This is a genomic window from Phascolarctobacterium sp., from assembly GCF_045124115.1.
Taxonomy (GTDB): domain Bacteria; phylum Bacillota; class Negativicutes; order Acidaminococcales; family Acidaminococcaceae; genus Phascolarctobacterium_A.
This window is the reverse complement of sequence record NZ_JBGVLF010000029.1, coordinates 1-40677: the sequence shown is the minus strand read 5'-3', so window position 1 is coordinate 40677 and position 40677 is coordinate 1. Positions and strand designations below refer to the sequence as shown.

General features: G+C 42.1%; 40 protein-coding genes. 29 read left to right on the top strand and 11 right to left on the bottom strand.

Features of this window, described 5'->3' with window-relative positions; translation table 11 throughout:
* The 9 genes from ACJMM4_RS04175 to ACJMM4_RS04135 form a co-directional block, all read left to right on the top strand.
* A partial coding sequence (locus tag ACJMM4_RS04175) for a hypothetical protein (RefSeq protein WP_405383211.1) occupies positions 1–180 on the top strand: 180 nt, incomplete at its 5' end.
* A 205-nt stretch (positions 181–385) separates the two neighbouring features.
* Complete coding sequence (locus ACJMM4_RS04170) at positions 386–3421, top strand: type I restriction endonuclease subunit R (RefSeq protein WP_405383209.1); 3036 nt, start codon at positions 386–388, stop codon at positions 3419–3421.
* A gap of 145 nt (positions 3422–3566) precedes the next feature.
* Positions 3567–3908, top strand: a complete 342-nt coding sequence (rplS, locus tag ACJMM4_RS04165) for a 50S ribosomal protein L19 (protein ID WP_405380052.1) — start codon at positions 3567–3569, stop codon at positions 3906–3908.
* A gap of 136 nt (positions 3909–4044) precedes the next feature.
* Positions 4045–4611: a signal peptidase I gene (gene lepB, locus ACJMM4_RS04160; protein WP_405383207.1), complete on the top strand. Its 567-nt coding sequence runs from the start codon at positions 4045–4047 to the stop codon at positions 4609–4611.
* 2 nt (positions 4612–4613) lie between these two features.
* Positions 4614–5474 (top strand): ribosome biogenesis GTPase YlqF, encoded by an 861-nt coding sequence (ylqF, locus tag ACJMM4_RS04155; protein WP_405383205.1) that lies wholly within the window; start codon positions 4614–4616, stop codon positions 5472–5474.
* A 127-nt stretch (positions 5475–5601) separates the two neighbouring features.
* Positions 5602–6432: a ribonuclease HII gene (locus ACJMM4_RS04150; protein ID WP_405383203.1), complete on the top strand. Its 831-nt coding sequence runs from the start codon at positions 5602–5604 to the stop codon at positions 6430–6432.
* Positions 6410–6784: a YraN family protein gene (locus tag ACJMM4_RS04145; RefSeq protein WP_405383201.1), complete on the top strand. Its 375-nt coding sequence runs from the start codon at positions 6410–6412 to the stop codon at positions 6782–6784. Before ACJMM4_RS04150 ends, ACJMM4_RS04145 begins: the two co-directional genes overlap by 23 nt.
* Before the next feature lie 19 nt (positions 6785–6803).
* Positions 6804–8324 carry a YifB family Mg chelatase-like AAA ATPase gene (locus ACJMM4_RS04140; protein ID WP_405383199.1) on the top strand — a complete coding sequence of 507 codons (1521 nt, stop codon included), beginning with the start codon at positions 6804–6806 and terminating at the stop codon, positions 8322–8324.
* A gap of 172 nt (positions 8325–8496) precedes the next feature.
* Positions 8497–9483: a helix-turn-helix transcriptional regulator gene (locus tag ACJMM4_RS04135; RefSeq protein WP_405380039.1), complete on the top strand. Its 987-nt coding sequence runs from the start codon at positions 8497–8499 to the stop codon at positions 9481–9483.
* A gap of 59 nt (positions 9484–9542) precedes the next feature.
* On the opposite strand, the gene nhaC is transcribed toward ACJMM4_RS04135, so the two are convergent.
* The 3 genes from nhaC to ACJMM4_RS04120 all read right to left on the bottom strand — a co-directional run bounded on the left by nhaC (position 9543) and on the right by ACJMM4_RS04120 (position 12089).
* Positions 9543–10943, bottom strand: a complete 1401-nt coding sequence (nhaC, locus tag ACJMM4_RS04130) for a Na+/H+ antiporter NhaC (protein ID WP_405383197.1) — start codon at positions 10941–10943, stop codon at positions 9543–9545.
* Positions 10944–10958: 15 nt separating this feature from the next.
* Positions 10959–11510 (bottom strand): L-2-amino-thiazoline-4-carboxylic acid hydrolase, encoded by a 552-nt coding sequence (locus tag ACJMM4_RS04125; RefSeq protein ID WP_405380035.1) that lies wholly within the window; start codon positions 11508–11510, stop codon positions 10959–10961.
* 333 nt (positions 11511–11843) lie between these two features.
* A complete protein-coding gene (locus tag ACJMM4_RS04120; protein WP_405380033.1) occupies positions 11844–12089 on the bottom strand; it encodes an Arc family DNA-binding protein in 246 nt (81 codons plus the stop codon).
* Between the two features lie 202 nt (positions 12090–12291).
* Between ACJMM4_RS04120 and ACJMM4_RS04115 the strand changes: the two genes are divergently transcribed.
* From ACJMM4_RS04115 to gltA, 9 genes are all read left to right on the top strand, one after another.
* On the top strand, positions 12292–13152 hold the full coding sequence (locus ACJMM4_RS04115; protein ID WP_405383195.1) for a hypothetical protein: 861 nt from the start codon (positions 12292–12294) through the stop codon (positions 13150–13152).
* 183 nt (positions 13153–13335) lie between these two features.
* Positions 13336–14010, top strand: coding sequence for an HAD-IA family hydrolase (locus ACJMM4_RS04110; protein WP_405383193.1), 675 nt, complete (start codon positions 13336–13338; stop codon positions 14008–14010).
* A gap of 5 nt (positions 14011–14015) precedes the next feature.
* Positions 14016–14813 (top strand): S-methyl-5'-thioadenosine phosphorylase, encoded by a 798-nt coding sequence (gene mtnP, locus ACJMM4_RS04105; RefSeq protein ID WP_405383191.1) that lies wholly within the window; start codon positions 14016–14018, stop codon positions 14811–14813.
* A gap of 9 nt (positions 14814–14822) precedes the next feature.
* Positions 14823–15881 (top strand): S-methyl-5-thioribose-1-phosphate isomerase, encoded by a 1059-nt coding sequence (gene mtnA / locus ACJMM4_RS04100; RefSeq protein ID WP_405383190.1) that lies wholly within the window; start codon positions 14823–14825, stop codon positions 15879–15881.
* A 3-nt stretch (positions 15882–15884) separates the two neighbouring features.
* Positions 15885–17129, top strand: coding sequence for an adenosylhomocysteinase (locus ACJMM4_RS04095; protein WP_405383188.1), 1245 nt, complete (start codon positions 15885–15887; stop codon positions 17127–17129).
* A 2-nt stretch (positions 17130–17131) separates the two neighbouring features.
* On the top strand, positions 17132–17806 hold the full coding sequence (locus tag ACJMM4_RS04090; RefSeq protein ID WP_405383186.1) for a class II aldolase/adducin family protein: 675 nt from the start codon (positions 17132–17134) through the stop codon (positions 17804–17806).
* Between the two features lie 10 nt (positions 17807–17816).
* Positions 17817–19097 carry an amidohydrolase gene (locus ACJMM4_RS04085; protein ID WP_405380019.1) on the top strand — a complete coding sequence of 427 codons (1281 nt, stop codon included), beginning with the start codon at positions 17817–17819 and terminating at the stop codon, positions 19095–19097.
* A 12-nt stretch (positions 19098–19109) separates the two neighbouring features.
* Positions 19110–19952: a sulfide/dihydroorotate dehydrogenase-like FAD/NAD-binding protein gene (locus tag ACJMM4_RS04080; protein WP_405380017.1), complete on the top strand. Its 843-nt coding sequence runs from the start codon at positions 19110–19112 to the stop codon at positions 19950–19952.
* Positions 19949–21328 carry an NADPH-dependent glutamate synthase gene (gene gltA / locus ACJMM4_RS04075; RefSeq protein WP_405380015.1) on the top strand — a complete coding sequence of 460 codons (1380 nt, stop codon included), beginning with the start codon at positions 19949–19951 and terminating at the stop codon, positions 21326–21328. Before ACJMM4_RS04080 ends, gltA begins: the two co-directional genes overlap by 4 nt.
* A gap of 57 nt (positions 21329–21385) precedes the next feature.
* On the opposite strand, the gene ACJMM4_RS04070 is transcribed toward gltA, so the two are convergent.
* Positions 21386–23002: a carbon starvation protein A gene (locus tag ACJMM4_RS04070; RefSeq protein ID WP_405383184.1), complete on the bottom strand. Its 1617-nt coding sequence runs from the start codon at positions 23000–23002 to the stop codon at positions 21386–21388.
* A 223-nt stretch (positions 23003–23225) separates the two neighbouring features.
* Positions 23226–23726, bottom strand: a complete 501-nt coding sequence (locus tag ACJMM4_RS04065) for a hypothetical protein (protein WP_405380011.1) — start codon at positions 23724–23726, stop codon at positions 23226–23228.
* A gap of 163 nt (positions 23727–23889) precedes the next feature.
* Between ACJMM4_RS04065 and pduL the strand changes: the two genes are divergently transcribed.
* The 4 genes from pduL (at position 23890) to ACJMM4_RS04045 (ending at position 28899) form a co-directional block, all read left to right on the top strand.
* Positions 23890–24471 (top strand): phosphate propanoyltransferase, encoded by a 582-nt coding sequence (pduL, locus tag ACJMM4_RS04060; RefSeq protein WP_405380009.1) that lies wholly within the window; start codon positions 23890–23892, stop codon positions 24469–24471.
* Between the two features lie 25 nt (positions 24472–24496).
* On the top strand, positions 24497–25954 hold the full coding sequence (locus tag ACJMM4_RS04055; protein WP_405383182.1) for a hypothetical protein: 1458 nt from the start codon (positions 24497–24499) through the stop codon (positions 25952–25954).
* 482 nt (positions 25955–26436) lie between these two features.
* Complete coding sequence (locus ACJMM4_RS04050) at positions 26437–27774, top strand: IS30 family transposase (RefSeq protein WP_405383180.1); 1338 nt, start codon at positions 26437–26439, stop codon at positions 27772–27774.
* A gap of 414 nt (positions 27775–28188) precedes the next feature.
* Positions 28189–28899 carry an SIMPL domain-containing protein gene (locus ACJMM4_RS04045; protein ID WP_405383178.1) on the top strand — a complete coding sequence of 237 codons (711 nt, stop codon included), beginning with the start codon at positions 28189–28191 and terminating at the stop codon, positions 28897–28899.
* Between the two features lie 32 nt (positions 28900–28931).
* Here ACJMM4_RS04045 and ACJMM4_RS04040 read toward each other — a convergent pair whose 3' ends face one another.
* Together ACJMM4_RS04040 and ACJMM4_RS04035 are read right to left on the bottom strand one after the other, a co-directional pair.
* Entirely contained in the window at positions 28932–29507 is a 576-nt protein-coding gene (locus tag ACJMM4_RS04040) for a 4Fe-4S binding protein (protein WP_405380003.1), read from the bottom strand.
* Entirely contained in the window at positions 29494–29700 is a 207-nt protein-coding gene (locus tag ACJMM4_RS04035; protein ID WP_405380001.1) for a 4Fe-4S binding protein, read from the bottom strand. Before ACJMM4_RS04035 ends, ACJMM4_RS04040 begins: the two co-directional genes overlap by 14 nt.
* A 157-nt stretch (positions 29701–29857) precedes the next feature.
* Here ACJMM4_RS04035 and ACJMM4_RS04030 point away from each other — a divergent pair, with 157 nt between their 5' ends.
* Together ACJMM4_RS04030 and ACJMM4_RS04025 are read left to right on the top strand one after the other, a co-directional pair.
* Positions 29858–30070, top strand: coding sequence for a hypothetical protein (locus ACJMM4_RS04030; RefSeq protein ID WP_405379999.1), 213 nt, complete (start codon positions 29858–29860; stop codon positions 30068–30070).
* A 23-nt stretch (positions 30071–30093) separates the two neighbouring features.
* Positions 30094–30639 (top strand): HD domain-containing protein, encoded by a 546-nt coding sequence (locus ACJMM4_RS04025; RefSeq protein WP_405383176.1) that lies wholly within the window; start codon positions 30094–30096, stop codon positions 30637–30639.
* 86 nt (positions 30640–30725) lie between these two features.
* Here ACJMM4_RS04025 and ACJMM4_RS04020 read toward each other — a convergent pair whose 3' ends face one another.
* A complete protein-coding gene (locus tag ACJMM4_RS04020; protein WP_405383174.1) occupies positions 30726–32018 on the bottom strand; it encodes a hypothetical protein in 1293 nt (430 codons plus the stop codon).
* Between the two features lie 131 nt (positions 32019–32149).
* Here ACJMM4_RS04020 and ACJMM4_RS04015 point away from each other — a divergent pair, with 131 nt between their 5' ends.
* From ACJMM4_RS04015 to ACJMM4_RS04000, 4 genes are read left to right on the top strand one after another with little or no spacing between them, the layout of a single operon-like run.
* A complete protein-coding gene (locus ACJMM4_RS04015) occupies positions 32150–33322 on the top strand; it encodes a M20/M25/M40 family metallo-hydrolase (RefSeq protein ID WP_405383172.1) in 1173 nt (390 codons plus the stop codon).
* 19 nt (positions 33323–33341) lie between these two features.
* Entirely contained in the window at positions 33342–34454 is a 1113-nt protein-coding gene (gene menC, locus ACJMM4_RS04010; protein ID WP_405383170.1) for an o-succinylbenzoate synthase, read from the top strand.
* 11 nt (positions 34455–34465) lie between these two features.
* Entirely contained in the window at positions 34466–35167 is a 702-nt protein-coding gene (locus ACJMM4_RS04005; RefSeq protein WP_405379989.1) for a DUF5058 family protein, read from the top strand.
* A gap of 13 nt (positions 35168–35180) precedes the next feature.
* Positions 35181–35831 carry a hypothetical protein gene (locus tag ACJMM4_RS04000; protein ID WP_405379987.1) on the top strand — a complete coding sequence of 217 codons (651 nt, stop codon included), beginning with the start codon at positions 35181–35183 and terminating at the stop codon, positions 35829–35831.
* Between the two features lie 226 nt (positions 35832–36057).
* Here the strand turns inward: ACJMM4_RS04000 and ACJMM4_RS03995 are convergent, their stop codons facing one another.
* Both ACJMM4_RS03995 and ACJMM4_RS03990 read right to left on the bottom strand, forming a co-directional pair.
* Positions 36058–36894: a DUF805 domain-containing protein gene (locus tag ACJMM4_RS03995; RefSeq protein ID WP_405379985.1), complete on the bottom strand. Its 837-nt coding sequence runs from the start codon at positions 36892–36894 to the stop codon at positions 36058–36060.
* Positions 36895–37254: 360 nt separating this feature from the next.
* Positions 37255–37722, bottom strand: coding sequence for a GNAT family N-acetyltransferase (locus tag ACJMM4_RS03990; RefSeq protein WP_405379981.1), 468 nt, complete (start codon positions 37720–37722; stop codon positions 37255–37257).
* 124 nt (positions 37723–37846) lie between these two features.
* Here ACJMM4_RS03990 and ACJMM4_RS03985 point away from each other — a divergent pair, with 124 nt between their 5' ends.
* Positions 37847–39106 (top strand): M20 family metallo-hydrolase, encoded by a 1260-nt coding sequence (locus ACJMM4_RS03985; protein WP_405383168.1) that lies wholly within the window; start codon positions 37847–37849, stop codon positions 39104–39106.
* 72 nt (positions 39107–39178) lie between these two features.
* Here ACJMM4_RS03985 and ACJMM4_RS03980 read toward each other — a convergent pair whose 3' ends face one another.
* A complete protein-coding gene (locus tag ACJMM4_RS03980; protein WP_405383166.1) occupies positions 39179–40543 on the bottom strand; it encodes a transposase in 1365 nt (454 codons plus the stop codon).
* Positions 40544–40677 lie beyond the last annotated feature (134 nt).

Sequence of the window (40677 nt, the reverse complement as noted above, 5' to 3'; positions counted from 1 at the left end):
AAAGCTAAAAGACTAATCCTAGATTACATTGATCAAACTGGAGAAATTAATAATGATAAGGTTCAGAAATTATGTGGATATACTAGCAGACAGGCAAGATATACGCTGAGTAAGTTGTGTGAAGACGACATTTTAGTAATGATCAAGCAAGGACCTAGAACACATTATATTGTTAAGTAGTGTCTTATAAAGTTATTTATTGTCGGATAATGTCCGATATTTTTGTCCGACTAGTTTGAATGATGGATGATTGGAACACAATATATATGGAATATACCCCAATAATAGCTTGAAAATCTATATGTTGTATTCGGGCTTTGCCGGATAATGTCCGATGTTTTTGTCCGATTAGTAGCGTTTAATGAATTTTTTAGGAGATGATTTTATGTCTACGTATAATATGGTTGCAGAGATGAATGAAAGCACCGTCGTATCTGAATATGTTGCGGATTATGGCAAGTTGATGCGCTCCGATGCTTTTCAAAGCGAAGCAGCCTTGGAAAAAGAGTTCATCCGACTGCTCACCACCCAAGGGTACGAATACCTGCAGATCCATGACGAAAAAGCTTTAATCGCCAACCTGCGCAAGCAGCTAGAGCTTTTGAATAACTATAGCTTTAGCGATAAGGAATGGCAACGCTTTTTTGAAGGCGTAATCGCTAACAAAAACGAGGGCATAGTAGAGAAAACGCAGAAGATACAAACCAATCATATTCAAAACATGCTTAGGGATGATGGCACTACTAAAAACATCACCCTCATTGATAAAAAGAATATCCATAATAATCGCCTGCAGGTCATCAACCAATACACGGAAGAACGTGGCGACCACGAAAACCGCTATGACGTTACCATTTTGGTCAATGGTTTGCCCATGGTGCACGTTGAACTCAAGCGTAGGGGCAGAGCCATTCGCGAAGCCTTTAACCAAATCAAACGCTATCAAAGGGAAAGCTTTTGGGCTGCCTGCGGTCTGTATGAATATGTGCAAATTTTTATCATCAGCAACGGTACCAACACCAAATACTATTCCAACACCACCCGCGACAGCCATATTAAAGAAATGGCTGAGGGTGGAAGAAATAGGAGCAAGAAAACCAGCAACAGCTTTGAGTTTACCTGCTTCTGGGCAGATGCTAATAATAAAGTTATCAATGACCTAGTAGATTTTACCCGTACATTTCTTGCTAAGCATACTATCCTAAACATCATTACCAAATACTGCGTCTTTACTACGGAAAACCTGCTCCTAGTTATGCGCCCCTACCAAATTGCTGCTACAGAGCGTATTTTAAGTAGAATCCGCACTTCCACCAACTACAAAAAGACAGGCACTATCGATGCCGGAGGATATATTTGGCACACCACAGGCAGTGGCAAAACCCTTACCTCCTTTAAAACAGCACAGCTTGCAGCACAAATGCCGGAAATAGACAAGGTGCTTTTTGTCGTAGACCGCAAAGACTTGGACTACCAGACTATGAAGGAATATGATCGCTTTGAGAAAGGCGCTGCCAATGGTAACTCCAACACAGCCATCCTGAAAAAGCAGTTAGAGAATGATGATGCACGCATCATTATTACTACTATTCAAAAGCTTGATATTTTCATCAGCAAGAACAAGAATCATCCTGTTTACAATAAGCATATCGTCATTATCTTTGATGAGTGCCACCGTAGCCAGTTTGGCTTAATGCATACCAATATTACCAAACACTTTAAAAAGTACCACCTTTTTGGTTTCACTGGTACGCCTATTTTTGCAAAGAATGCTTCTTCCGGTGGCAATCCCAATCTAAAGACCACGCCCCAAGCTTTTGGTGATAAATTGCATACCTACACCATTGTCAACGCCATTAATGATGGTAATGTGCTGCCTTTCCGTATCGACTACGTAAATACCATTAAAGCTAAGGAAGGTATTCGTGACGAAGAAGTCACTGCCATTGATAGGGAACGTGCTTTGGGTGCGCCTGCCCGTGTTACGGAAGTAGTTAAATATATTTTAGAGCATTTCGATCAAAAGACAAAACGTAATTGTTACTATTCTTTGAAAGGTCAGCGCGTGTCCGGCTTTAACTCTATTTTTGCGGTTAGCTCCATTCCTATGGCTAAGAAATATTATCTGGAGTTTAAACGCCAACTGGCAGCCAGCAATCGCAAGCTGGTTGTTGCTACCATTTTCAGCTACGCTCCTAATGAGCAAGATAGTGAAGACGGACTTTTGGAAGAAGGCTTTGATACTACAGGTTTGGACCAAAATTCTAGAGAGTTCTTGGAAAGTGCTATTGCCGATTATAATGCAGTTTTTAAGACGAATTTCGATACTTCTTCCGATAAATTCCAAAACTACTACAAGGATTTGTCTGCTAAAGTCAAAGCAAGAGAAGTAGATCTGCTTATTGTAGTAGATATGTTCCTCACAGGCTTTGATGCTACTACGCTGAACACCTTGTGGGTGGACAAAAACCTGCGCCAGCACGGTTTGATACAGGCTTTCTCCCGTACCAACCGTATTTTGAACTCCGTAAAAACTTTTGGTAATATCGTCTGCTTCCGCGATTTGGAGAAGGCTACTAATGATGCGCTCGAGCTTTTTGGTGACAGTAAAGCCGAAGGCATTGTGTTGCTGAAAAATTTCGATGCCTATTATTATGGTTATGAGGAAGACGGAAAGCATGTCCAAGGCTATCTTGAACTACTGCAGGAGTTGGAGGCTAATTATCCTCTAGGAGTGCAGATAGTAGGGGAGGAAGCTGAACGTGAATTTGTAAAGCTCTTTGGCAAGATATTACGAGCAACCAATGTGCTGACATCCTTTGATAAATTTGCCGATGTCCGCAAGCTTTCCGACAGAGATATGCAGGACTACCAAAGCCTCTACATCGACACTTGGGATAAGATTAAACCTATTGTTGATGGAAAAACTAAGAATATCAATGATGATCTTGAATTTGAACTAGAGCTTATTAAGCAAGTGGAAATCAATATCGACTACATTTTAATGTTGGTAGAAAAATATCACGAGGATAATTGTAAGAACAAAGAAATCCGCATTGATATTGAAAAAGCTATTGATTCCAGTCCTTCCTATCGCAGTAAGAAGGATTTGATTATGGCATTTGTAGATACGGTTAACGTAGGCACTTCCGTTACGGATGAATGGAAGAACTATATCAGCGCCAAGAAACAGGAAGAACTGCAAAATATTATTAAAGAAGAAAGACTTAAACAGGAAGATACGGAAAAGCTTATGGACAACGCCTTCCGCGACGGCGTATTGAAGACTACAGGCACGGACTTCGACAAGATTCTTCCTGCCATGTCCATGTTTGGCGGCGGAGGCAAGCGCACAGCCAAAAAGCAGGGCGTTATCGCTAGGTTGAAAGCCTTCTTTGAGCGTTTCTTCGGCTTGCTTTAACCCTAAAACTTTTCTTCTTGTTTATGTAAAAATATTACAAAATTCCCTTGCATTTAAAGGGGCTTTCTGATATAATATTCTGCGTGTAATACGGACGGTCCGCTGTGAGGTTGACACATGAACGTCTATGATTTAGGAGGAAATTATGAACATTATTGAAGTACTGGAACAAGAACAACTGCGTTCCGACATCCCTGAATTCAAAGCAGGCGACACCGTTAAGGTTTACTGCAAAATCGTCGAAGGTTCCCGCGAACGTATCCAATTGTTCGAGGGTGTTGTAATCTCTCGTAGCGGCTCCGGCGTACGTGAAAACTTTACCGTTCGTCGTGTATCCTATGGTGTTGGCGTAGAAAGAACTTTCCCGGTTCACAGCCCGCGTATCGACAAGATCGTTGTAGCTCGCCGTGGTATCGTTCGTCGTGCTAAACTGTACTACCTGCGCAACCTGACCGGTAAAGCAGCTCGTATCAGAGAAAAACGCTAATTATGTTCATGATGAGGGGAATCGTTTATGCGGTTCCCCTTATTTATTTTGTTTATATTTCACATATTTTGTATGACGAAATGCATTTTTTGTGCTAAAATAAAATAAGCATTTGTTTTAGAGAGGGGACTGAAGATTGAGTAGTAAGAATGAAACCTCATGGCAGGACACCGCCAGTGATTGGCTGGTTTCCATTATTGTGGCCGTAGCTTTGGCCTTCTGCATCCGCACTTTCTTGGTAGAGCCCTATATGGTAGAAGGTTCTTCCATGTATCCCACTTTGGTTAACCACGAACGCCTTATTGTGGACAAGCTGAGCTATTTTGTAGGCGACCCCAAACGTGGCGAAATCGTAGTTTTCCGCTTTCCTAAGGACGAAAGCAGGGACTTTATCAAACGCGTTATTGCAGTTGGTGGCGACAGCGTAGAAATGAAAAACGGCGCTGTATTCGTTAACGGTACCCAATTAAAAGAGGATTACATCTATAAAAACGATCCCAAGGGCAAGAATATGTCCAACTACCGCAAGGTTATCGTTCCTGAAGGTACAATTTTTGTACTGGGCGACAACCGCAACAATTCTGAAGACAGCCGTTTTGCTGATGTAGGCATGGTTCCGCACCGCTTAGTAAAAGGCCGCGCAGTGTGCGCTTTCTGGCCTTTGAACAGAATCCGCGTAATCAAGGCTGATACGGGTATGTAACCATGAGATTGGAAGATTTTAAAATTCAATGGTTCCCCGGCCACATGACCAAGGCCAAGCGCATGATGGAAAGTCAAATCAAATTGGTAGACGTGGTCGTGGAAATGCTGGATGCGCGTATTCCTCGTTCCAGCACCAACCCCATGCTGCAGGGCATTTTAGGCAACAAGCCCAAGGTTATTGCTCTGAACAAGATTGATATGGCTGATAAAGCACAGACCGAGCGTTGGCTGGAAAAGCTTAAAGGCAGCGGTCTTCCAGTTTGCCAAGTGGATTGTTCCACAGGTAAAGGCGTGAAGCAATTAATCAGCGCTATTCAGTTGGCTGCGAAACCTGTTATTGATAAATGGTTAAAAAAAGGCGTGCGTAATCGTCCTGTTCGTGTTATGATTGTAGGTATACCGAATGTCGGTAAATCTACCTTGATTAACCGCCTAGTTGGCAAGAACAAGGTTATGGCAGCGGATAAGCCCGGTGTAACCCGTGGTCAGCAATGGGTTACGATTGCTAAAGGCTTGGAGCTTTTAGATACTCCCGGCGTATTGTGGCCTAAGTTTGAAGACCCTGCTGTGGGCTTTGCGCTGGCAGCTACAGGGGCAATTAAAGAAGATGTATTTGATAGGGAGTCAGCCGTAGAGCTTTTAATCGACTTCCTCCTGCGGAAATATCCCGCAGATTTGCAAACTAAATATGCAGTAAGCTTAGAGGCAGAAGATGACGTAAACAGCGTCATGACCAAAATTGCCACCTCCCGCGGTTGCTTGAAAGCAGGCGGCCTGCTGGATTTGGACAAAGTGGACCAATTAGTCCTGCGTGATTTTCGCACCGGCCGTTTAGGTCGCTTTACGGTGGATGAGCCCTAAGTCAAGCGTTCGCCAAAGGGCGCTTCAAGGTTATCAAAATAACCGCTTTGCAGTACCATGGACCAAGGTGTCATAACGCCCTTAGTCCGCCTGTAAGGCGGTTTTTGTGCAAAAAAGAGGTGTTGTAATGAAGATTAACGAAGTCAAAGAGCTGTTGGCAGGGCAGCCAACGGCGGAGCAATTGGCGGAGCTAAGGCAGGACGTGCGTAGTGGTGTCCAAAAGCTACTAGCAGCCTATGACAAGCGTTTAGCCAAGCTGGCAGCAGAGCAGGAACGCTACCGCAAAATGACCGCTTTTGAGCAAGAATGTTACGCACAAGGCTCCACCTACGTTGCCGGTGTGGATGAAGCTGGTAGGGGACCTTTAGCAGGACCTCTGGTAATCGCCGCTGTAATCCTGCCCCAGGATGCGTTTATCAGCGGACTTAACGATTCCAAGCAGCTGAGCGCTGCTAAGCGTGATGCGCTTTATGACCAAGTGCTGGAAAAAGCTATCGCGGTAGAAGTAAATATTGTCAGCATCAGTAATATTGATAAGTACAATATTTACCACGCGACCCAGCAGGGGATGGCGCAAGTGCTGGAAGCATTGGCAGTACAGCCCCAAGTTGCTTTAATCGACGCTATGCCTGTAGAAGCCAAAGGCATGGAAACAAAATCCATCATCCATGGTGATGCTTTAAGTGTGTCCATAGCCGCAGCTTCGATTATTGCCAAAGTTACTCGTGATAGGATTATGGAGCGCTTGGATGCACTTTATCCTGCCTATGGGTTTGGCAGTAATAAAGGTTATGGTAGCGGTGCCCATATGGAAGCCATTGCCGCTAACGGCGCCACCCGTTGGCACAGGCGCAGTTATGAGCCTGTGAAGAGCATGGACTTGCCACCTGTGGCACCTGCTGATAATATTTTGTATTCCCCAAAAACTGATGCTTATGAATACCCAATCAAGGATTAAGCTTGGGAAATACGGTGAGGACTTAGCCTGTAACTATTTAATTAGTAATGGCTATACCATCCTCAAACGTAATTTTCGTTGCCGTCGTTACGGAGAAATTGATATTGTTGCCAGTAAGGCTGGGGTATTAAGCTTTATTGAGGTCAAGACTCGCGCCACGCAGCGCTATGGCAAGCCTGCGGAGGCAGTGACCTTGGCGAAGCAAAGAAAAATTTATCGATGTGCTGAATATTACCTCCAATGTGAGGGTTTGATGAGCTGCATACCGGTACTTTCCTTTGATGTAGTTGAGATTATCATTCAAGGGAGTAGTGCGGGTGTGCAGCTTAATCATTTTCCGCACTGCTTCTGAAGTAAAGAGGAGGACAAAAATGTTTGCACAAGTTTTAGGCGAAACTACCTGTGGTATTGATGGTGTAAGAATTTTAGTAGAGGTGGATGTGAGCAACGGTCTGCCACAGTTCGATATTGTGGGCTTACCCACTATGGCAGTGCGTGAATCCAAGGAAAGAGTAAAAGCTGCCATTCGCAACAGCGATTATCCGTTCCCTATGACCAAGATTACTGTCAACCTTGCTCCTGCAGATTTACGTAAAGAAGGCTCTGGGCTGGACTTGCCCATTGCAGTAGGTGTTCTGTGCTGTACAAGGCTTTTGGACAGCCGTAGACTGCAGAACAAAGTCTTTATTGGCGAACTTTCTTTAGATGGTTGTGTACGCAAGGTTTCCGGCGTGCTGCCCATGGTAATGGAGGCAAAGCGCTGTGGCATTGAGGAAGTGTTCATCCCACGGGAGAACGCTGCTGAAGGCAAGTTGATCCAAGGAATCAAAGTTTATACAGCGTCTACCTTGACAGAAATAGTGGAGCATTTGCAAGGGAGAAAGCTTTTGGAGCCTTTGCCCAAAGAGAACATCCTGCAAAACAAGCAGCGTATCTATCATGTGGATTTCGCAGATGTCAAGGGACAGCTGGTGGCACGCCGTGCCTTAGAAATCGCAGCTGCCGGCGGTCACAGCATCCTGATGGTGGGCAGCCCAGGTTGCGGTAAAACCATGTTGGCACGCCGCCTCGTTACCATTCTGCCGCCTATGACGGAAGCAGAAGCATTGGAAGTGACGAAAATCTACAGTATTGTCGGTATGCTGTCCCAAGCGGACAGCGTCATGCTGGAGCGCCCTTTCCGCAGTCCTCATCACAGTATTTCCGGTAGCGCCCTTTTAGGCGGTGGTTCCACTCCTAGACCGGGAGAAGTTACCCTTAGTCATAACGGGGTCCTCTTTTTGGACGAACTGCCGGAGTTTGACCGTTCTACCTTAGAAATGCTGCGTCAGCCTTTGGAGGATGGCGAAGTAAGCATTTCCCGCGTTCGTGCTGCGCTGACCTTTCCCAGCCGTTTTATCCTCGTGGCTGCACAAAATCCCTGCCCCTGCGGTTTCTTAGGCGATAAACTACACCGCTGTACCTGTAAGCAGAAGGATATTGATGCTTATCGCCGTAAAATTTCCGGTCCGTTGATGGATAGAATCGATATGCAGATAAATTTGGCTCGCGTAGAGTTTAACGAGTTGAAGGATAAAGCGCCGGGAGAAAGTTCTGCTGTTATTAGGGAGCGTGTGGTAAAAGCACGCCTAATCCAACAGGAGCGTTTGGAGCAATGGGGGATGCACTGCAATGCGCAAATGGGGCGTAGCGAAGTAGTCAAATACTGCCATTTAGGAGATGCTGCTCAAAAAGTTATGGAAAAGTATTTTACGCTTTTGAATTTAAGCGCCCGCAGCCATGACCGTATTCTCAAGGTAGCACGCACTATTGCGGATTTGGCAGGCAGTGAAACTATTGAAGCCATGCATTTAGCCGAAGCAATTCAACTTCGCACCAACAACAATGGCTAAGTGTAAATATTTGAACAGTTTACGTTGTTTTTATACTAGCAGTTTGTGTGGATGTTGTTAATTTGTGAAATCCTGTGTATTTTTGTCTATAATTTCAGTATTTGTGGTATAATAGTGGCAAAAGTATTGTAGCTAGCGTAGGCTAGAAATAAGCGCAAAGGAGACCGTCATTATGGCAAGTACAAAGGAATCATTACTGAAGGTTTTGCAGATTATGGAGCGGACTGACAAGGATCATCCCTTAAACTCTACAGAGATTTGTCAAATACTCCTTGATGAAGAAAACATGGTGGTGGAGCGCAAGTCCGTTACCTCCAGCATTCATCTGTTGATGGACTGCGGTTATGGTATTGCCCAATGCGAAAATATGCGCCGTGGTTTTTATATGGAGCATAAACGTTTTGAAGATTATCAGCTGAAGATTTTGGCTGATGCTGTCAACGCTGCCAAATATCTTAATCCCAAGGAAACACGTGAGCTGTTGCGCAGTATTAAGAGTTTGGCTTCCAAGCAGGGTAAGAAGATTATCAATACTATGTCCTTTATGGATGAAGACTTAAAGACTTCTGAAAAGAATAATGGGCTTAAAATGGAGACCATTTTAAAGGCTATCTCCAACAAACATAAAATTGCTATTCAATCCTATACTTATGACAAGAATAATAAGCGTGTTTTGAAACGCAATGGGAAGAAGCTGACATTGAATCCTTATTATTTGATTTTGAACAACAACGAGTACTATTTGTTAGCTAATTTCGAACCTTACGCCAATCTTGCCTATATGCGCGTTGATATGATGGCTACAGTGGAGGAATTGGACGAGACTGTTAAACCCAAGGAAGAAATTCCGGAGTTTGCAGGAGATTTTGATATTGCTAAATATGTTCGTAGCACTGTCAATGGTTGGACGGGTGAGCAAGTAGATGTATTCTTAGAATGCGAAAATCACCTGCGCCAGTACATCCAGCGCCACTTTGGCAACAATCTGTTCTTTATGGGTTGCACTGATACCCACTTCACTGTGCACTTTAAAGTTACGGACAGCGAAGGTTTCTACGGTCTGGTTGCAAGCTTAGGCAACACGGTGCGCATTGTTAAACCTGAGCATATTAAAGAGAAGTACAAACAATATTTACAGGACATTCTCGCCAAGTATTAAAGAAGAGTAAAGAAAAGTAAAACCCCGGGCCACGCGGTCCGGGGTTTTTGTGTAAGCAGTTATTTCTTTTTAGCGATGCCGATGCCTGTGAAGCCAAAGATGATAGCGAAAACGAAGCTGCTATAGCAAAGGATGGTCCAAGGCAGATAACTTAAAGTAGGCACGCCCAAGGTTGCTGCCATGTAAGTACCGGCAACAGACCAAGGAACAAGGGGAACGGCGCAGGTACCTGCGTCTTCCAAAGTACGGGACAGGTTTTTCGGCTCAAGATTAAATTTAGCGTATAAATCTTTGAACATTTCACCGGGAATCAAAATCGCCAAATAGGAGCTACCGGTAACGATGCTCATAAACAAAGTGGAGCCAACAGTTGCAGTAATCAATTGACCAACGGATTTTATAGAGCTGATGATTTTTTCCAAAACAACTTCGATGCAGCCTGCTTTACTGAAGATACCTGCAAAAGCGAAAGCACAGAATACCAAGAGTACAGTACCCATCATGCCCATAAGACCGCCACGAGTCAGCAAAGAAACAATAGGTTTAACGACTTTGACATCTGCTGCACCGGGGATCATAGCAACTTTAAAGCCACCAACGAAAGCTTGCAGCGCAGTTTTCAATGCAAAGCCTTGGAAGTACATACCCATAGCGATAGCGATAACGGAAGCTAAGAGCAGCATGGGAATAGTCGGCTTTTTAGTATAAGCGCCCCAGAAAATCAATACAGGGGGAATAAGCAGGAGCAAGTTGAAGTTATACAGAGATTCCAGGTTGCTTAAAATAGCGTTGACAGTTTCCGGGTTGGTCATAGAAGACACATCCATGGACATGCCAATACCGGTGTAAACGATAATGCACAGGATAGTTGCACTGCCGGTGGTGTAGAGCATGTGTTTAATGTGGTCATACAAATCGCAACCTGCAGCAATAGGTGCCAACATGGTAGTGTCGGAGAGAGGGGACAGCTTGTCGCCAAAAACCGCACCAGAAATAACTGCACCGGCAGCAATTTCCAATGGTACACCTAAAGCAATAGCAATACCCATAATGGCAACGCCTGCAGTACCTGCAGAACCAAAGGAGGTACCGGTAAAAGTAGAAATTACAGCTGTTACGAAGAAGGCAGTTACAAAAAGAAATTGCGGATCAATGATCTTGATACCATAGTAAATCATCATAGGAATAGTGCCGGAAACCATCCAGCTGGCAATCATCGCACCTACGCAAACCATAACTAACAAGGATGGCAGGCTGCTGGTGATCTTTTCAGCAATACCGATAATCATATCTTTCCAAGTATAGCCACAGCGTTGGGCAATCAAAGCTGCCAAACCGGCAGCAACGATAAGCAGAAATTGGATGGGCAGACCATATTTACCATAGCCAATACCCAGTAGCAGTACCATGCCCAGCAGGGGAACAAGTGCTTCTGCAAAAGTAGGTTTTCTAATCATCATAAACACCTCATACCTTTATTTTTTACGAGTAATGGTCATAGCGCAGCCCTTGCCTTCGCCGTCAGCGATGGTAGTGGGGAAATCAATTTCTACGTTGGGGAAGGGTTCGCAAATTGCGTAGTCACAATGACCAAGCATATCGCGGCAGAACATTTTGATTTCTTCTGGGCTGCAGCCTAATTCTCTCAAAGCTTCGCAATGAGGGCAGCAGTTAAAAATTTTTACCGCACGGTTATCTTCCAATTCTTGGATTTCTTGTTCAAACACCAACAGACCGCCGCGGGAGGTTTGACCAAGTAATGCTTCTTTGGGACCAATTTTTTCGGCATCACCGAATTTTTCTACAATTTTTTGTCCTTGGTACAAACCAAAGTCCCAGCTGCCTTCGCGAATAACACGGTTCGCATCAACTTCCGGATATAATTCCTTCAGTTTGCGCCAAATGAAATACACCTGACGAGTACGGTCCTTATAGGCGTCCTTTACTGCTTGATGGAATTCTTCCACTGTTGCAGGCTCGGTGATTCTGGAAGCGTCCATAAAAGCCTTGATTTCTTCTTTACTCATAAACATCCTCCTTAATTACCCCTCGCAAGGGAGTTTGAAAACGGTTGATTGACAAATGACGATATTATATGGACATGCCTTACAAAATCGCCGTCACAATATTTTCATACCACAATTATAGGGTATTATTGCGGTGACGTCAAGGAAAGGAGGTGCATAAGTAGCAATTCCAGATGTATAAGTGTTAATCGCTGAAATAAATAATTGCCAAATCTTGTCATTAGTATTGCGGTGGCGACTTTACTAGTGTGGCAACATTAGTCCATGATTGTCTTGTGGCAATAAAAAATGACCATCTCCAAATTACGGGGATGGTCATTTGTATTTTGCGCGTTATTTTTCCAATTTAAACAGCATATCCATAGGGCTTTCCGGCATGGGCTCCACTTTGGCAGTGCTTTTGGGCATCTCTTGTTCATCAAGGACAATGCGTCCGCACTTACGCTCGTAATCTTCTACAACCCACTTTAAGATTTGCTCTATTTCCTTATTTACAGAGCGTCCGTTATTTTTGGCGATATGCTTCATTTTATTCATAATAATCGGGTGAATCCGCAAGGTAAAGCGTGCTTCTTCCATTATTAATCCCTCCCAATCCTATTAGATACTATTATAGGCAATCTTGAGCATTTGTGCAAGGGTAAAGACAGAGTTTAGGTGTCATTACTTTCTCTATAAGAATTTTATAATTGTGATGACGAATATGCTACCGAAGACAAAGAAGGGACAGCAACTTTACTATAATTAAACTGTAAGGAAAAAGTTTGAGGAGGAAAGTTCAATGGCAAATGAAGTATTATTTAGACAGTATATGGAGAAGTTTGCAGAAGTTTTGATTACCGAACCGAATGCTTTAGATTACCATATTAATACGATGCCCTTTAGGGACAGACATGATTGGTACGATGTTTTGGTGAACATTTTGGTAGATAAAGGTGAGCAAACTGAGCTGTTGGCGCAGCTTGTGGAATTCAAGCCTCAGGAAGAAGAAATCAAGAACAGAGAATGCCCAAATCTGCTTGTTCGCGTAATTCCTGCTGATATGGCCAAGCTTAGGCGCATATCTCAGATGTTGATTAGTAAAGGCTATAAAAGTAAATATAGCAAGGGTGGAGAAGCATGGCTTTACGTATATACTGCTGAAAAGAAATACAACTATGGTATCAGTGGTGTCGCACTTGGTAAGATTTTTTATGGCCATGCTATTACGCCGGAGGAGTTTATGGAAATTTGGGCGATACTTGAAAAACATGACGATGTATTTGACTTTTCGGCAATTAATAAGGAAGAGCAGAATGTTGTCGTCAGTATTTACCACAAATATGCTGGTCTAAACCCACTGGTTATGACGAGTGAAGAGAAAACCAAGCAAGCGGAAACCGAAAAAACTATTTTACTTGACTTTTTGACGCCTTATAGCATTCCCTGCTTTGAAGATTTCAAAAAGCGCATCGCTGAGCATCTGTTAAAGTACAAATTTACGGAAGCGGAGATAAAGGCACAGTTTGAGGAAGAGGACGAGCTATTGCACGAATGGTATGAGGAAGATATGACAGAATTGAAGGAAATGAAGATAAGCTGGAGGCAGTTTGAAGTAGGGAAAATCAGTGGACATGGGTATTGCCTTTTTATGATGAGGTGAAGGTAACAAGGTCTTCTATGATGAAAGACAAATCATAGGAGGCCTTTTATTATGCCAAAAAAAGCAATAATTACGTAGAGTTCAATTGACCGAATTTGTAACCACTAAAAAGCCTTCGTCCTACATTCCTTTTATGGGGTTCTTGTGGTATAATTAATAAGATGAAATGGAATTTTAAGGAGCATGACCTTGATTAAAGGAATTCTTTTTGACTTTGATGGCACCTTAGCCAACACCATAGATTTAATCGTAGCGACCTTTGAGCATACGTTGCAGACGCGCTTGGGTTTCAAACCACCGCGGCAGGATATTATCAACACCATCGGCCTGCCCTTGGCAGATGCTTTGGATATCCTCAGCCAGCGTCCTGACCTGGTTTTAGAACTGCGTAAGCTGTACGGCGAATTCAACGCTGCTAATCATGATACTATGATTAAACCAATTCCTGGGGTAGCAGAGTTATTACCTGCATTGAAAGAACGAGGTTTGAAAATAGCCATCGTAACTTCTAAAAAGCCGCCCATGCTGGAGCGTGGGATGCGTTGCTTGGATATGCTCCCCTATGTTGATACTATAGTCAGCGTAGTGGATACGGAGCGCGGCAAGCCCTATGCCGACCCTATGCTGCTAGCCTGCCAACGCTTGCAGCTTGCCCCAGAGGAGTGCCTTTGCGTAGGCGACAGCCCTTTTGATATCCAAAGCGGTAATGCAGCAGGCAATATTACAGTGGCAGTGGAATATACTTGCCTTGATTGGTCAACCATCATGGAGCAGGGCAAACCAGATTACACGATTGCCAAACCTATGGATTTACTTTCTCTTATGGACAAATTAAATGGTAACAAGAAAGTGAGGTAGTAAAAATGCGCAAAATTGCTATTATCGGTGGTACCGGTGTTGAAAATCCTGAGAAATTTCCCAATTTCGTAGAAAAGATTATTGAAACTCCCTATGGTCAGGCTAAATGCAAAATTGGCGAACTCAATGGCAATCAGGTAGTGTTCCTCAGTCGCCACGGAGTAGACCATGGTATTGCTCCCCATAAAATTAACTATCGCGCTAATATGTGGGCTTTAAAATCCTTAGGTACGGAAGAAATTTTTGCTACTACCGCAGTTGGCAGCCTTAATCCGGAGATGAAGGCAGGTCATTTTGTAGTTTGCGATAACGCCTTGGACTTTACTAAGAGCCGTATTAACACTTTCTACGATACTCCCGAACGTGGAGTAGTGCACGTAGATTTTACTCAGCCTTATTGTCCCAGAATCCGTGCGAAGGTTATTAGATGTTTAGAAAAAATGGACGTAACATTCCATAAAACCGGTGTATATGTTTGCACCGAAGGCCCTCGCTTTGAAACTGCGGCTGAAATCAAAGCTTATGCTATGTTAGGTGGCGATTTAGTTGGCATGACCAGTATTCCTGAAGCTCTATTAGCTCGTGAAGCTGAAATGTGTTATGCAAACTGCTCCATTGTTACCAATATGGCTGCCGGAATTTCTCCCACGCCGCTTTCTCATAGCGAAGTAGTGGAAGCCATGGCTAAGAGCATTGAAACTATGGGGACGTTAATTGATATGTTTTTGGCTGATAATGAGCCTGTTGATATTACTTGTGGTTGTCCCGAAGCTTTAAAAGAATTCGGCGGTTTTAAACTGTAAGGAGCAATTATGGTTGAAACAATGGAATGGCAGCAGGCTGATAAAACCCTGTTGCTTTTAGACCAAACTAAGCTGCCTCAGGTGTGCGAGTTTATACCCTGCAAGGACTATCTGCGGGTAAAGGTTGCCATCCAGCGCTTGGAAGTGCGTGGTGCACCTGCTATTGGGGCTGCTGCCGCCTTTGCTATGGTGCTGGGGGCTAGGGAAGTAGCAGATACTCCCGACTTTTTGGGAGCATTAGATAAAATTCGTGCCGATTTGATTACTGCTCGTCCCACAGCTGTAAACTTGGCTTGGGCAGCTAATAAACTTTACGCTTTAGCAGTGGAGCTGAACAAGCAGGATAATGCTCCTTATAAAATCATTAAAGAGTTAGAAAAGACTGCTATCAAGATTTATGACGAGGACATTGCCCGTAATAAGAAGATGGGTGAGTATGGCGCAGCCGTTCTACCGGAAAATGCCGTTGTGCTGACCCATTGCAACGCAGGCGCATTGGCTACCTGTGGGTGGGGTACTGCTTTGGGCGTACTGCGTAGCGCTCATGCTCAAGGAAAATTGAAGATGGTCTATGCAGACGAAACACGTCCTTTACTGCAGGGAGCACGGCTGACAGCTTATGAATTATATGAAGATGGCTTGCCCGTAACCTTGATTACAGATAATATGGCTGCTTGGACCATGCGTACTAAAGGCATTAATGCTGTTGTAGTAGGTGCGGACCGCATTGCTGCCAATGGTGATACTGCCAATAAAATTGGTACCTATGGCGTAGCTTTGGCTGCAAAAGCCCATGGCATTCCTTTCTACATTGCAGCACCGGTCAGCACTTTCGACTTTAGCATTGCCAGCGGGGCAGAGATTCCCATTGAAGAACGTGCTGCAGATGAAGTAAAATGCTTCCGCAGCGAACAGACTGCGCCTGCTGGGGTAGCAACTTTTAATCCTGCCTTTGACGTTACTCCTGCAGAACTTATTGCAGGTATTATAACGGAATATGGCGTAATCACTGCGCCCTATATAGAAAACATTAAACGATTGCAAGAACAAAGCAAGGAGGACTTTTAATACATGGAAAGCATTATTAAAGACATTAACTTGGCCCCCTTAGGCCATCAACGTATTGCCTGGGCCAAGGAATATATGCCCATGCTGAACCTGTTAAATGAAAAATACAGCAAAACTAAGCCTTTTGCAGGCTTAAATATGATCGTTACCATCCATTTGGAAGCAAAAACAGCTTACTTGGCACAAGTGTTGAAAAATGCAGGTGCCAATGTAGTTGCAACCGGTTCCAATCCTTTGTCCACACAGGATGAGATTGCTGCTGCTTTGGTTGATAGCGGCATCACCGTTTTTGCTACTCACGGCTGCACTAACGAAGAATATGATATGTACCTGCGTGAAGCATTGAAGGTTGAACCTGATCTGATTATTGATGATGGTGGCGACTTGGTAAACATGCTTCATGGTGAACGTCGTGATTTGATTGGCAAGCTGATTGGCGGCAGCGAAGAAACCACCACTGGTGTACATCGTCTGAAAGCTTTGGCTGCAGCAGGCCATCTTGCTTTCCCCATGATTGCAGTAAACGATGCTTATTGCAAGTATCTGTTTGATAACCGTTATGGCACAGGCCAATCCTCTTGGGATGGCATTATGCGTACCACTAATCTGTCCGTAGCAGGTAAAACCGTTGTTGTTGCAGGCTATGGCTGGTGCGGTAAGGGTGTAGCCATGCGTGCTAAAGGCATGGGTGCCAATGTTATTGTTACGGAAGTAGACCCCATTAAAGGCATCGAAGCAGTATTCGATGGTTTCCGCGTGATGCCCATGCAGGAAGCTGCTAAGGAAGGCGACATCTTCGTAACTGTTACCGGTTGCAAGGATGTAATCACCAAACCTCATATGGAAGTTATGAAAAACGGCGCTGTAATGTGCAATGCAGGTCACTTCGATGTGGAGGTTAACAAGAATCATTTGGAAGAACTGAGTGTTATTCCTCCCTATGAAGTACGCAAAAACATTATGACCTATACCATGGCAGATGGTCGTAAGCTGAACCTGTTAGGCGAAGGTCGCCTGGTTAACCTGGCCTGCGGCGATGGTCATCCCATTGAAATTATGGACTTGTCCTTTGCTATGCAATTCTTAGCAATGAAATATTTGCTGGAAAATAAAGGCAAGCTGGAGAACAAACTGTATGTACTGCCTGAAGAATTGAACACCGAAATTGCAGCATTAAAGCTGACTGCAATGGGTGCAGGCATTGATACCTTGACCGAAGAACAGAAAGCTTATCTGGCTGCTGAATAATTATGGAAAAGTTATTAACAAAAGAGCAAGGACGTGCTGCTATTGTAAAAATGGGGCACAAGTTGATTGAAAAGCATCTTGTGGCAGGCTCTTGGGGCAACATCAGCTGTCTGACTGAAGATGGTTTAATTGCCATTACGCCTTCCGGTCGTGGTTACGAAAATTTACAGACTGAGGATGTAGTGTTGCTGGATAAGGCAGGCTCCGTAGTGGAGGGAGAACGGATTCCTTCTTCCGAAAGCAAACTGCACACAGCGATTTACGCAGCTTGTCCGGAAGCACGCGCCATCATCCACACCCACAGTATTTACGCTAGCGCCCTTTCTGCAATGCATCAAGGAGTGCCTGCGATTATCGAAGATATCGTACAAATCTGTGGTGGGCGCGTTAATTGCGCAGAATATGCTATTTGTGGTACCCAGGATTTGGCAGATGCCGCGGTAAAAGCTATGCAAGGGAAGAAGGCTGTCCTCCTGGCCAACCATGGTGCTGTATGCTGGGGCAAAAGCATGGAGGATGCTTTGATTGTAGCGGAAGTTTTAGAAAAAGCTGCTCAGATTGCCATTATCTGCCAAAGCAGCGGTGGCAAAGTCTACGAGCTGGACGCTGAAGATTCCACTATTATGCACAACTTTTATGAAGCCCATTATTCTAAACGACAGATGGGTGAGGAATAGGAGTAAAAATATGAGCAAATTGCTGATTAAAAACATTGAACTGCTGCATACGCCCAATGGGGAAATGTACTGTATTGCAGTTGAAGACAATAAAATTACTTATGTTGGTAAAGACGTACCTGAAGCATACGCTGATGCCGAAGTCATTGACGGTAAGGGTAAGCTTGCAACCGCAGGTATGGTCAACACCCACGGCCATGTTTCCATGACATTGTTACGCAGCTATGCGGACGATATGGAACTGATGGATTGGTTGCAAAATAAAATTTGGCCTATTGAAGATAAAATGAATGCCAACGATATTTATTGGGGCGCTATGCTGGGTATTGTGGAAATGCTCAAGGGCGGTACTACCTGCTTTGCCGATATGTACGCCTTTATGGAGGACGTAGCCCGTGCCTGCGCGGAAACCGGTATTCGCGCCAACCTGTGTCGTGGATTGATTGGTGTAGCACCTGATAAGGACGTAAAGCTAGCGGAAAACAATGTGCTTGCTGAAAATTGGCAGGGGTACGATGACGGACGAATCCGTATTACCTACGGTCCCCACGCTCCCTATACCTGTCCTGTTGATTATTTAGAGAAGGTTATCGCTGCTGCAGCAGACCACAAAGCGGAAATTCAAATGCATTTGTGCGAAACCAAATTTGAAGTAGAAAGCTACCAAAAAGAACATGGCGTTACGCCTATTGCAATGATGGACAAATTGGGAATGTTCGATCTTGGTACTATCGCTGCTCATTGCGTGCATCTGACTGATGCAGACATGGATATTATGGCTGCTAAAAAAGTGCGTGTAGCCCATAATCCTCAAAGTAACTTGAAGCTTGCTAGTGGTATTGCTCCTGTGGCTAAAATGTTAGAGAAGGGGATTGTAGTCGGCATTGGTACCGATGGTGCTTCCAGTAATAACAATTTGGATATGCTGGAAGAGTGCCGTGCAGCTTCCATGCTGCACAAGGCTACTACTTATAATCCGTTGGTAGTACCTGCAGGCAAGGCTTGGGAGATGGCTACTGTAGATGGCGCTAAGGTGTTGGGCTTTGAAAACCTAGGACTTTTAGAGGCTGGACAATTGGCGGATATTGTTCTGTGGGATATGCATAAGCCCTATTGGTATCCTCGTCACAATAAACTATCCCAATTGGTTTACGCAGCCAACTGCACTGATGCTGATACAGTTATTGTAGCTGGCAAAAAGGTAGTGGAAGCTGGCAGGCTGTTAACCTTTGATGAAGAAAAGATTTATGCGGAAGCAGAAAAATGCACCGCCAATTTATTAAAACGATAAAGGAGAAGCAACATGGCAAAAATTATTACTAAAGAATGCATTGCTCCTGCTGTCTATGAAATGGTAGTGGACGCACCCTTGGTAGCACACAAGTGCCACCCAGGTCAATTTGTAATTGTCCGCACCGATGAATTCAGCGAGCGTGTACCCCTGACTATTGCAGATTTTGACAGAGAAAAAGGAACTATTACTCTGATTATCCAAGCAGTTGGCAACAGCACTCATCATTTGTGTGAAACTTTTAACGTTGGCGACGACATCTTGGACGTAGTTGGTCCCTTAGGTCGTCCTTCTGAAATGGAAAAATTCGGCACCGTTGTAGTAGTTGGCGGTGGTATCGGTGTTGCGCCCGTTTATCCTATTGCTCGCGCATATCGCGAACTGGGAAACAAGGTTATTTCCATTATTGGCGCACGTAACAAGGATTTGATTATTTGGCAGGATAAAATGGCTGCTATTAGTGATGAAGTAATCATTACTACTGATGATGGTTCCGCAGGTCGCAAGGGCTTCGTAACCGATCCTCTGCGCGAAATGCTGGAAGCAGGGGAGAAGGTTGACCTTGTATTGGCCATCGGTCCTGTAATCATGATGAAGAATGTGGCTGCAGTAACCAAACCCTTTGAAGTAAAAACTACTGCTAGCTTGAATACTATCATGGTTGACGGTACCGGTATGTGCGGTGGCTGCCGTGTAATGGTAGGTGGCGAGAATAAATTCGCCTGTGTAGATGGTCCTGAATTTGATGCTCACCAAGTTGATTTTGCTAATTTAGTTATGCGTCAACAAATGTATAAGAACCAGGAAGTACTGGAATATAGCTGCGGAGGTCATTGCAAATGCGTGGAGGAATGAGAAACCCGATGCCGGAACAACCGGCTGATGTTCGCAATAAAAACTTTGAAGAAGTAGCACTTGGCTATACTAAGGAAATGGCAGTGGACGAAGCGCAACGTTGCTTGAACTGCCCCAAACCCCGTTGTGTAGCAGGCTGTCCTGTAAATGTAGAGATTCCTAAGTTTATCCATGCGGTAGCAGAGGAAAACTTTGAGGAAGCTATCAAGATTTTGAAACGCAAAAGCACTCTGCCTGCTGTTTGCGGTCGCGTATGCCCGCAGGAAAACCAATGCGAAGGTAAATGCGTATTGGGTATCAAGGGTGAACCTGTTGCCATTGGCCGCTTGGAACGCTTCGTAGCAGACTATGCTCGTGAGCATGGTTTGGATGCTATTGATGCTTCCGGTATTGTACCCAACGGCAAAAAGGTTGCCATTGTTGGTAGCGGTCCTAGTGGTTTAACCTGCGCAGGTGATTTGGCTAAGTTGGGCTATGATGTAACCCTGTTTGAAGCACTGCATGCTGCAGGCGGCGTATTGATGTATGGTATTCCTCAATTCCGTCTGCCCAAGGAAATCGTACAACATGAAATTTCTGCTCTTAAAGAATTAGGCGTAAAGATTGTTGTTAATGCAGTTATCGGTCGTACTTTTACCATTAAGGAATTAATGGAAGAAGAAGGCTTTGATGCTGTATATGTTGGTACCGGTGCAGGTCTGCCTCACTTTATGCATATCCCCGGTGAAAACCTCAATGGTGTTTACAGCGCTAATGAATTCCTGACTCGTGTAAACCTGATGAAAGCTTACCAATTCCCGCAGGTAGCAACTCCTGTATATGTTGGTAAAAAAGCTGCTATTGTAGGTGCAGGTAACGTTGCTATGGATGCTGCCCGTACCGCAAAGCGCCTTGGTGCAGAAGAAGTTTACATTGTTTATCGTCGTAGCAGAGAAGAAATGCCTGCCCGTCAGGAAGAAATCGGCCATGCAGTTGAAGAGGGTATCGAACTGCGCTTGTTGAACAATCCTACTGCTATTATTGGCGATGAAAAAGGCTGGGTAAAAGGTCTGGAATGCATTAAGATGGAATTGGGCGAACCTGATGCCAGCGGTCGTCGCAGTCCTGTAGCTATCAAGGGTAGCGAATACGTTCTGGATGTAGACATGGTTGTAATGGCTATCGGTCAAGGACCTAACCCCTTGATTAAAGATACCACTCCTGATTTGGAAGTTAACAAACGCGGTAATATTGTTGCTGACGAAGTTGGCGCAACTTCCATTCCCGGTGTATTCGCCGGTGGCGATATTGTAACCGGTGCTGCTACCGTTATCAGCGCTATGGGCGCAGGTAAAAAGGCAGCTGCTGCTATTGATGAATATCTGAGCAAAAAATAACTAGCCACAAAAAAAATCCCGTTCTACCGAAGTAGAGCGGGATTAATTTTTTTGCAATTATTTTGCGCTGCCAAACAGGCTCTTACGAGCAGTGAAGAACAGTGCGATTGCCAGGATGAACAGTACAGTACCCAGAGCAGCAGTTACAATATGAGCTGCCATATTAGCTGCAATGATTTGTACCAGTGCAACCAAGGTTACGCAGAACATGAACATCATGGGGATAATTACCATCAAGTTATTCTTGCCAACGGATTTCAGCCAAACACCTACAGCCAACAGGGACAGAGCAGCCAGCAATTGGTTAGCAGCACCGAAAATCGGCCAAATAGTCAGGTAGGAGCCCAAGGACATATAACCGGAGAGAACAACGGTAATCAAAGTTGCAACGTAGGGGTTGGTCAGCAGATTGCCCTTAGCTTCGCCGGATTCTTCTTCAATTTTGGTGAAGAGCTCTTGGAAAATGAAACGACCCAGACGAGTAGAAGTATCCAAAGTGGTCATAGCGAAAGCGGAAATAGTCAGTGCTACAAAGCCTTTTGCTACACCAAAGGAGAAACCAAAGGTGGTCATGAAAGTACCAACGCCATCAGCAAATACGTTTACAGGACCGCCTGCTTTCAGCAGTTCGGTCAGCTTGTCGCCACCAACGTAGCCAACTGCTACAACGGAAACAACAGCCAGAACGCCTTCCAACAGCATAGAACCATAACCAATCAAGCGTGCGTTGCCCTCGTTATCCAATTGTTTGGAAGTAGTACCGGAAGATACCAAAGAGTGGAAGCCACTGATAGCACCGCAGGCAACGGTTACGAACAGCATGGGGAACATAGGGTTGGTGCCTTTGCCGGAAGGATCAAAGCTGGTAACTGCAGGCAATTGCAAGGTCGGTTGGTAAATAACGATACCAATCAGTGCGAATGCGATGCAAGCATACAGCAGGAAGGAGTTCAGATAGTCACGGGGTTGCAACAGAATCCATACAGGAGCAATGGAAGCAACAAAGATGTACGCCATCAGAATGCATACCCAAGTGTTTTTGCTCAAAACTAAGGGGAACATGTTGCCCAAAGCAATGCAGACAACCAACAGAGCAACGCCGATGCCGGTACCAATTTTGAAGCTCAAGCCACCACGATATACTGCCAAACCAAATGCAACTGCCAGCAAGATGAAGAGCAGGGAAGCACTTGCAGCTTGGGGACTGGCAACGAAGGTTGCGGCAACGATATTAGCAAATGCAGCAATAACAACCAGCAAGGTTACGTAAGCGAAAATGGAGAAGAGGAATTTACCGCTCTTACCCAAAGTTGCTTCGATAATTTGGCCAATGGTTTTGCCTTCGAAGCGGATAGAAGCGAACAGAGCACCAAAGTCATGTACGCCGCCGAAGAAGATACTGCCGATCAAAATCCACAGCATAACAGGTACCCAACCAAATACAGCTGCGGTAATAGGACCTACGATAGGGCCTGCACCGGCAATAGAGGAGAAGTGATGGCCCATCAGCACTGCAGGCGGAGTGGGCATATAGTCCACGTTATCGCGTAATGTTTCTGCAGGTGTCTTGCGGGTAGGGTCGATACCCCACTGTTTGCACAGCCATGCACCATAAGTAGTGTAGGCAATGAAGAAAATAATCATAGAGCCTACGAGTAATAAGAAACCACTCATTTTTTTGACATCCTTTCTTTCCCTTTGCATCATTGCAAATAAAATAGTATAAAATATTCACACAATTTCTACAATAAATCGTGCAATATAGCAATAGTATAGCATATATTGTATTTTTGTCAATATATATGTACACATATAGCATAAATGATAATTTATACATTTTATAATGAAAAAGCTGTTAAGTTAGGCACAAAATATTCCTTCTTAACAGCTGATTATATTATTTTAATGCAACAAAATCGAAATATCCTGCAGTTTTTCGTCCTGCCTTATTGCAATAGAGCTTTTCTTTCTTTAAATCTACCACATAAATTGCTAAATCAGACCAACCTTTGAGAGTAAAACAATAGTCCTTGTGGTATTTGGTTTTCTCTAGTTCCGCCAGCGTAGCTGCGTCAATGCCATGCTCGCAGATAAAGAGCATAGCAAAGAGACTGCTCATATGCTCCGTAGTGGTCTGTAATTCCTGCATTTGCTTTTTCAAATGGTCAAGATAGGGGAGCACCTGTGTCATGAATAAAGGCTCGTTAAAAACATGTGCGTAAAGATATTCGTTATGTTTAACGCAGTATGTCTTAATGCTGGGTACCAAAAAATAGCCTTCATCACTGGCGTTGAGTTCTGCAACTAAAGTATAGGGCAGGTTAGTAGGCAAAGGTTTATTATCAAAAAAACGTTGCAAACGATTTTGCAGTAAATCAAGATATGCTTGTGCTTCCATTTTTCTTCCTCACATTGTTCTTAATGCTTATAGTATACGCAAAAAAAACACTGCTGTCCAGTAAAACGCTATATTTATTGCAATGTTACAGATAATTTACCGCACAATAAATGGATATGTGGTATAATATTTCAGTAAACAAAAATATTATGAGGTGATATACATGCATTTTCCCATCGTTTTAGGCGTTAGCGCCCGTCATGCTCATCTGTGTCGCGAGCATATGGATATTCTTTTTGGTAAAGGTAGCGAATTGCACAGTAAAAAAGCTATCGGTCAACCTGGTCAATATGCATCCGAAGAACAAATTACCATGGTTACTCCCAAAGATTCCATGAAACTGCGTATTATCGGGCCTTTGCGCCCGGAAACGCAAATAGAACTGTCTTTGACCGATGCTCGCAAAGTCGGTCTTAATGCGCCCATCCGCAACAGTGGCGATATTGCAGGCTCTGCAGGTGCTAAACTTATCGGACCTTGCGGTGAGTTAGAATTAAAAGAAGGCATTATTGTTGCTGCCCGCCACGTTCACCTGTATCCTGAAACTGCTGCTAAATATGGCTTGGAAGATGGCGATATTGTTGATATTACCACTCAAGGCGAACGTAGTCTGACACTGCATAATGTATTGGTACGTGCAGGCGTAAAACATGCGGACGAAGTTCATATTGATACCGACGAAGCTAATGCTTGCAATTTAGACAGCGGCGTTATGGTCGATGTAGTTTATACTAAAAAAGCATAAATGGTTCCGAAAGGAGGCCGTTAACATGAAAAAATCTGTTGCTCTGACTGTTGCTTTCTTGCTGTGTTCCGGTCAGGCGTGGGCGTATACCAATGCACACGCTGGTTACAGCGTTAAGGATGGCGTACCTTTCTATAAAATGGAGAGCAGTAAAGTATATGCGTTTTCCGGTTTTAAGGCTAAGCCCTTAGCTGAATTGGAGAAAGCTAAAAGTGGTAGTGTCCATGTAATTAACTATTATACTGCCCAAGAAATGGAGCAGATTATAGGTAGTCCCTTTACTACTGCTTACTTCAACGAGCAATTTGACCAAATGGCATTATTAAAGCGTTCTCAGTTGGACGTTCGCACTATTCCTGTACCTTTGTTAGATTTGGAAAAATACGCTGCTTTTGACCACCAGAACAATAATACTTTGGAAAGAAAGTTCTTTGATAAAAAGTTTGCTGAATTGGACCCCATTATTGATCTGCAAGAAGTTGGAGGCCGCAAGGTTATTACTCTTTTGTACCTATATAAAAGGGATAATACTCTGATTTCTGTGCAGACAAGTTTATTATCTGCTAATGATCAGCTCTATATTCTGAGTACTGCTAATTATGATGGTAAAATATTGACTGAATCCAAACAGGAAGAAGAGATGCTTCCCGGTCAATCCTTGAAGAAGAAGTTAGAGCTTAGTGATGCAGGAAGTAAGGAGCCGGAACCGGAAAATACAGTGGCAGAAGCTATTAATCTTGAAACTGTACATCCGGATACTATTGATAAGGCTATTTTAGATTCCTTTAAAAATATTCATAAGAAATTTTTGCAAGGCTTTAGGACCTCTGTTCCTACGGAAGCAAGCAAACCGTTAAGCTATACGGACACTATTGCAGATAAAACTATTGAGCTTCCTCAAGATTGGGTATATGGACAACTGCAGTTTAAAGAAAAGGAAGCTACCGGTAACGTAGGTTTTGCTGCGCCTATGCCCATGCTGCAAAAAATGCTTGAAAATACGGATTACACCGATATTCTGGCACTTGAACAAGATACTGCTGAAGAAGATACGCAAGATTTGGCCACAGTGCTGGGACAAGAATCTAAATCTACAGCGCGCAAACTCTTGCCAAATTTTGATGCTATGCTGTTAACCTGTAGCTTTAAAGCTAAAGATGTGGATCTTAAAGAAATGCTCAGTGCATCCAGAGTGAGCAAGATTCAAGCGGAACTGATGGTAATGGATTTTCTTAGTGGCCTAAAACGTTATGATGCAGATTATTTTGCTTTGCAGTCTGCAGATTATGCGCTTGATTATACCGAGGATGCAACTAAGCTTACAATCAATACGGATGCGGTATTCCTCAAAGAATTTCCGTTGACAAGTCTCTTGCATTTGAAATCCGGTAAAGATTTTGGTAGTGCTTTGCTTTATAGTCATAAAAACGGTTTTGAACCTGGGGGAGAGCTCGAAAAGAGCATTTCTCAGTGGCAATTCTAGTATTTGTACTAAAATTTTCCGCCGAAATGTGCTATAATGTATAAAAGCAAATTTGAGGATTAATTTACGCAAGCAATCAATCAGGCCATCTGAAAATCGTTGCTTGTGAAAAGCAAAAATTTTACATAATATATATTATCGGACGTAAAATTATTATTTTGCGTCCGTTATTTTTTCTGGCTACGTTGTGTTGATTGTCATACTTATTGCGACCCTTTGTCATAGTTAACGCAATCTACGAGCGTTTTAACCTGTCAATGGGTCGCGTTGTCTTTGTCTGAAACTCCCTTTGTTATTCCCCTCTCGGGTGACTTCTGTGCCCCAACTCAATATTTTACTTCTAAGCCATGAAAAGCTTCTTCTAGGTGGTTCTTATAGAAAATGTTCTATTAGGAGCCGTACATGAAGAAGCTTCTTTTTGTTATACTAATAGCATAACCTAGGATGTTATCTGCATAACAACGCATGTTAGGAGAATTTTTATGACTGCACATAAGAAAATTGACAAAGGTGAACGTGTTGTAATCGAAAACAGCATCGGTCGGAATGAATCTTTTAAGCTCATTGCAACCAAGTTAGGTCGTACTACAAGTACTATTACCAGAGAAGTTTTGAAATACCGTACTTTTATTTCCGGCCTTCACAGCTTTAGCAATGATTGTCTCTATGCTTTTGAGTGTTCTGAACTCCATCTTTGCGGTGATACCAATTGCCCTTTCCCTTGTAAAATGTGTCGCAAGACTAAGAGCCTTGGCAAGTGCCATAACAAGTGTAGCCGTTATGTAAGCACAAAGTGCACTTTTTTGGCTCACCCTCCTTATGTATGTAATGCTTGTCAGTTTAAGGATCGTTGTAACAAGGAAAAATACATTTATAATGCCCAGGAAGCTGATAATGCTGCTAATAAAGTTCGTTCTTCATCTAGAATAGGACACCGGCTGTCTGATAAAGAAATGGCTAAGATTGATAAGCTGCTGGTTGACCAAGTTGCTATGAAAGGTCAATCTTTGGCACATATATACAATGCAGTGAAAGATAAATTGCCTATTTCAGAACGAACTTTGTATCGTTATGTTGATCGTTGCTATTTTTCAGTCCGTAACATTGACCTTATTAGAAAGGTTCGTTATACTCCACGCAAGTTGGGTTCTAGCGAAGAACCTGGGTATAAGCGTACTGTTGATAAATCTTATAAGACCGGTCGCACGTATGCGGATTTTTCAGATTACGTAACCATTTATACAGAATGCAGAGTATGTGAAATGGATACTGTAATGGGAAAACAAGGAGAAAAGAAACGCCTTTTGACTATGCTTTTTAGAAAAAACCACATTCTGCTAATCTTTTTACTTCCTGATGGAAGGGCTAGCTCTGTAAAAGCTGTATTCGACAGACTTGAAAAAGAGCTGTCTTTAGAGGTGTTTCAACGTCTTTTCCCAGTTATTTTGACTGATAATGGATCTGAATTCCAGCAGGTAGAAGCATTGGAACTTAGTAAGGACAAAACTTGCCGAACTAATATCTTTTATTGCAATCCTATGAGTTCTTGGCAGAAAGGAGCTATTGAAAAGGCTCATGAATTTATTCGCTACGTGTTGCCCAAAGGTACTAGCTTTCAAAATCTTACACAAGAAGATCTGACACTTCTCATGAATCATATTAATAGTTATACAAGGGATAGCCTAAAATGTGAATGTCCCTACTCTCTCATTAGTCCAAAAGATAAAGATATGGCGAAGCTAATGAAAGCACTAAAAATGGAAAGAATTCCTCCAGAAGATGTAATTCTAAAGCCCATATTGCTTCGGAATAAAAAGTAATATACAAGCAAATTAATAAGATGCAGATGACTGACCTAGCCATATTTTCTATGCTAGATGGGTCGCGATTACTTTTACAAAAAGGAATTTCGAGTCATCTGTTTTCTATGCAAAAATACGGGGTATCTGCTTGAATAAAATGTCTTCGCAATGTTATTTTACTCATGATATTACATACACCAGAAATTAAAATCCTTTAAAGTGCCGATATATCGGTGTGAGAGGCATAGAAGGTCGCGATAAGTTTGACATTCGACCCTGGCTACGTTGTGTTGATTTGTCAATTGACAAACTTATCGCGCCCCTTTGTCATAGTTAACGCAACCTAGCAGTATTCTTTTTTTCCTCCCCTGCCGTGCATTTGCCATAACAATTGATTATAATATAAGTAGCTACAAAGAAAGGTGTGATTTTATGAAACTTGCGAGAGTATTATTTAGTTTTATGTTAGCGTTATGCGTATGCTTTGCTACTACAGAAAAAGTTAAAGCTGCAGATAGGGATAACTGTATCAACGTAACTGCCAGTGCCTCTATGGAAGTAGCTCCTGATATGGCGTATGTTTTATTCACTGCCGATGGTTCCGGAGTTAGTGCAGATTTAGCTGCAAAAGAAGTAAGTACAAAAATGGATAACGTTCGTCGAGCACTTTTAGGACTGGGAATTTTAAGTAACGATATAATAACTCAAAATTACAATACTAGCGCCATATACGACACCAAGGGTAAGGTTAACGGCTATAAGGCAGAAAATCATATTAAAGTTACGGTCAATGATATATCAAAAGTTGGCAATGTTATAGATAAAATAACTTCAACCGGCATTAATCAATTACGTGGTGTTACCTTTACAGTAAAAAACAAAGAGTTATATAAGAATAAATTACTTGCGGAGGCTGTTACTAATGCCCGTAACCAAGCAAACGTTGTGGCTAATGCTGGCGGACGCAGTCTGGGAACTTTAGTTTCAGCTAGCTTTAACAGCTATACGCCTATTGAGAAAAATGTTATGCGTGCAGTAAAAATGGCAGCTGATACTAGTGTTGCATCGACTGTTATCGAAGCAGGAACTATCAATATTTCCGTAACTGTACAAACAACATTTTCTATGAAGTGGAATCGATAAGCAAATGCTGGGATAAGTATAAAAAGCAAGTATCAAGATTTAATCTTACAAATTGACTGCGTAATAGTTCCCATAGGACAGAAACTACACCAGCTTCGGGGCATATAGAGATACATGACTACAATGCCGATGATTGTTGAAGTCAACATAAAACTATATAGTCCAAAACTGAAGCTTGCTACCCATGGCTCAACGAGTCCCGGAGTAAATGCCCAATTCCATGGTATATTCATTGTCCAAAGAAGCGTAACAGCTGCCTTTAATGTTTTGACTCCAGCGGCAACAAGGTACGTGTTATATAACATCGTGCAGAACATGCTCATGAAAAAGATTAAGAAAGCAAAACGGAACCCTTTTTCGCAAAGGAATCTAGGAGTCGGAGCATATCTAGATACTTTCCAGTCCTTCCCTATCTTTCTCAGTAATTGTCCCCGTCCGCAGTATTTGTTGCAAAAGTTTTTATTGCCATAAAAGCTAGCTAGCAGTAATGGCAACATAAAGTCGATCATACCCAGCCACGCAAAAAGGATATTAAAAAATCCCAAAGTAAAGTACAATATAGGCCATAACCATAGGTAGTCGTACCAAGCTTTTTTAGATCTTGTCATTTATCTTTTCCTCCAATTTAATACTTCCTGCGGGGCAGTTTTTTGCACAAATTCCGCAACCAATACAAATACTAGCATCTACCATTGCATAAGAACCTTTATATATTTGTATTGCACTACGAGGACATTGGTAGGCACATTCGCCACAAGCGACGCATAAATTTCTATTAACTAAAGCATATTTTTTTCGCATAGGTATTTCTTCCTCCGATTGATTATATTGGTATTGAAAGAGACAATATTGGGACGATAAAAGGCGTATAATAAAATAGAAGCTTAGAGATGTGAATATCAAAAGATAATATTCGCCATAATCTATAAGTCTCCCTGCAATTTTAAGGAGGAAAACTATGAAATTTACAAGAAATGGTTATTGGATTCGTAGATACGACCATACTGACTATGTGAACATCCTCTTTGTAATGAATCACTATGATACGTTTAAGTATGATAACGGAAACTGGGTACCGGTTCCTACAGCATGGGAATTAGGCTGGAGTGATGAATGGGATCCAATTACAGAACAAGAAGCCTTTGATATTATTAATAATCTTCGTAAATAAATACTCGGAGGAGGAACATTTTTATGAAATTATTAGAAGAAGCAATTAAATACGCTGTGGAGCATCATAATGGTAGCAATCGCAAAGGAAAGAATGTCCCCTACATTCTGCACCCTTTGGAAGCTTTGAATATTCTCTACCGCATGGATGCCAGTGAAGAAGTGCTTTGTGCAGGCGTGCTCCACGATACGGTAGAAGACACAGACGCAACCATCGCGGATATAACTGTTAAATTCGGAACTCATGTAGCAGAACTTGTTGCCGGTCATTCTGAAAACAAGGATTTGGAATGGGAAGAACGCAAACGCATTGCATTGGCTGATGTCGCAAAAGCGGATAAAGACGAGCAGATGGTAGTTTTGGCAGATAAACTAGCCAACATTCGCGATATCGCCATGGATTATGCTAAAGAAGGCAATAGCCTTTGGAAACGATTTAACAGAGGCTACGAAAAACAGTCGTGGTACTACCACGGCGGCGTGGAAGCTTTGGCCAAACTTGCAGAATACGATGATACCAAACCTTTCTACAATGAATTTAAAGAAAAGGTTGAAATGATATTTAAATAGATAAAAAGCGGTCAGTGGTAAGTATGACATGACTCCCAAAAGTTAGACTTTTAAGCGTAGTAGTTTCAATAGCTACCACGCTATTTTTATAGCAGGATTTTCATGATGCGCGTAGGCCTCCCCTTGCCATGACCTTCCTTAGCAACAATCTGTACGCAGCCGATATCTTCTAGCCTACTCAAAATTCTATTAACACTACGCACTGTCATTTGCATCTCTTGCGCTAAACTCTCTGCTGTAGTAGGATTCCCAGTCGCCACCAAAGCACTACTTAACTTTTGCAAAGTAGTAATAGTAAAACCGCAATGCCTTGCAATTGTCTCTAAAGATGACTCTTCTTTTCGTCCCACGGAAACTGCGGGAGCAGCAGCCTCTGTGTTACTTTTAGCAATATAAGCATGAATATCAGCATCGCGGAAAGCATGGTTAAGCGCCATGGTAGAATGAGCCTTAGCTTCCAGCATACTATCACCTAACCCAATGCCTAGGCAGACCCGAAACCGTTGTAGTTGTTGCCCAAATTGTAACAGCTTAATGTGGTCCTGTTGCTTGAAAAAGACATTCTCCAACATCTTTCTAGATGTGACTATAAACAGAGGCACTATATCATCAGAAAATACTGCTGCTTGTAACTTATGAGCAATAGTGTAGACATATTCCCTAATTTCATGCTGATAACGCAATTTTTCCCAATCGCGTACAGCAGGATCCTTTTCGTTATCAAAAACATAGTTATAATGAATAGCGATAACCGCGTAGTCTCCCTGCTGATCAGATGCATCAAGATGTTGCAGTCGCAAATAATAAACCTGTTCTTTGATAATTTCCTTAGCCGGAAAAATTCTGATGCAGGGTATCTCCGCCTTGGTCAAAAGCTCATGACACACTTGGTGACTAGTTAAACAAATCACCTTATTATTATTTTTATAACGCCTACTATGGGCTTGATATAAATCTTCATTCAATGTCGCCGACTCCGGATTAATAGCATCCGTATAAATTTCAGCATTTTGAATTCCCACTGTATGCAAGGCTTCTTGAATAATTTGCGGATCATACGTATCTAGGCTAATATGTCTTAAATCACTATGCAAAGAAATGCTTGCTTGTAGCAGACTTTGCAAGGCCGAAACACGATTATGAGGAATACAAGTCCAAGGTACTTGTGACTTGGATAGGTGCTTTAAAGCGTAGTGGTAATTATAAGGTCCTGTAAATAGTACCGCATCTACCTTTTTCTCTAATTCGCGAACTTTTGAAGGTGTTTCCTCAATTTTTTCCGTGGCTACAGAAATTACATCAATGTCCTTAATTTCTTCATCTATGACCTTAATGATATTTTCCATAACACTGCGAGCACCGATAATGCCTAGCTTCATCCTTCTCACTATCCTTTAGCCTATAATATTTTTAGACATATTTTCAACTTACAGACATAATTTTACTCCTATTATAGTCTTCTGTCCAGTTGTAATATTATCTGTAGAAATCTTATGTAAGGATGATAACCATGGATTCTAAAGGCATTCTTTCTTTTTTAAAGACCCAACAAAATCAAATCACCTATTTATACGAAAATATTGTGCGGATAGAAACACCTTCTTCCGCCAAAACAGCATTGGAAGAACTTGCAGCCCATCTTGATACATATCTTAATGCTATGGGCTTAAATGTAGTAAAACACTGCTACGAAAATGCAGGTCCCTCCATTGTAGCGAGCACCAAAGCCACCGCTTTACCGCCTATCCTGCTCTGCAGCCATCTTGATACAGTCCATCCTGTAGGTGCTTTCGGAAAAGATGCATTTATACGTGACAAGGATAATCCCGATAAAGTTTATGGTCCTGGCGTTTATGACACTAAAGGCGGTGTTGTCATTGCTATTTTCGTTCTAAAAGCTCTCCTACACTTTGGCTACACGGAACGACAAATCAAATTAGTTTTGGTAAGTGATGAAGAAGTCGCTCATAACCTATCCCAAGGAGCAAGTGCCAAGCTAATTGAAGATGAAGCCAGCGGTGCATGTTGCTGCTTTAACTGTGACAGCGGACGCCTTAATGACAGGATAGTGCTACAGCGTAATGGTGGTGGCATCTTCAAATTAAAAGTACATGGTAAAGCAGCACATGCCGGTAATGCTCCGTGGGAAGGCGCCAATGCCATTTTAGCTGCTTCTAAAATGATTGCAGCCATCGCTGAACTTAACGATTACAATGATGCTTACTTTGGCGCCGGCGTTATTAAAGGCGGTACCAAAAGCAACATCGTTCCCGATTACTGCGAAGTAACCAACGATATTCGTTTTAAAACTAATGCCGCATATAACGACGCTTTAGCTAAAATACGTACCATTGCAGACAGCAATCCTGATTCACGCATCCACGCTGAAGTTGAAGCAACTGGGCTTTTCCGTGCTATGGAGAAAGTACCCAAGACTGACGCTTTGCTAGATCACTTTGCCGATGCTTGCCAAGAACTAGGTTACAACCGCCCCACCGGAGTTTTTGCCGGAGGATGCAGCGACGCAGCATTTGTCACTTATATGGGAGTTCCCACCCTCTGCGGCACAGGAATTGTTGGTGACAACGGACATACTTTAGAAGAATACGCTTTTGAAAGCAGTATTATAGAACAAGCTGCCAAAGTAATTCTTACGATTTTAACCTTACCAGATGATTTTTAAGAAAAGGAGCATTCACAACATGAGAATAGACCGTATAGACATTATTAACGTTCATAATCCCTTCAATCACCCTTTTACTACTAGCTTTACCAGCTTTGTTAATCGCGATGCACTGCTAATCAAGGTTTACTCCGAAGGCTTAGTAGGCTGGGGCGAATGTAAAGCATTTTATGGTCCCTTCTATAATCCGGAAGATAACGGCACGGTACTTCATGTTTTAAAAAACATCATCATTCCCGCCATTTTACATGAAGATATTGCAGGCCCTGCGGAATTCATAGAGAAATTTAAGTATATCAAGGGCAATCGCTTAGCTAAAGCAGCTATTGAAAATGCTCTTTGGGATTTGTTAAGTCAAAGATCCGGAAAATCTATAAAAACACTTTTAGGTGGTACTCAAGATGAAATTAAAGTTGGTGTTTCCCTTGGTAGTGAAAAAACATTGGATGACCTGTACCGCATGATTGAAAAATATCTTAAATTAGGCTATCATCGTACTAAAATCAAAATCCATCCCGGCAAAGATATCGAGGTAATTAAAGGTATCCGTAAGGAGTTTGGCGACATCACACTCACAGTTGACGCTAATTCCGCTTACACGCTTAAAGATGTGGAACTCTTCAAAGCTTTGGATGAATACAAGCTGCAGTATATTGAACAGCCTTTAGGCGAATGTGACTTAGTAGACCATGCTGAGCTACAGTCACAGATTACTACCCCCATCTGTCTCGATGAATCCATCGACTCATACGAAGCCTGCGAAGCAGCTATTAAGCTAAAAGCTTGCCGTGTTGTCAATATAAAATCCAGCCGTGTAGGCGGTATGTACGAAGGCAAACGCATTCATGATCTTTGCGTAGCACATAATATCCCACTTTGGTGCGGTGGCATGACAGAACTTGGCATAGGACGTGTGCAAAACGTTTCCTTCGCTTCCCTCCCCGGCTTTTCGGAATTAGCCCATGATGTGGCTGCTGCAAACCGCTATTTTGAAAAAGATATTACCATTCCCATGGTCGATATTACTGATCGTTGTACTATTATAGTACCTGATGAAACCAATGGCATCAAATACACCATAGATGAGAATGCCATTGACGCAATGGCTGTAGCTCATTGGATTATGAAATAAGGAGCATTATTATGGAATTTAGAGAAATAATCAACAGCCCAGGTATGTGGGTTGCCTCCTCCATTATGATTATCACTATTATCTTAGAAAGTGCTGTTTTCCTTAAAACAGGTATTGAAGAAGCTAAACGCATGGGTATCCCCAAAGAAAAATGGATGGCAGGTCTTCGTTCTGCCGCCATAACCGCTATAGGACCTTCCTTCGCTCCGGTTATCATTATGATGGCGCTTTTAGCGGTAATGGGTACCCCCACTACTTGGATGCGTATGAATGATATCGGTGCCGCTCGCTCAGAAATGGCTATGATTACTCTAGCCGCTAAAGTTGCAGGTGTAGAACCGAACACCGCAACCTGGGGATTAAAAGGTTTTGCCTATGCACTTTGGGGCATGGCATTAAACAATGTTGGTTGGATGTTGGCAGCTTTGCTCCTGACTCATCGTATGAGCAAAGTTGTTGCTTCCATGAATTCAAAATATGATGCACAAACCGTTAAATTATTCATGGCAGGCTCCGGTATCGGCCTTTTCTCCTTTCTTCTTGCCCCTGCTCTAGTACCCTTTAAAGTAGGTACATGGATTGCAGCATTCACAGGTGCAGCTTCTATGGTTGTTATTTCGATCGTATTTAAAAATTACCCCCATATGCAAGAGGTAGCCTTGGGGTTATCCATCGTCATCGGTATGTACGTAACTGCCGCTATTATGGGTTGAGGAGGACAATATAATGAACGCATTCGAAAAGAAATCTATACGTATTGGCGTAACCTTTCTGAGTTGCGGTATTATCGCCAACTTCATTCCCGCTTTATATGTTTATTTCGCGTATGGCATTATCCCACCTCTTAGCGACTTGTTAAAGATTTGGGGTGTCGCTTTGGCAGGCTTCGGCATTACGTATGTAGTCCAACCCACCGCTTTTTACACCATGATGGGCGTAGCTGGCAGTTACATCGGTTGGCTCAGTGGCAACTGCGCCGATATACGCATTCCCGCCATTACCATGGCTCAAAAAGCTTCCGGTTACGAAGCAGCTACTCCTGAAGGAGATGTCATGGCCACTATTGGCGTCGCAGTATCCACATTTGTCTCCATTTTTATTATTTCTACTTTCACGTATCTGGGTGGTGAAGTAATTAACAATCTGCCACCCTTTATTAAGGCTGGTTTCCGGTACTTAATGCCTTCTCTTTTTGGTGCTGTATATATGCAACTGTGTCTGAAACATTTGAAATCAGGATTTATTACTATTGTCTTGGCGGCTGGTGCAGCTTTCCTTTTGAAAAGCTTCCTCCACGTACATATTATCTGGCTTAGCTTAGTCTGCATCGCCATCGGCATAGTTGTAACGCGTATGGTGGAATACAAAAAGCAATAGTAAAGTAATTATATAACTTAATGCTTTTCATTTCACCCGATACATTTTAGCTGGAATAACAAAATGCTCTCTAATTTAAGACTTTAGAGAGCATTTTGTTTTATGTTTGATACCACCATAACTAAATTTCTAGTAATACTTTTTCCACTATCTACGCATAGTTTAAATTTTGAACCATATCATAACACACTTCTATCACACTTACATAGTCAGTCGTATCATTTTATTAATTGTCATATTTATTTTTTCCTGGAGTACCTGGATACAATAATGGTAGTATTGATAATACGAAGGATATTATTTTAAATAAACTTATTCCTGTATTTCCCAAGATGGAAACTATAATACTCCATGGTACTACATAATATCCAGATACCCCGATATCATGAAATCTTTTTACTATTGCACAAATCGAAAGAACAGAAACTCCTAAACAGAAAGGTAGCACTATTAGCCCAGCTGGATATCCTATTGCAACCCCTACTAAAGCAAAGCAAATATATAATGAAATATATATAGCAAGCTCAGTAGCATATTCTGTTCTGTTTTTTCTTCCATTGATTGAAAATTTACTGGAAAATAATTTTATAATTTTACTTTTTATGTTATCTTGTTCTTGATCACCAACAAAATTTTTATTGTTGCTCGTGAAACTTGCCATAATATGTCTGTCTTCGAATTTAGTCTTTTCTGAACTTTTTTTTATGCCTACTTTTTCGTCTGCATATACTGCAATTGACAAAAAAACAAACGCTATAAAATCCCATATTCCATCTCTAAACATTGGCATTTTAGCATCACTGAATGGATTAAAAAACAACGGATTAAAAAATAATGCTAAAATTCCATATAGAGCAGTCAAAAAATTATTATATTTATTTCTAAATTTATATGCCCATATTAAAGCTTGAACAAATATCACGATATTTAATATATATTGACATAATTGAAAGTCAGCTGAATAATACTTCCATCTATGGTTATAAAAAGATTCACTGACTAATGCCATTAATAATGCTATGACTGGTGCTACCATTGTTCCTCTTAATAATATTTTTTTCATATGTAATCAACTCCTGCCCATTATAGTAAAATGAAAACTAATAGAAAAAGTAATCTTTTTCTTTAAAAATCGAATAAAATAGATTCTAACTCATTCACTCTGTCTTCAGCATCGTCTGCTCTTCTCTTTTGCTCGTCTAATTCGTGAGTCAAAGTCTCAATCTGTACTTCGAGATCATAATTTTTATCAAGAATATAATCGTAATCTTTTTTAACAAATGTAATGAAAACACAAAATAGACATTTAATATAAACATTAGAATCGTAATACCATACACAATAGTTGTTTTTTCATTTTTGAGGTTCATATCAATTACTCCGTACATAAAATTATGCTCTCATTATAAAACAGTCTATATAATTATTTCCCCAGATTTCTCAATGTTTCACCCGAAATACGATAAACAGTCCAATCTTGCATTGGTTCTGCGCCCATTGATAAATAAAAATCAATACTGGGCTTATTCCAATCCAAACACCACCATTCCAATCTGCCACATTTCCTTTCAACAGCAATTTTAGCAAGCTGTGTCAAAAGTTCTTTACCATAACCATTGCCTCGGTAATCAGGTCTTACATACAAGTCCTCAAGATAAATACCGGCTCTGCCAAGGAAAGTGGAAAAATTATGGAAAAACAAAGCAAAGCCGATTTCAACACCATCTACCATAGCGAAAATTACTTCTGCTTTGTTTTTGTTAAAAATCCATTCTTCCAAAGTTGGCTCATCTGCAACTACTTCTGCGAGCATCCCTTCGTAGTCGGCTAACTCCTTGATAAATTGAAGTATTAAGCCTACATCTTTTCGTTCTGCGTATCTTATATCCATGCGTTACATTCCTCCGTACACAACTTTTATTTTCACCTCCTCTAATTATACCACACGAATTAAAAGATTGGCGTCGTCTAGACTAAAATGCCTTCCACAATTATAATATAGTTATAAATTAGTAATGAAAATACTAGATGAGGTGCATGATTCCATGGATTTACAAGCTACAGCTGCCAGAATACGGCAAGCATTAGACACGTTAAGAAATTTTACCGCTACTCCTGGGAAAGGCGTCACCCGTCTCCCCTACACGACCGAAGCCAAGCAAGCCTGCTCTTTTCTCCGTGAAATTATAGAAGATGCAGGACTACAAGTACGCTTGGATAATTCTGGCGCTTTAATTGGTCGTCTCGAAGGAGTTGTTTCGGAAACAGTAATGATTGGCTCTCATTTTGATTCTGTCAAAAACGGTGGTGCTTTCGACGGTATTGCAGGCGTAGTTTGCGCCATTGAAGTTGCTAGAGCTCTAGCAGAAGACAAAGTTCAACCGTATTATTCGCTAGAAGTCATTGCTACTAATGATGAAGAAGGCGCACGCTTCCATGCAGGCTTGTTCACAGGTAAAGTGATGGCCGGACAAATCAGCGTCGCAGATTTACAAGCACACACGGACGAAAACGGTATCAGTATTTATCAAGCTATGGAAGCATTCGGTCTGCATCCCGACGAGATACAAAATCATGTTAGAAATGACATCAAAGCCTTCATGGAAATACATATTGAGCAAGGTCCTGTACTGGAAGCTGAAGAAAAACAAATTGGTATCGTAGACGTAATAGTAGGCATCAAACGAGCACTTATCACAGTTCATGGACGAGCAGATCACTCTGGAACCATGCCCATGCATATGCGTAAAGATGCACTGGAACTTGCTACCAAAGCCATAAGCAAAATCAGCGACCGTGCAAGAAACTATCCCGGTAGTGTGGCAACAGTTGGTTTTCTTCAAGTCGAGCCTAATGTAATGAATATTATTCCGCAAAAGGTTTCTTTTACTGTAGATATTCGCGGAACTGACGAAGAAGTAATTAAAGAGCAATATGCTGCTTTAGAGACAGATTTACAGCACTTGAGCGATACTATGGATATGAAGGTAAATGCCGAAGATTTACTGTGGGAAAAGCCTGTGGCGATGGATGAATACTTACGTAACAGCATAGAACTTGCTTGCGACAATCATGGCTTTACTTATATGCATCTTCCCAGCGGTGCAGGACACGATGCCCAGATTTTCGCTGAGCGCTTCCCCACTGCCATGATTTTTGTCCCCAGTGAAAACGGACGCAGCCATTGTCCCGAAGAATATAGCAATGTAGAAGATTTAGCTGCAGCAACGCAGGTAATGTATGATGTAGTGGCGCAAGCATTGTCAAATAAATGACTAAAACTTCCCACATGAAAAATACTGCAAAAACACATTTTGCTCCTTGAAAACTCAATATTTCAGCTAATTTTAGCGCACCAAAATAGCCCGTTGAATATACAACGGTAATTTCTCAACAAATTCACTGACGTAATCTTGCAATTGATCTTTTTTAAGAATAAACTTGTCTAGTAAACTTTCTAACATAACAGTCATCAACAACTTTAATGCGCTTGAAAATCTGATGTCCTCCAGTTCTTGGCACATCATGTAGAATATTTCTCCAAGACTGCGATCATCAGTATTCTCTCTTTGAGCAAGCGCAAGAAACATATAGCGCACGAATACCGTTGCTACATGTGCTGTCAGCGCATCGTAGCTCAAGGAGCGGCACTCTTTTACAAGGTTTAGGTAGGATTTGCATGTCTTAAAAAACACCTCTATCTGCCATCTTTTCCCATAGATTCGGATAATCTCATCCTCTGAAAGGTTGGGATTCGTGCAAATAATAGCAATCCAGTCTTTTCTGTTGCTTTTGTTCCTGACACAGACAATTTTAGCAGGTATTTGCTCGAAATCCTTGCGAACTACGACGTTTACAGAAACAAGGTATCTGCTGCGCCCACGACGTTTTTTGCATTTGTTATAAATCTCGCTAAGAGTCATTTGCTTGCCGTCGAATTCATAATGAATTTTGGGAGATCTTTTTACCATACCAATGGCGTCTAAGCCAAGATTCTTGACTGCAACAAGCTGTGCGGGGTTGGAAAACCACGTGTCAAACAATACGTAGTCCGCAGTATGACCTTCTGCCATAGCGGATTTGAGCTGTTCAAGCATAACTTGAGTAGCCTTGGTTCTTGCTGTTTTACGCCTCTTGGCAGCAACAGAGCGTCCGTCAAAACTTTGGCTGCCGCAAGTGATGTTTTTATCGTTAGGAGAAGCTAGAAGGGTTCCGTTTACAGGAATAAAGGTGTTGCCGTCAGTCCACCCTAGAGTAAGCAGCCTGTATCCTAGCTTGTAACGATGTGTTGTGTGATCAAAAACCTTGGAGCAAAGCTCTGTACATTTACCGCTGGTTCTTTCAAAAAGGCTGTCGTCAATGATGAACGCATTAACTCGGGATTCGCTTGTAAGCGGTCTGATTGCATCGGCAACTTTCTTAGACAGGGCAACAGTAAATTTCTCCCAGTTGGTTCTGGGATTGTTGAGAAATCTATATAAAGAGTTCTTGCTGAAATCTTCTCTGAAACAGCCAAGTTTTTGCTGCAAATACATACTTTGTCCGTTAAAGATGTTTTCAACCTTAAATTTCAGTAATTTTATCGGTGAAATCCCCTTTTCTTTAGTTGAATTGCACTTGTAAAGCAGTTTGCCAACATTGAACTTAGAAAAAAAGCAAGAAACATCATTTTTTAGTTGGTTTACATCGGTGTTTTGTGTTAAAATAGACATGGCATAAATCCCCTTTGCTTTGATTTTGTTAGCGCTTTAATTATACCAAAGGGATACGGTTTATGCCTTTTTTATTGGCTGAAATATTGAGTTTTCAAGGTTCTAACCTATTTTTAGGTGTGGGAAGTTTTAGT

Coding starts and splice junctions, on each gene's coding strand:
- ACJMM4_RS04065 (WP_405380011.1), bottom strand. CDS start 23,726: ATGGAAGCACAAGCATATCTTGATTTACTGCAAAATCGTTTGCAACGT.
- ACJMM4_RS04170 (WP_405383209.1), top strand. CDS start 386: ATGTCTACGTATAATATGGTTGCAGAGATGAATGAAAGCACCGTCGTA.
- ACJMM4_RS04095 (WP_405383188.1), top strand. CDS start 15,885: ATGGAAAGCATTATTAAAGACATTAACTTGGCCCCCTTAGGCCATCAA.
- ACJMM4_RS04085 (WP_405380019.1), top strand. CDS start 17,817: ATGAGCAAATTGCTGATTAAAAACATTGAACTGCTGCATACGCCCAAT.
- pduL (WP_405380009.1), top strand. CDS start 23,890: ATGCATTTTCCCATCGTTTTAGGCGTTAGCGCCCGTCATGCTCATCTG.
- ACJMM4_RS04115 (WP_405383195.1), top strand. CDS start 12,292: ATGGCAAATGAAGTATTATTTAGACAGTATATGGAGAAGTTTGCAGAA.
- ACJMM4_RS04000 (WP_405379987.1), top strand. CDS start 35,181: ATGAACGCATTCGAAAAGAAATCTATACGTATTGGCGTAACCTTTCTG.
- ACJMM4_RS04035 (WP_405380001.1), bottom strand. CDS start 29,700: ATGCGAAAAAAATATGCTTTAGTTAATAGAAATTTATGCGTCGCTTGT.
- ACJMM4_RS03990 (WP_405379981.1), bottom strand. CDS start 37,722: ATGGATATAAGATACGCAGAACGAAAAGATGTAGGCTTAATACTTCAA.
- ACJMM4_RS04005 (WP_405379989.1), top strand. CDS start 34,466: ATGGAATTTAGAGAAATAATCAACAGCCCAGGTATGTGGGTTGCCTCC.
- ACJMM4_RS04050 (WP_405383180.1), top strand. CDS start 26,437: ATGACTGCACATAAGAAAATTGACAAAGGTGAACGTGTTGTAATCGAA.
- menC (WP_405383170.1), top strand. CDS start 33,342: ATGAGAATAGACCGTATAGACATTATTAACGTTCATAATCCCTTCAAT.
- ACJMM4_RS04120 (WP_405380033.1), bottom strand. CDS start 12,089: ATGGAAGAAGCACGCTTTACCTTGCGGATTCACCCGATTATTATGAAT.
- ACJMM4_RS04070 (WP_405383184.1), bottom strand. CDS start 23,002: ATGAGTGGTTTCTTATTACTCGTAGGCTCTATGATTATTTTCTTCATT.
- ACJMM4_RS04025 (WP_405383176.1), top strand. CDS start 30,094: ATGAAATTATTAGAAGAAGCAATTAAATACGCTGTGGAGCATCATAAT.
- ACJMM4_RS03980 (WP_405383166.1), bottom strand. CDS start 40,543: ATGTCTATTTTAACACAAAACACCGATGTAAACCAACTAAAAAATGAT.
- ACJMM4_RS04090 (WP_405383186.1), top strand. CDS start 17,132: ATGGAAAAGTTATTAACAAAAGAGCAAGGACGTGCTGCTATTGTAAAA.
- ACJMM4_RS04015 (WP_405383172.1), top strand. CDS start 32,150: ATGGATTCTAAAGGCATTCTTTCTTTTTTAAAGACCCAACAAAATCAA.
- ACJMM4_RS04055 (WP_405383182.1), top strand. CDS start 24,497: ATGAAAAAATCTGTTGCTCTGACTGTTGCTTTCTTGCTGTGTTCCGGT.
- nhaC (WP_405383197.1), bottom strand. CDS start 10,943: ATGATGATTAGAAAACCTACTTTTGCAGAAGCACTTGTTCCCCTGCTG.
- ACJMM4_RS04030 (WP_405379999.1), top strand. CDS start 29,858: ATGAAATTTACAAGAAATGGTTATTGGATTCGTAGATACGACCATACT.
- ACJMM4_RS04080 (WP_405380017.1), top strand. CDS start 19,110: ATGGCAAAAATTATTACTAAAGAATGCATTGCTCCTGCTGTCTATGAA.
- ACJMM4_RS04020 (WP_405383174.1), bottom strand. CDS start 32,018: ATGAAGCTAGGCATTATCGGTGCTCGCAGTGTTATGGAAAATATCATT.
- mtnA (WP_405383190.1), top strand. CDS start 14,823: ATGGTTGAAACAATGGAATGGCAGCAGGCTGATAAAACCCTGTTGCTT.
- mtnP (WP_405383191.1), top strand. CDS start 14,016: ATGCGCAAAATTGCTATTATCGGTGGTACCGGTGTTGAAAATCCTGAG.
- ylqF (WP_405383205.1), top strand. CDS start 4,614: ATGAGATTGGAAGATTTTAAAATTCAATGGTTCCCCGGCCACATGACC.
- ACJMM4_RS03995 (WP_405379985.1), bottom strand. CDS start 36,894: ATGAAAAAAATATTATTAAGAGGAACAATGGTAGCACCAGTCATAGCA.
- ACJMM4_RS03985 (WP_405383168.1), top strand. CDS start 37,847: ATGAAAATACTAGATGAGGTGCATGATTCCATGGATTTACAAGCTACA.
- ACJMM4_RS04040 (WP_405380003.1), bottom strand. CDS start 29,507: ATGACAAGATCTAAAAAAGCTTGGTACGACTACCTATGGTTATGGCCT.
- ACJMM4_RS04135 (WP_405380039.1), top strand. CDS start 8,497: ATGGCAAGTACAAAGGAATCATTACTGAAGGTTTTGCAGATTATGGAG.
- ACJMM4_RS04125 (WP_405380035.1), bottom strand. CDS start 11,510: ATGAGTAAAGAAGAAATCAAGGCTTTTATGGACGCTTCCAGAATCACC.
- ACJMM4_RS04145 (WP_405383201.1), top strand. CDS start 6,410: ATGAATACCCAATCAAGGATTAAGCTTGGGAAATACGGTGAGGACTTA.
- ACJMM4_RS04045 (WP_405383178.1), top strand. CDS start 28,189: ATGAAACTTGCGAGAGTATTATTTAGTTTTATGTTAGCGTTATGCGTA.
- ACJMM4_RS04140 (WP_405383199.1), top strand. CDS start 6,804: ATGTTTGCACAAGTTTTAGGCGAAACTACCTGTGGTATTGATGGTGTA.
- gltA (WP_405380015.1), top strand. CDS start 19,949: ATGAGAAACCCGATGCCGGAACAACCGGCTGATGTTCGCAATAAAAAC.
- ACJMM4_RS04150 (WP_405383203.1), top strand. CDS start 5,602: ATGAAGATTAACGAAGTCAAAGAGCTGTTGGCAGGGCAGCCAACGGCG.
- rplS (WP_405380052.1), top strand. CDS start 3,567: ATGAACATTATTGAAGTACTGGAACAAGAACAACTGCGTTCCGACATC.
- ACJMM4_RS04110 (WP_405383193.1), top strand. CDS start 13,336: ATGACCTTGATTAAAGGAATTCTTTTTGACTTTGATGGCACCTTAGCC.